The following is a 53,451-nucleotide window of genomic DNA, read 5'->3' on the forward strand; positions in this document are numbered from 1 at the left end:
GCTTATTATATAGGAAGTATGAAAATATTTTGGCATCTATGACTCTTCACTTTATTAATAATTTAATTGCTGGAATAATGCTTTCATATTCATATTTTATGGGAACTTTACATGAGCAAACAGAAACAATCACGAGTGCTGATATTAAATATTATTTTATAGCAGGAGGAATAGTTACAGCAATCTCACTTATATTATTTATAAGGTTTGTTGTTAGAAATATAAACTACATTAAGAGTAATAATGGATATATTAATAGTAATATTAATTAGGTATAAAGAGATTAATGTCTAGAAAGGATTACTATAAATGAAATATATAAAAAACTTACCTTCTACAGATAAGAAAATTAGCGAAGAGTTAATTTTAGACGGATGGGCAAGACTTAAAGAACCTTCTAGTATAACTAAAACAATTCTATTTTCATTTCCACTAATGATTATTAATGGGATAATAGCCATGACAATTTCATTTTATTTGCATCCAGATATGAAGAATATTTTAAATAGAAATACCTTCAGTATTAGTATTAAGTTAGATTTAGTTTCATTATTATATATTGGTATTTTTATATTATTCATGATAATTCATGAGTTTATCCATGGAATTTTTATACCGAATGGATTGAAATCAGATAAAGTATATTGGGGGATTAATGGAGTATTTGCATTTGTCTACACTACTGAAATAATTAAGAAAAGTAGATATATTATTATTTCTATTATGCCATTCATTTTGTTATCAATTGTATTACCTTTTATCTTAAAATTATTGGGGCTGTTAAATGGGTTCACAATTTCTTTATCTTTAATTAATGCTATGGGTTCCTCTGTAGATTGTTTAAATATACTTTTAATATTAAAGCAAGTACCAAAAGATTCATATATTGTTAGTAATGGTATGGAAACTTATTTTAAGAAAAATTATTATTAATTCTGACAAGCATTATATAAAGGGGATAATATAGGATGTTTAAGCTAGATCATTTTGTAGTAAATATCAATGGAAATTATCAGAAGGATAAGGATGAAATAAAGAATATAACTGAAGCAGGGTTTCCATATGAACCATCATGGGGGAAGGGGACAAAAGGCTTTAAGGCTTCTAACTTATGGATAGGAAATGAATATTTTGAAATGATAAATATAATAAGAGCTGATGGTGGAGGCTGGAAAGAAGATTGGGTTGAATTATACAATAAAGGTTATAGAGGATTAATTTGCTTAATGCTAGATGTAGAAGATATAGATAAGCTTTATAAATCATTAACTAATAAATCTATTGGAGTTACTAAACCAGAATATTTAAAACTTAAATGGTTCTTTAATTTGCTTACAAGAACTATGCCATGGAGAAATAGTTATATAAACTTCTTTGAAGGAATTCCTATGCAAATTGGATTTCAGCAAATGAAGGATGAAAAGTCTCGTGATTTTATGGATCAATATATGGTTCCCAATAGTAGGGATAATGATATTTTAGGAATAAATAAGGTTGTTATAAGAGGGCCATTAACGAGTAAAGACATTAATCTTATAAAAGAAGTCTTCGAGGAATTTATAATTAGTAATAATCCTTTAACTATAAAATTGAATCAAGGACAAGTTATAATTTTTGAAGATAGTGAATCATATTCAGTAGAAATGTTCACTCAATGTAAGAATGAGAATTATATTAGTAAGTCTATAAAAATAGAAAATATAATTGTAAATAATGAAGTTTAGGATAGAAATATGGTTTAAATAAAGTACTTAGAAAGATTTTTAATAGATATAAAAATGAAGTTAAATTAGATAAAAATAATATAAAAGCTAATTAGTTAGCAGTAATTAGAAGGTTATATTATAGGGAGAGATAAACTAATGGAAGAGACAATATTAAATTTAGAGAAGCAACTATTAGATCCAATAGTTAGAAAATCAGCTGATAAGTTAAAAGAGTTATTGTCAGATGAGTTTGTTGAGTTTTGCAGTTCAGGAGAAATTTATAAATATAATCCTAATGATACTTTTTTTGAAGAAAATGTATCCTTTAATATTATGAATTTTACTTGTGCGGAATTAACAGAAGGATATGCTTTAGCAACATATAAAGTGGATAAAATATATAAAGAGGATAATACTACAAAAAGTTCTATTCGTAGTTCAATATGGAAGCTAATAGATGATAAATGGAAGATGATTTTCCATCAAGGAACATTAATAAAGTGATTTTCAGCTCTTACTTTGATAAGTAGGAGTATTAGCAATGGTAGCGATGGGATAAAATAAGTAAAAGTTTATGGAGGTGCCTTATGAGAAGAATGAAATTTACTCCACCAACTAATGATTATAATGAGGAAATTAAAAATATAGATGAACAAATCTGTGAGCTAATAGATAGGCGTAAGAAGGTATCAGATAACAATCCTGGATTTCCTAAGATGGAGTATATATGTAACTGGGCTGAAAAATATAATATTTATGAAGACTTATTATCTTCTATATTTTCTATGCTTTATCATGAAAATGAGTATATTCCAATAGTTGAACCAGAGGAATTTAGAAAAAATATTTCTATTTTAAGATCGATTGAAAAGGACAATAAGATTTTATCAGTAACTAGTATGCAACAATATAATAATGCTAGTATTATAAATATAAGTATTGAATGGAATTCTGAGGGGGAAGAGGATTATTTGAATATGCATCCTGAAATTTATATATCTGAAAAATATATTTGTAGAATGGATAGTGGATCAGGTGGAGATGGACATAAATATTATCGATTTATAGTAACACCTGCATTGCCTGATGATGTTTCAGGGATAAACCTTATATATAAAGAAAAGAATTTAGAAACTAAAGAAGATAGTAATATTTTAATAGAACTTTAAGCATAAGAGTTAGATATTAAGGGACTATATAAGGTATTTAATGAATAATCTTAAATAACTATAAATATGAAGGGGGAAATAATAATGGATAAAAAGTTTGAATTATTATGTAGTGACAGTAATAAAGTGCTGAAGATTAACGCAACTAGGGGAGAAGAGTACACAGTAGAATCTGGTGCTATGGTTTCAATGAGTCCAGTATTTGATGTAAAGGCTAAAACTGGAGGACTAGGAAAAACTTTAGGAAGAATGTTTTCTGGTGAAGGAATGTTTATTCAGAAGTTTAGAGCTAAAGATGATGGGGAACTACTTTTAGCGCCACAATTCTTAGGTGATATTCAATTAGTAGAAATGGATGGAAGTATTGCTTATAGACTTGGTAGATCTACATTTTTAGCATCAACTTCAGGGATAGAAATAAATACTAAATCAGGTGGAATAGGTGGAATGTTCTCAGGAGAAGGTTTAATTCAAATGCAAGCTTCAGGAGTAGGAACTTTAGTTATTAGTTCTTATGGAGCAATACTTAAAAAAGAACTTCAACCAGGAGAAACATATATAGTAGATAGTAATCATATGGTACTTTGGGACAGTAGAATGGAATATAATGTGGAATTTATGTCAGGAGTATTAAGCTCAATAGCTGGTGGAGAAGGTCTTGTGTGTAAATTCCAAGGACCAGGGGAACTTTGGATACAAAGTAGAAATCCTGCAACATTAGTGCAAACAGCAAAATAGTTAATAAAATAATCAAAAAAGTCTTGCAATTAATTTTATAATATGTTAATATAAATTGGTAGCGAAAAGCTAACAAAAAATAGGTTTCATTTAGGTAAATAATTTCTCGTAAATTAGAGGTTATTATCAATTTAAAATCTTTAATTCTAGGAGGAAATATTTATGACAGATAAGACAATAGTATGTAGAGATTGCGGAAACGAATTCGTATTTACAGTAGGAGAACAAGAATTCTACAAGGAAAAAGGATTCGACAACGAGCCAACAAGATGCGTATCTTGTAGAAGAGCTAAAAAAGAACAACAAAGAAGATAGTTTAAGAGTGTTAAGAGTTTTAAGTATATCTTAAAACTCTTTTTTATTTTTAAATAAGGTTTGCCACATAAAGAAAGAGGAAAATAAAGTGAAATAATAAATGTCTTTATAATAACTATATTAATAAAGAGAAAGGTTCTTAGTAGTATCCTTTTAAAAGCTACTTTCCATAATTGAAAACAAAAAGTTAGTACCCAGATAATATATTTGGGTACTTTTTATTTCCGATTTTTTATGTTTCTAGGGTGTATAGTACAAAGGGGAGTGATATAATATTAAGTACTCTTTATAAAGGAGGGATAGGATGAATTTAAAAAATATGATGAACTCGCTTTTAAAACTAGCATCAAGTATTTCTAAAAATAATGGTGTCGTTTTATTTAAAAAAGGGTTAGTTAATAGGGTAATAAGTAAAAAGATAGATGATACATATCATATATATGGAAGAGTTATTGAAGATAGCTCGTCCAGAAGTAATTTAGAAAAAAAGCTTGAATATAGTACGCATATTAAATTTAACTTACAGGATGAAGTTAAAGGGGTTAAATGTACATGTAGTCAGTACGAAGAAAATAGTAAAGAAATAAGAAATTATACTTGCAGCCATATAATTGCAACTATGTATAGATTCTATTATGAAGTTTCTAATAAAGCTAAAAAGAAAGAGATTAGTAATGGAAAAGCGGAAGGTATAAAAGCTTTAAAGAAAGCTTTAAATCTTGATATAAAATTAAAGCAAGTTAAGATAAATAATAAAAATGAGTTTTATATTGAATTAAGATCTGGAATAGAAAAAACTATTGCAGTTGAAGCGTTAGGTAAGTTTTTATTAGATTCATTTAATAACTTTAATAAAGAAGATAGCTTAATAATAGAATTTTTAAAAGATAAACTTAAAAAAGATAATTTTAGGATTATTGATGGAAGAAGCTTTAAGCTTTATGAAAATGAACTTAAGGAATTTCTACTATTGATTGATAATAAAAAAGAAATTAGCTTAAATTATGATTATATGAATTATAATTCTCAAGTTCATAAAGAAGACATACCTTTAATTTTTACTATAAAGAAAAAAGGTGGAGCTATAACAGTAAAACCTCAGAAGAAAACCATCATACCTTTAGATTCTAATAAATCAATATGGATTTATGATAAGAAGATATATTTACCATCAGAGAAACAATTAAAATATTATAAGGGTATTTATGAAAAGCTAAAAGAAAAAGATAATTTAGTTTATAAAGATACAGATGAAAATCTTAAAAAGCTATTATTTATCTTAGGAGAAATTTCTAAAAATATTATTATAGATGAAAGTATAAAAGATGAAATAAACAAGGTTAATACGCCTAAATTTTATATATCAAAAGAAGGCTCTAATATTATTTGCAGTTTAAAAATAGATTATATTAATAATTTAGAAGGAATTAAGGACGAAAGAAATATAGAGAAATTAGAAATGGCCCTTGAAAAATATAGATTTATTAAAAGGGATAATAAATTTATATTTATAGGTAAGGATGAAGATAATTATATTCTTTTAAAGGAAGGATTAGAGTACTTAAATAAAATAGGAAGGGTTATATTATCCAAGGATTTTAAAGATATAAGTCTTATTGATTATAAGAGTATTGTAAGTAGAATTAAAGAATATGATGGAAGATATTATTTTGAGTATAAAGTAGAAGGGTTAGAATATGAAGAAATTCCAGATGCTTTAAGAGAAATGAAGATAGGAAGTACTTTTTATAAAACTAAAAGAGATAGGTTGCTAGATTTAAGAGATATAAGAGTAAATACATTCTTAAGTACTATAGAAGAGTTGAATTTATTTAGTGATGCATATAAAGAAGAAATTTATGTGGATAAGTTTAATTTGCTACATTTAGAAAATAAGATAAATAATAATAGACTTCCATTTATCTCTGGAGAAGAAAAAATAAATATTTTAGTAGATAATCTAAAAAATAAAGATAAGGAATATAAGGTACCAGAAAATTTAAATGCAAAGCTTAGGGAATATCAAATAATAGGGTATAACTGGCTCAGGTCCATTGCGGATTTAGGCTTTGGAGGGATACTTGCAGATGATATGGGACTAGGTAAAACTATTCAAACTATAACTTTATTATTATCTAAAAAAGGAAAGAGAAGTTTAATAATTACACCAACTTCAGTTTTATATAATTGGGAAAGTGAATTTAAGAAGTTTGCACCTAGTTTAAAGATTGGGATTATTCATGGTAGCTTAAAAGATAGAACCAGCCTTTTAGAGGATTATAATAATTATGATGTTTTATTAACTACATATGGAACAATAAGAAGAGATGTATCCTTATATGAAGAAAAGAATTTTGATTTTTGTATAATTGATGAAGGACAAAATATTAAGAATAAAAAATCTAAGATTTCAGAAGCTGTTAAATCAATAAATGCTAATACTAAAATAGCTTTAACTGGAACTCCAATAGAAAATAACTTATTAGAATTATGGTCAATATTTGATTTTATAATGCCAATGTATTTATTTTCTGAAGAAAAATTTAAAGAAAAGTTTGTAAAGGGTAGTGATGAAGATTTAATAGAATTAAAGGAGCTTATTTCTCCCTTTATATTAAGAAGGCTTAAGGAAGATGTATTAGAGGAATTACCTGAAAAGATTGAAAAAGAATATATAATTCCTATGGCAACTAAGCAAAGACAAGTTTACAATTCTGCTATGAAAGAAATTAAAATTAAGCTTAAAGAAAATAAGGATAATAAGATATTAATACTTTCTTATCTTACAAAGCTTAGGCAATTATGTTTAGATCCTTCTTTATTAATTGAAGATTTCAAGGAAGAAAGCTCTAAGATAAAGGCTGTAGAAGAAATAGTTAATGAGTCATTAGTATCTAATAAGAAGATAATTATATTTTCTCAGTTTACTTCAGCTTTAAGTAAAATAGGAAATAAATTGAAGGATAATAATATAGAATATTTATATTTAGATGGAAGTGTAAAGGCAAAGGAAAGGTTAAAACTAGCTAAGGAATTTAATGAAGGAGATAGAAATGTATTTTTAATTTCATTAAAGGCAGGGGGAGTAGGACTTAACTTAACAGGAGCCAATATAGTTGTCCACTTTGATCCTTGGTGGAATCCAGCTGTAGAAGAACAAGCTACAGATAGGGCATATAGAATAGGACAAAAGAATGTAGTAGAAGTTATAAAGTTAATTTCAAAGGATACTATAGAAGAAAAAATCATAAAATTACAAGAAGAAAAGAAAGAATTAATCAGTAAGGTTATAGATGGAGATGTTCTAAAGGGAGATAAACTAAATTCAATTACAGAAGAGGAATTAATGAATCTTTTTAGTTAGTAGATAGATAGATAGATAGATAGATAGATAGATAGATAGATAGATAGATATAGGCTGGAATATAGATAATTAATTCGAGTTAATCTATTTTTATTAGATGATAATTTTATTGGATTAATTATATAAGAAACTGCGGCAGAATTGATAATTAAAAGTGAGAATTAAAATAAGGAAGTAAAAGTTAAAAATGAAGAACTAAAAATTAATGAAAAAACTCCTAATGGAGTTTTGAAAATATTAAATAAAGTAATTTAGAATAAATTACTCAAAAAATATTTTTTGAAAACTCATAAATAAGTTTTTTCATTAATTTTTCATTTTTAATTCTTCATTCTACATTTAAAAAGGTGTTTTTGAATAAATGTTATTTTTCAGTTCCATTAATTAATCTCTTTATATTAGCTCTATGTCTCCAGAAACAAAGAACAGCTGTTATAAAGGTTGATATAACTAAGTATTTATCATATCCTAAAAGCCAAGTAGAAAGGCATAAAACTACAGCTGCAGTTAATGATCTAATAGAAACTATTTTTGTGAAAAGTTTTAGACCAAAGAAGACTATAGCTGTAACGATAAAAGCTTTAGGTACTATAAACATAAATGCAGCTGCAGAAGTTGCAACTCCCTTACCACCTTTGAACTTTAGGAATATAGTATAGTTATGACCTAATATAGCTGCTAATGCAACTAATCCTAAACTTAAGCTTCTATTAGTTGTTAATATATTATTAGCTAATAGAATTTGTGTTAAAACTACTGGTAATATAGCTTTTAACATATCTAATATAGCTGTTATTTTTCCAACCTTTTTACCTGCTACTCTACCAACATTTGTAGCGCCTATATTCCCACTTCCATAATCTCTTACATCTTTATTTAACTTTTTCTTAACTATAATGTATCCACTAGGTATAGATCCCATAATATAACTTAAAATAATTAATAATGCTAACATAATAAACTCCTATTCAAATTCTAAATCTTTATAAAAATAAAATAATATTGTAGGGCTATCAAATATGTGTGTTTTAATAAATAATCTACATTTTAAGTATTTATATTACTTTAATTAATATAATTTAAATGTAAATTTTATTAATTAAAAGCTACCAATATTTTGATTTTTATATAAGTTAATTTTATAATTAAATAACTTAATAAAAGATAAAAATAGTATTACAACTTATATATGTCCATCAGAATAATATTATTTTAGATTTAGAAAATATACAAGAGAAATTTAATATTATTAATTGAAAATATACATAACTTTATAAAAATAACAAGAATTTATAACAAAAAATTAATTAATATGATATTAAAGGTAAGAAAGGTAGAATATGTTTGATATATATACAATAGGTCACTCAAATTATTCCATGGAAAAATTAATAGAGATGCTAAGGCATTATAATATTAATACTGTAGTTGATATTAGGGGAACTCCTTACTCTAAATATAATGTTCATTTTGATAAGGAAAGAATTCAGCATACATTAACAAAGGAAGGTTTTATATATATTTATATGGCAAAAGAGCTTGCAGCAAAGAGAATAAATAAAGTTTCTTATAATGCTGAAGGTTATTCTGATTTTGAAAAAGTAGTAGAAGAAGAGGATTTTAAAAGAGGAATAGAAAGATTAAAGGATGGATGTAGAAAAGGCTATAAAATTGCATTACTTGGAGCTATGCAAGATCCAATAAGATGCCATAGAAGTATTTTAGTAGGTAGACCACTTAAAGAAGCTGGATTTAATGTTATGCATATATTAGATGACTTAAGTATTAAAAATCAAGATTACATAGATGAAAGATTGCTTGATAAATACTTTCCAGATAGAAATCAATTAACTATAGATGCCTTGCTAGGTAATGAAATGACTAAGGAAGAAATGATAAATGAAGGTTATAGAATAGCTAATAAGGAAATTGGTTATAGGATTGAAAATTTACCTATTAAAAAATAGTAGTTAAAGGAGGAAAGAAAGTGAGATATGTAATAGTGTGTGTAGTAAAAGGTGAAGGTGGAAGGTTTAATAATGAAATGAGAAAAGATATATTCAAAAAGTTTAATGCTAAATCTTCTAAACTTCCAGCTCATTTTACTATTAAGGCACCTTTTGAATATGAAGGAAACATAAGAGAATTAGAAGAAGCTTTGTATAACTTTAGTAAGGAAGAAGAAAAAGCTTCTTTCACTATGAGTAAATATAATCATTTTGATGATAGAGTAATTTATATGGATGTTAATATGTCTAAGGAAGGAAAAGAACTTCATAATAGACTTATAGATTTACTAAGTAGCTTTGATTATATTAATTTTAATAAGAAGGATGGAAAAGATAAAATCTTTCATGTAACATTAACATCGAAAAAGGTTCCTCCAATATTTGATAAGCTTTGGAATTACGTTAATCAATATTCTTTTAATTTCAATTGCAATTTTGATAATATTAGCATTTTTAAATGGGAAGATAGTACATGGAAACTTTATAGAGAATTTAAATTGGGACTGAAATAACTTGAATAATCAAATTGTTAAAAATTAGTATCGAATTTTAATAGATACTAATTTTTTTGTTATGCAAATAGTTCATAATTATTAAAATGATATTAATAATAGTACATAAATATTGTATGATTAAAATAATGAGGATAAAGATAATATTTTATTAAATAATCATTGATTTTATTAATATTTTGATATATTATATATTTAATAATTTAATATACATTATAAAGCAGCAAATGAAAAATAATGTAATTTACAAGGGGGTAAATACTATGGAAGAAAGTAGAGAACAATGGGGATCTAAAATTGGATTTATTATTGCAGCTATAGGATCAGCAGTTGGTCTAGGTAATATTTGGAGGTTTCCCTACATAGCATACACAAATGGTGGAGGAGCATTTTTAATACCGTATTTCTTCGCTATTTTTACAGCAGGTATTCCATTATTAATTTTAGAATATGGGTTAGGACATAAGTTTAAAGGGTCAACACCTGTAGCTATAGCAAAAGTAAAGAAAAAATGGGAATGGTTAGGCTGGTGGCCAACTATTAATGCTTTTATTATTTTAACTTATTATTCAATGATTTTAAGTTGGGCTGCAAATTACTTGTGGTTCAGTTTTAATAAGAGTTGGGGAAGTGATACTAATCAGTTTTTCCATACAGATTTTATAAAATTATCATCATCACCTTTTGAATTTGGTGGTTTTGTATTTCCTATATTAATAGGGATATTAGTAGTTTGGGCAATAAACTGGTTTATTTGCTATAAAGGAGTTAAAAAGGGAATTGAAAAAGCTAATAAATTTTTATTACCAACTTTAGTGATAATTATGATAATTATAGCTATTAGAGCAATAAACTTAGAAGGTGCATCTATTGGTTTAAATACATTGTTTACACCAGATTGGTCTAAAGTATTTGACCCTAAGGTTTGGGTAGCAGCTTATGGACAAGTATTTTTTTCATTAAGTTTAGCTATGGGAATTATGATAACTTATTCTAGTTATTTGCCGAAGAAAACTGATATAAATAATAGTGCATTTATGACTGCCTTTGCAAACTGCGGTTTTGAATTCTTATCGGCTATAGCAGTATTTTCAATATTAGGATTTATGGCAAATATAAAGGGAGTTCCAATGAGCGAAGTGGTTTCAAGTGGGGTTGGATTGGCCTTTGTAGTTTTCCCAGCAGTATTTAGTGAAATGGGAGCTGTAGGAACATTCTTAGGAGTGTTGTTCTTTATTTGTTTATTATTTGCAGGGGTAACTTCTTCAGTATCATTAATAGAAGCAGTTTCAGCTCCATTTATAGACAAGTTTGGATGGGCTAGAAATAAGGTAGTAGCAGTTATTTGTATAATAGGAATAGCAATTGGTAGCTTGTACTCAACTGGTGCAGGATTATACTTATTAGATATTATAGATAACTTTATAAATAACTATGGAATAGTAGTTGTTGGATTATTAGAAGTTGTATTAATTGGATGGATATCTAATGCAGATGTAGTAAGAAAGCATACAAATGAGATTTCTTACTTTAAAATCGGTAAGTGGTGGAATATTTGTGTTAAATTCGTAACTCCAGCTATACTATTGTTTATGTTAGTACAAAGCGTATTAACTGAAATAAAGACACCATATGGAGGGTATCAACTCTCAGCACTATTTGCTTATGGATGGAGCATAATTGGATTTGGAATAATACTAGCATTAATAATCAGTAAAAAGAAGTGGAAAAAAGATAGTTTATTAGATAATAATTCATTAGAGTTATAAAGTGATTCTTATCTTCAGGTGGAGTTTTCTTAACAGGAATACCCTACTTCATCTGAAGGTTAGAAGAACTAATCCAGGCGCGTAGCACTGCTTAGCTCCCACTTATAGAAGTGGGAGTGTTAGCAATGGTAGCGATCAGATAAATTGGTTAAAATTAAAAGAAAACTTTATATAGAAGATATCTTAAATAAAAAGGGGGATTATATATGACAAATGTGGCAATGGCATTTTTCTTACTAGGGGCAGTAGTTCTATGGGGAGGACTAGCGTTAACCCTTGGAATAACAGTATACAACGAGAAAAAAGAATCTATTTAGAATAAAAAATTAGAGCTATGTTATCCTTGTGCTCCGTCGCAAGCTCCAAGTCGCCTGCAGATAACATAGCTCTAATTTTTTGTTTCCATTTCATGCCTACTGAAGGAAGAAACTCAAGCGGAGCATTGAGTTTCAATAATTTTATATAGTATTGTGTTATCTTCGTGCTCCGTCGCGAGCTCCAAGTCGCCTGCAGATAACTTATTGCTAGTTTTTTGTTTTTATACCCAAGGAGATTTAACTTTTTCTTCGGATATTTTAAATTCTATTTGTCTTGTTATTTCTCTTGGTAATTTGAAGTTTTTAAGCTTTTTATGGAATTCTTCTGAAAAGGATTTAATGGTTTTTCCTATATTTTTAGTTGAATTGCTAAATACATCTAATGGTGTAAATGCTCTTGAGTCTTCTCTAAATTCATCTAGTATATCTAGTACATTTTCAGCAGCTTCGTTTGCACATTTATTAAAATCACCAACTAGACTTTCACTAAATTTTTCAGGATATTTAATTTCTAAAACTATTCTATAACTAGTATTTCTATGGAGTTTTGTAGGAATTTTTATTGTTAGTTCATTATCATCTACTTCACCAATATAGCTAGTTATATATTCATTTTTTTCCTCGGAAATATCAATGTTTTTTAAAACTCTTACATAAGTATTTTTAACATTATTTGTACTATATTCTTTTCTACTGAAGAGTAATCTATTGTTATGTGAAGAATTAGTATCAATTGAGTCATTCTCTGAAGAATTTTCTCTTAATTCATCAGTATCTAAAATAGTATCTGAGTTTCTAAAACATACAAAGGAATCGATTTGTCTTAAGTCTAATCCAAAGAATACCCAAGTATTTCTGAACCAACGTAAGCCTGAAACGCTTCGTCTATCTACATTTAATAGGTAAGCCCAATAGCTTCGTCCTCTTCTCTCCCAAATATAAGTGAATCTAAATAGACAGAAGCTTATAGATCCAGGGCTTACTGCCTTAGTTTGAGGACCACCTTGATTTAAGCTTTGTACACCAGGACTATTTTTTTGTGGAGTAAAGTTTGGTGGAGGTCCTATATTTAAATTGCTTCCACCAGGAACATTAGGAAATTGCCCAGGGGCATTAGGTGATTGTCCTGGAGGAGTAGGAAATTGCCCAGGAAATACTGGAGGCTGTCCTGGAAAGTTAGGAATACGACTTTCACTAGGGGCTTTAAAATCATTGATATCTGGATTGTTTATTGAATCATCATCATTGTAATTCATTTAAAATCTCCTATACAGTATTTTATAATTATTATAAGTTTAAAAAATCATATTGTTACAGTTATTAAACCTATTAGAAAAATATAAAGTGTTTAGCTACACATTATAGAAGATGGAAGTGTTAGAAATAGGAACTATGAGATAAAAAACTTAAAAAACTATTGACTAATAATGAATACGCTGTATATAGTATATATATACGGTATTAACAGAAATAACAGTAGTATCGAGGTGGAAATATGAAAATATTAATAAGTAATTCCTCAAAGCTTCCTATTTATGAGCAGATAGTGAATTCAATAAAAGAAGGAATTATAAATGGAAGTTTAGAGCCGAATGAAAAACTCCCTTCTATTAGATCATTAGCTAAAGATTTAAATATTAGTGTGATTACTACAAAAAGAGCTTATGATGAATTAGAATCTCAAGGCTTTATAGAAACAGTAGGAGGCAAGGGATGCTATGTTTCTTATTATAATAAGGAGCTAGTATATGAAGAAAAACTAAAGGAAATTGAAGAAAAGCTAGAGGAAGTTCTAAGTATAGCTAGATCTATTAAACTAAAGAAAAGTGATATTAAAAATATGATAGATTTGCTTTATGAAGGAGATTAGTATGATTAGGATTGAGAATTTAAGTAAAACTAGAGGAAAGTTCAGCCTTGAAGATATTTCTTTTGAATTAAAAGAAGGATTTATTATGGGGCTAATTGGTCCAAATGGATCAGGGAAGACAACATTAATAAAGCTACTATTAGGTCTATTAAGAGCAGATAAGGGAGATATAAAATTTTTTAATAAAAATATTTTTAAAGATGAAGTCTATATAAAAGATAGAATTGGTTTTGTCTTTGATAATTTTAATTTTTATCAGCATTTAAATATTAAGGATTATAAGAAAATACTTCAAGGATCTTATTCTAAGTTTGATGAAAGTAAATTTAATAGCTATATTGATAGTTTTGGAATTAGTAAGAAAAGTTATATAGGTAATTTATCCAAAGGAGAAGGCATTAAGGTTATGTTAGCTGGTGCATTATCACATGAAGCAAAATTAATAATCTTAGATGAGCCTACAGCAGGACTTGACCCAATAGTAAGAAAAGATATACTTAAACTGCTTCAAGAAGTTATAGAAGATGGAGATAAAAGCATAATTATTTCTACTCATATTACATCAGACTTAGATGGAATTGCAGATTATATTACTTTTATTAATAAAGGCAAGCTAGTATTTACAGAAGATATGGAGTCTATAAAAGAAAAATATAGAATATTTAGAGGATCAAAAGAAGAACTTGATAATAGTAATTTAGATTTTATATCTTATAAGAAAAATAAATATTACGAAGAAGGTTTATTTATTAATGAAAATAGCTTTGATTCTGAAAATGTAAGTATTCCAAGTCTTGAAGATATAATGTACCACTATATAAGGGGGGAGAAATAATGCTTCAGTTAATAAAAAAGGATTTATTAGTGTCATTAAAAGTTAAATCCTTAAAAATAGTTATATTAACATTTTTAGTAGGATTATTTTTATTAAGTATTTTCTCTTTTATTTTCCCAACAATTTTACCCATAATATTTACTTATATGATAGTCATGAATAGTTTTTATTATGATAGTTTAAATAATAGTGAAAGCTACATGATGAGTGTTCCAAATAAAAGAGAAGATGTAGTTTATTCAAAATATATATTAGTGATATTAATATTATTTTTATCAAATATACTAATGTATCTATTCTATGGAATAAATATTTTGAATTCAGTTAGAACTATTGTACTACAAGATATGATTGTAAGTAGTTTAACTATATTATTTAGTTTTTCAATAATACTACCAATTACTTTTAAATACAGATATAAAGTTTCTAGAATAATAGCACCTTTTATTACTATTGCTATTGGATATTTAAGTCATAGTAGTAGTACTATTAATAAGTTTATTGAAAATGGGACGGAAACTATTTTGATAAGTTTATCTAGAAAAATAGGTGTTATAATTTATAGAATATTTAATTTTAATAATTATGATTATAAGGTTTTAGCAGTAACTATATACATTATATTATTATTTATGATAGCAATATTTATATTCTTAGTCTCAATGTATATATCATCAAAAATATATGAAAAAAGAGATATAGGATAGGAGGTTAGAATATGAATAAAAAGTTTATATCTATATGTTTAAGTATTTTTGCAATAAGTTTAATTTTTATAATAGGATTTAAATTTATTTTAGGTGATAAGGTTCTATATAAAGATTCAATGAGCTATGATGAGGGTAAGCCAATAATAAAATATGTTGGGTTTGAAGAGGATGAAAATATTTATAAAATAAAAGTAAGTATAAAGAATAATACTGATTATTATGCTAGTTTTAATAATATGTCCTTAAACTTTTCAGGGAATTCGCAGGGACAACCTACCTTTAGTGGTTACGATAATGCTGAAAGAAAAGCTCTTTTGGATTATAAAGAGGGAGATAAACACACTTTTAGCTTTTACTTTAGTCCTGATGAAGAAAGGGAATATGTATTTGAAATATCTAAAGGATTAAGTTTTAACGAGGAAGTTTTTGATACTAATAGAATGACTATTCTATATAATGCTCAATATTTTAAGTATAGGATTAACAAAAATACTGTAGTTGGTAGTGCTTTTTCTAGTAGTGGCGTAGAAGTTATAGATAATTCCTTAGAGCCATTTACAATAGAATAATAAAGTAAAAAAGTAGAGTGCAGTTATATATGCACTCTACTTTTATAAGGTTTTATATTATAAAGTATAAGCAAAAGCTAAGATTTATTTTTTGTCATAAATAGCTTCATAAGCCTTTTGTTCATCGTCCATATTCTTAACGATTTCTTTTGATTTCTCTCTTCTACACTTCTTACTAAGCATACATGCTAGTCCGTCCATATACAACACCCCTTTATGTTTAATTCTCTAAACTCATTATACTACATTATAATCAAATTATCAATAAAAGTTACTAATTAATAATAGTTATTAATTTATCAATATTGATAATTAATAAATTATCAAAGTTTGAATCTTATAAAACCTTTATCTTTAGTATTAGCAATAATAATGGATTTTATTATTAAATAGTAGCGAAATATAAAAAATAAGTTCTTAATTATTAATTTTTATTCTTAATTTCAAATTATTTGGTAGGGCTTTTTGGTTTTAGAACTATAAAATTTTATTTTTTAATGGCACCATAAATTGTTTAATAGCATATTTATAAAAATCAAAAGGAAATATTTTACAGTGAACTTTATAATATATTTTGTCATATATAAAGTAGGAGAATGAATATATTTTATAAAAAGGAGGGGTGTCATTTGAATTTTAAGGAATTTATAAAAAGTGATAGAGAAAGCAGAAATAAGGAAAAATTTGAAGGAACTTTTCTAGATTATTTAGAAATAGTAAAGGAAAACCCAGATATAGCTAAGCTTTCACATAAACGAATTTATGACATGGTAGTTAGTAAGGGTGTAGAAGTATTAAGGGGCGAAGAGAACCCTAAAGTTAAAAAGATATATGGTAATGATTCTATAAGAAAATATGGATTCTTTAAGGATGACTTCTTTGGTATTGATAAAGTAGTAATGAAGCTAGTTAATTACTTCCACTCAGCATCTATGAATGGTGAAGAGGCTAGGCAAGTTTTATATTTAGTTGGACCAGTTGGAGCAGGTAAATCTTCTTTAGTTGAATCTTTAAAGAAAGCATTAGTGCAATGTGAACCTATTTATTCTATTAAAGGCTGTCCAATGCATGAGGAGCCACTACATTTAATACCTAACCACTTAAGACCTGAATTTGAAAAGTTATTAGGAGTTAAGATAGAGGGAGATTTATGCCCTGTATGTAAGTACAAATTATTAAATGAACATCATGGTGAATACGAAAACTTTGAAGTTGAAAGAAAAGGCTTCTCTATAAGATCAAGAAAAGGAATAGGTGTAGTACCACCAGTTGATCCTAATAACCAAGATACATCAATATTAACAGGTTCTGTTGATATATCTAAAATGGATATGTATCCAGAAGATGATCCAAGAATCTTTTCATTAAATGGTGCATTTAACGTTGGGAATAGAGGTTTAGTTGAGTTCATAGAAGTATTTAAAAATGATGTTGAATATCTTCATACTATAATTACTGCAACTCAAGAAAAATCTGTTCCTTCACCAGGAAAAGGCTCAATGATTTATTTTGATGGACTTATTATAGCTCACTCAAATGAAGCTGAATGGAATAAGTTTAAGTCAGATCATACTAATGAAGCTATTTTAGATAGAATAGTTAAGATTGAAGTTCCATATTGCTTAGAGCTTGATGAAGAAGTTAAGATTTATGAAAAAATATTAAAGAAGAGTAACTTTAATGCCCATATTGCACCTCATACAATTGAAATTGCAGCTATGTTTGCAATTTTATCAAGATTAGCACCATCAGCTAAGGTTGACCCTATAACTAAGCTTAAGATTTATAACGGCGAAGATATAGTTGAAAAGGGTGGAACTAAGAGGATTGATATTAGTGAGCTTAGAGAAGAAGCAGGTTCTTACGAGGGAATGAAGGGAATTAGTACAAGATTTATAATTAAGGCTATAGATAATGCTTTATCAAGTTCAGAGCATAATTGTATTAATCCTTTAAGTATAATGGAAAGCATAGTTAGGTCAGTTAAGGAATTAGATATTGCAGCTGAAGATAAGAAGAAGTATCTAGGGTTTATCCAAGATACTATTAGAAAAGAATATAATAAGATTTTAGAAAAGGAAATTACAAAGGCATTTATACATTCATTTAGAGAACAAGCTGAAAGTCTATTTGATAATTATATAGATAATGCAGAAGCCTTTGTTAATAAGAGTAAAATTAAAGATTTATCAACTGGTGAAGATTTAAATCCTGATGAAGAATTTATGAGAAGTATAGAAGAGCAAATTGGAGTATCAGAAAACTCATGCAAGGGATTTAGAGCTGATGTTACTTCATATATGTTCTACTTAGTTAGAAATGGTAGCAAAATAGCTTATAATTCTTATGAACCTTTAAAGGAAGCAATAGAAAAGAAACTTATGGCATCTGTAAAAGATCTGTCTAGAATAATAACTAGGTCTAGAGTTAGAGATTCTGAACAAGCAGAAAAATATAATTCCATGGTTGAGGAAATGCAAAATAACGGGTATTGCTTGCATTGCTGTGATGTAATACTTAAGTATGCTGCTAACAACTTATGGAAGGATTGATAAAATGGCAATCTTTAGAGATAATGCAGACAATCCTCTAGAACATGATAGATCTATAGAAGATAGAAGGCGTCATAGGCAATTAGTTGAAAAATCTATAAAGGAAAACTTAGGAGACATACTATCTGAAGAGAGCATAATAGGTGAAACTAAAAATAAGAAGTTTAAAATACCTATTAGGGGAATAAAAGAATATCAATTTGTATTTGGAAGAAATAATAAAGGTGTTGCCACTGGGACTGGTGAAGAAAAAAGAGGGGATAAGCTTTCAGATGGAAGCCAAAACCAAGGGCAAAAAGGTAATAAAGGGGCTGGAAACAGCCCTGGTGAAGATGTATATGAAACAGAGATAACTTTAGATGAACTTATGGATTATATAGTTGAAGATCTAGAGTTACCTAATTTAGATAAGAAGAAGTATTCAGAAATAATAACGGAAAGTGCTGCAAGAAAAAGGGGATATCAAAGGTATGGTATTAACCCAAGACTTGCAAAGAAGAAGACAGTTCAAGCTAAGATTTCTAGAAAGCAAGGTAAGAAGAGGGCTTTAATAGAAGCAGGATTAGATGATAATATTGAAAGATTTCCATTTAGGGAAGATGATATTAGGTATTATAAAGTTAAGAAAAGACCTAAAAAAGAAAGTAATGCAGTTATGATATTTATTATGGACGTTTCAGGTTCCATGGACAGTAGTAAGAAATATTTAGCTAGATCCTTATTCTACGTTTTATCAAGGTTTATAAGTAGAAAGTATAATAATATAGCCTTTGAATTTATATCTCATACTACTGTAGCTAAGGTAGTTAATGAGTTTGAATTTTTCCATAAGGCGGAATCAGGTGGAACTTATATATCTAGTGGAATTAACACAGCCTTAAAGCTTGTTGAAGAAAAGTATCCACCAACTATGTGGAATATTTATCCTATTTACGCAAGTGATGGGGATAACTGGAGTGAAGATAATGAAAGGGCCATTAATTCTGTAAAGAAACTATGTGAAATTAGTAATATGTTTGGATATGCAGAACTTTTACCATCAACTTACTCTACAACTATGTATTATAGGTTTAATAGAGAAGTAGCTTGTAAGAACTTTACTTCGGTAATAGTAAAGGAAAAGAAGGATTTATGGGAAGCTTTAAAGATTATGCTATCTAAAGAGCTAAAGGAGGAGTAGGAATGGAATACAATCTTAGCACTTTAGAAAATTGGAATGAAATTATTGAAAAAAAAGCAAAAGACTTTGGCCTTAAATTTTATCCACAAGAGTTTGAAGTTATAGGTTTTAATGAAATGCTAGGCTATGAAGCTTATGTAGGGATTCCATCTAAATATCCTCATTGGAGTTATGGTAAGGCATATGATAAGAATAAAACTTTATACTCATTAAATATGACAGGATTGCCTTATGAAATGGTAATAAATACAGATCCTTGTCTTGCATATTTAATGAGAGAAAATACATTACTATTGCAAATATTAACTATGGCTCATGTATATGGACATAATGATTTTTTTGCTAATAATAGAATGTTCACTGAAGGAACTAATGCTAAAGCAGCTCTTGAAATGTTTAAACTAGATGCGGAGATAATTAGAGGGTATATTATTAATCCCAATATTGGATATGAAAGAGTTGAAAAAATATTAGATGCAGCTCATGCAATAAGATATCAAATTCCAAGAGTAGTTGGAGTTAAGGAAATAAGCAATGAAGAAGTTAGAGATAGTTTAGTAAAAGATTATTATACTAAAAAGGAAAATAGAGGGCTTTTAGATGGGGAAGATACTACCCCATTTCCAGAGGTAAATAAAATCCCAATTGAACCTGTAGATGATGTTATAGGTTTTATAATAAAATATAGCTCATTAGAGGAATGGGAAAAAAATATATTAAGAATAGTTAAAAGAGAAACGGAGTATTTTATACCTCAAATAGAAACTAAGACTATGAATGAAGGATGGGCAAGCTTCTGGCATTACAATATATTAAAATCACTGGAATTAGAGACTGGACTTCATTTTGAATTCTTAAAGAGGCATAATGATGTTGTTGCACCAATGGTTGGTGGATTAAATCCTTATTATGTAGGATTTAAGGTTTTTGAAGATATTGATAAAAGATATGGAAGAGAGAAAATCTTTGAAGTAAGAAGAACAGAAAGAGATAGCTCCTTCTTAAGAAAATATTTAACTAAAGAGCTTTGTCAGGAATTAAATTTATTCCAATATGCAAAGAAAAGTTTTGAATATGAAATCAAGGAAGTATCAGATGAAGAGGGCTGGAGAGAAATTAGAAATTACTTAGCTGATACTTGTGGAGTAGCCTCCATTCCTTACATTAGGGTTGTAGACTTAAATAGAAGAGACTTAACCTTAACATTAGAGCACTACTATGATGGAAGAGAACTTGAATTATCTTACGCAAAAGAAACTTTAAAATATGTATTCGATCTTTGGGGTTATAAGGTGAAACTCATAACAAAAACTAGAGATGGAAAGGACATAGAACTTATATGTAACGAAGATAGAAATATCTTTATTAATTAACACTAAAGGATGCCCGTAAGGACATCCTTTTAAATTGCAATATATTAAGTGTATTGATTTAAAGTAAATTTAATTTACTCTTTAAATTAGAATTTATCTAACAGATATTTTTTTGTTTGTGCATTGGATTATGTTATTACTAAATATTCTTATACATTTTAATAGCTTTAGACTTATATCCATTCCATTCTAGTTGTATTTCTTCAGAAGGCACAAATCCTTGTTTCTCCCAAAAACCAAGTGCATTTTCTTCATAATCATATACAACATCTATTCTAATTCTCTTAGAATTTTTAGTTTTAAATATTTTCTCTAACTGATTATATATAATTCTACCTAATCCATTTCCTTTTAAATTAGCATCAATCATTAATAAAGATAAATAGACTTCATCTCCAATTTTAAAATCACATATACCAATTATATTACCTTCATTATTTTTTATAACTAAAGAACTGAAGCCAATATTCTTCATTTCTTCAATTTCATTAATTATAAAGTCGCTAGAAACCTTTGAAATACCCATATGATTTTCTAAAAAAGTTCTATTAGAATTATAAATATCTAGAATCTTAGTAATATCATTTTGATCTATTGTATCAATTATGTAATTATCCATTTTCATTTCCCCAAATAGTATTTTCATTCTTTTGTAAAAGTTCTATTCTTATATCATTTAAAATAAGTATACTCCATTTATTCACTTTGTGTACAAGAAATTTATTTATATTTGCTAGTAATTTACCATTTAAAATATTTTAGGTGATTACTCTATTTTTTATTGAAATTCAGCTCGCCTGAATTTCTTCCTTTAGTAGGCTTGAATCAACCAGGTTAAATTATATAAGGAGTTTTTAACATATTGTGCGTAAGCTGACATGGAGCTTGCGACGGAAGCTGAGCATAATATGTTAAAGACTCCTACGTAATTTTACTACAAAGGTTCACAACTGATTATATTGTTGCATAATGTATAAGTGTATAAATTTATAGGAGAATACAATGGATTTAAAGGGAAGTAAAACTGAAGGTAATCTATTTAGAACTTTTGCTGGAGAAGCAAGAGCAAGGACTAGATATAATTTATATGCTGAAAAAGCAAGGCTTGATGGATATCAGTGGGTTGCCGAAATATTTGATGAAACTGCTAGAAATGAGTTAGCACATGCAAGAGAAGTATATGGAACTTATTTAAATTTAATTGGATGTACTAAAAATAATTTAATGGATAGTATTTTAGGTGAAAACAGTGAATTTCAAAATATTTACAAGGGTTTTGAAGCAGATGCAAGAGCGGAAGGTTTTAATGATATAGCTGATTTTTACAAGGAGTTATCTGAAACAGAAGAAAATCATTCTAAGAGATTTAAAGAGCTTTATGACAAAATTGAAGATGGAACTATGTTTAAAGGACCAGCTGGATCTTTATGGGTATGTATGAATTGTGGATATATTCATGAAGGTGAAGAAGCACCACTAGTTTGTCCGTTATGCAAGTATCCAAGAGCATATTTTAAACCTTACTGTAAGGTAACTAATGCTTAAGGAGGAAGCTTATGTTTATATCAATACCTAAGGAGTTTTTTGTTCCAGTATTATTTAATGGAGATTTCAAGTTTAATAATGAAAATAATAATATGGAATATTACTATGAAAGAAAAAGTGTAGAATATAATGAGGTTTTAGTCAATAATGTAAGTAGGGATTATCTTTCAGATACTATAAACTTAGATAAAGATGAAGAATTAAGATATGATGAAGAATTTACAAAAAATTATTTTGAGAACATAAAGGATAAAGAAATTGAGGAACAAATAATTAAATATATATATGGATTTATGAGATTTATAGAAGAACTTAAAGAAGCTAATTGTTTAGGGAATAATGAAAAAGAAAGTACTAACCTAGTAAACAATTATGCGAGAAAATTTAAAGATGTTTACAATATGTATAAAAATGAAGTTCTAAGAGTTAGAAGGCCACTTACTCCTGCTGATATAGATGCTTTTATCAATTATTATATTGGGAAAATAGCTGATATATACAATAAAAATTTAGCAGAGCTTAATTGCAAAACTCTAAATTATGATTCTATAGAAGCTGTAATAGATGATATTCTTAATGATGCTAGAAATATTTTAAGGGATCAAATTGAAAATCTAAATTGTATGCTAGTAAATAAAAGAGTTGAATGTAAGAGTAGTGCAGATATAGAGGCTTTATTTAAAAATAGTGGCAATATATATAATAAAATTGATAATGAATTTGTTAATGCAACTATAAATATGTAAGCAGGTGATAATTTGTCTTACAGACATTTAATGAAAAATCAATATAATGATATAAATAATTTAACTAATTTGCTTGGTTCTATGGTTAACTCTTATAGACTATTAATAGGTGGCGCAAATGAACTTAATAATATATCAGAAGCTAAAAAAGGTGATGTAAAAGAAGCAGTAAAAAGAGCTGATAATTTAGGGGAGATTATTGATGAGATAATAAAGACCCTTGATGACTGTAGTGGAGCTTATGTTAAGTATTGTAAGCTTAAGAAGAATTATATAGATGACAAAACAATAAAGGATAATATATTAACAGAAATTGATTATGATTTACAATTTAACAACTCTGAAAGAGATGAAGATGAGGATGAAGATTAATCAATAAACATAAATAGGCTGAATCAAATTTTATATTTTGACTCAGCCTATTTATGTTTCTATACCTTTTTTAACTTAAATGTACTAACCATTAGATATGCACCTATTGCCAATAATATAATAGGAATCCATGGTGTTATGCTTTTATTTATAGTGAAAAATACAAAAACAGCTATAAAACTACCAGTTATAGTTATAGGAACTCCTGTAAATACACCATCAAATGTTGATGTGTTATATCTAGCAAGTCTGTATGCTCCACAAATAGGAAAAGCTAAAAGTACAGTTATTCCAATTATACCTGCTGGTCCAACTTTTGCTAAATCATACATTAAAAATGTTAATATTGAAGGTGCTACACCAAAAGAAACTAAATCTGCTAAAGAATCTAATTCCTTTCCAAGTTCGCTAGAAACATTTAACCATCTAGCAATTCTACCATCATATCTATCAACAAGTGCTGCTATTATTATAAAAAAGCATGCAAATAAATAGTTTTGTTCAAATGTGTATAAAATAGATATTATGCCACAGGATAAATTGATGAATGTAAAAACATTTGGTATACAACTTTTTTTCATAATTATCACCCCTACTATATAAAGGAAGATAGAGTTTAGTTTTCCTTTATTATCAATGCACTATTATATCACAGATTAATAATAAATATAAGGCTATTAGCAGTAAAATAATTATTAATATAATCTTAAGAAAAAATGAGGTAATACTAAGATTATTAAGATAATCTTAAGAAACATAACTAATAATTAATTTTATTTATATGTAAAATATAGTAATATTATAAATTATGATATAATATTAAGTATATTTAGTTTATGATATTTTTAAATAATTATTAGTTTAATTATTAAGGAGGGGTAAAGTGAAAAAGGTTAAGTTTATTTATAATCCTTATTCAGGAGAAAATTTAATAATTGATAAACTTGATAAGGTTATAAAGATTCACCAAGAAGCAGGATACACTATTGTCCCATATAGAGTTGACAAGAATGTAGATGTAATAAATGCTTTTAATGATTTTAAAGATGTAAATTATCATTATGTATTGATAGCAGGTGGAGATGGGACTATTGATAGTGTAGTAAATGCTATGGCGAAAGTAGGAGTATCAGTGCCAATTGGAATATTGCCTGTTGGAACTGCAAATGACTTTGGAAAATTCTTAGGAATGCCTAATGATATTATAAAGTCTTGCAAACAAATTCTTAATTCAGAAGTAACTGCTGTAGATCTAGGTAGTATTAATGATAAGTATTTTGTAAATGTAGCAAGTACAGGGTTATTTACAGATGTTTCTCAAAAAACAGATGTTAATTTAAAAAATACAATAGGTAAATTAGCATATTATTTAAAAGGTTTAGAGGAACTGCCTAACTTTAGAAAATTAAAAATAAAAATAAAATCTAAGGAAATGGAATTTGAAGGGCATATGTATTTTATGCTGGTATTTAATGGACAAACAGCTGGTAATTTCAAACTTGCATCTAGGGCAGAAGCAACAGATGGATTATTAGATGTTATTATATTTAAAGCAATTCCTATAATAGAACTTATACCTTTATTTGTTAAGGTTTTAAGAGGAGAGCATTTAGATTCAGACAACGTTATTTACTTTAAAACTGATAATTTATGTATTGAATCTCCAGAAGATATTGTAACAGACATAGATGGAGAAAAGGGACCAGATTTCCCATTAAACATAAAATGTATAAAAGGTGGACTAAAAGTTTTAGGCGTTAAGTCTTAATAGCTATAAAATGCGAGACATTTTATTAATAAAAAAATGAAATAATTAAAGAATGAAAAAATGTTAATAAAAATCTTTACAGATTTTTATTAGAGCATCTATAAATAAAGGAGGTTTTGCATAGCAAAACCTCCTTTATTCTTTCATTTTAAAATACGAAAATAACTGTGAAGATAAATAGACGGCTCCATAAGACAAATGGTTGTAAAAAGAAGTTCTAATTTATCGCCATATGCTTATTTCACATATTATATTTATATTTGTTAGTATATATCATTATTTAATGTATCTATACGGTGAATTTATAATTAAGTATATTTTAGCAGAATAGAAGTACTTATTGATGATTGTTGAAATTCAGCTCGTCTGAATTTCTTCCTTTAGTTGGACTACATCCACAAGTTTAAATTATTTAAGGAGTTTTTAACATATTATGCGTAAGCTGACTTGGAGTTTACGGCGGATGCCGAGCATAATATGTTAAAAACTCCTTCGTAATTTATTAATAGTGTTGCCTTTTAGTAGATTTTTAATATAATATAATATTGGGTAGATACTATATATGAATTTGAATTATAGTATCCTATTTAAAAAAAATAAGGAGTGAATTTAAATGGAGGAAGTTCCTCAGAGTAGTAATTTTAAAATTGAATATTATTGTTTTAGAGGAGATACTTTATTTTAAATTAACATAATTATCTTATTTCTCCTCTAAGATGTAGGAGGAAGAGATATGAAGAATATGAAGAAGCTATCAGTATTTCTATACACAAATATCCTAGGACGTAAAATATATGATGAATTTGATGAAAGTATAGGTGAGCTTAGGGATATTTATGTAACTACAGAAGATGGCTATCCAAGAGTTATAGGCTATAAGGTTAGGAGAGATGGATCTACTTTTCATTATGAGTTTAGAACTATTAATTTTTATCAGCTTGATAATAATAAAGTAAAGATAGTTACAAGAGGTAGTAAGGAAATATTACCAAGGACATACTCTTACCTTTTATCAGAGCACTTACTAGATAAAAAAATAGTAGATATTAATGGTAAACAAGTAGTAAGAGTTGATGATTTAAGAATAGCAGAAATAGCAGGCGAATATAGAGTAATTGCAGTTGAAACAGGACCATATGCAAGATTTAGAAGATTAAATTGTGCAAAGCTTGGAAGCTTTATCTATGGTGTTTTAAGAAAGGATTATGAAGATAGAGTTTTAATGTGGGATGATGTTGAATCCTTAGAAATGGTAAATAATAATTTACAAATTTCAGTACCATATAAAAAACTTTCTACATTACATCCAGCAGACCTTGCAGATATATTAGAAAACTTAGATGCAAGCTCAAGAAAGCAAATATTTGAATCCTTAGATGAAGATTTAGCAGCAGATACATTAGAAGAAATAGATCCAGAATATAAAGGAAGTATTATAAAGGACTTAAGTGAAACAAAGACAGCTGAATTATTAGAAATAATGTCAAATGATGAAATCGCAGACGTCTTAGATGAATTAGATGATGATGAAAGAGAAAAAATCCTTATTAATCTTGAAAAGGAAGATGCTGAAGAAGTTAAAGAGATATTAGGATATGAAGATGAAGCTGTAGGAAGTATTATGAGAACTGACTTCCTATCTTTTAACTTAGATATTACTATTGGAGAAATCATTGAGATAGTGAGAGAAATGGAAGAAGTTGAAGAAGATGAACTTTATAGGATTTATATTACTGATGAAGAAGAAAGAGTTCTAGGTGCAATAACTTCTTATGATTTAATATTAAATAAGCCAAATGTTAAGGTTAAAGATATAATGGCTGAAGATGTAGAAGTTATAAGACATTATGTAAATATTGATGAAGCAATAGAACTAACTTCAAAATATGATTTATTATCTATACCAGTTATAGATGAAGAAGAAAAGTTAATAGGAGCAGTTAATGCTCATGATTTAATAGATGAAATTCTTTATCCAGTTTGGAAGAAGAAAATTAGATAGGTAAAATATTGACAATTAAACTTTTAGTCATATAATAAAAATATAAAACTTAGTAAAGTACTCAGAATTAAAGACGAAGAAAAAGAAAAGTAGTATAAAGGAAGGTTACAGAGAGAAGGGGAAGATGAGATCCTTTCACCTAGAATTTATATGAAGTGCCCTTTGGAGTTGAAGTTTGAATTTTTAGTAGGACTTTCCGGATTCATCCGTTACAATGAATACTGTAATTTACAGTAATGAGTGAGATTAATTATTTAATCTAATTAGAGTGGAACCACGGAGTAGCCTTCGTCTCTATAAGGACTAGAGACGGGGGCTTTTTAATATAAATTTTTACTTGAAAGTAATTACAAATGGATGTTTTAATTGATAATTTACATCTATAGTATTGCATAATTAAAAGTAAAATTATTGATTAAGTAAGATATTAAAATTTAAAGAATAGATTGATTAGTTTTTATATAGATGTTTAGATAGTTTTTTACTTTAAGTATTCTAAATATGAAATACATCTTAATTAAAGTAGAATATTTATTATAACTTATATAAATAAATTCAATAGGGGTTTTAAGAGTAAATTTATTATATATAAAAATGGAGGATATTATGATTTACAATAATATGTTAGATATGATTGGTAAGACGCCAATATTAAAATTAAGTAGTTTAGTAGATGAAAATAGTGCAGAAGTATATATAAAATTAGAAAAATTAAATCCAGGTGGAAGCGTTAAAGATAGAGCAGCTCTTGGAATGATTGAAAATGCAGAAAAGCTTGGATTATTAAAGGAGGGTTCTATAATAGTTGAGCCTACAAGTGGAAATACTGGTATAGCTTTAGCTATGATAGGAAGATTGAAAGGCTATAAGGTTGTTATAGTAATGCCTGATAGTATGAGTAAAGAAAGAAGAGATTTAATAAAAGCATATGGTGCTGAGCTTATTTTAACAGATGGAGCAGAAGGTATGAAGGGTGCTATAGAAAAAGCCAAGGAACTTACTAAGGATCCAAGGTATTTTATGCCTCAACAATTTGAGAATTTATCAAATAGTAAGAAGCATTATGAAACTACCGCTGAAGAAATACTTGATGATCTAAGTGATTTAGATATGTTTATTGCAGGGGTAGGCACTGGTGGTACAGTTACTGGAGTTGCAAATAAACTTAAAGAAAAAAAGGAAGATATAAAAGTAGTTGCAGTTGAACCTGGGAGTTCTCCAGTTTTAAGTGGAGGAATGGCAGGTGCTCATAAGATTCAAGGTCTTGGATCTGGATTTGTACCAAAAATTTATAATTCTGAGTATATTGATGAGGTAGTGAAAGTTTCTGATGAAGATGCTCTTAAAACTACTAAGCTCGTGGCTGAAAAAGAAGGAATATTACTTGGAATATCATCAGGAGCTGCAATCTACGTTGCATTAGAAAAAGCTAAAGTTCTTGGCAAAGGTAAGAAAATTTTAGCTATTGCCCCAGATGGTGGGGAAAAGTATATATCCATGGGAATATACGACTAATTGCCTTAAGCAATTAAATTTAAGGAGGATTGGCTGTGTTTAATAACTTAAGATATGATATAAATAATATATTAGAAAATGACCCAGCAGCTAGAAGTAAAATTGAGGTATTCTTATTATATCCTTGCATTCATGCTTTAATAGCATATAGAATTGCACATTTTTTATATAAGCATAAAAGGTTTTTCTTAGCTAGATTTATTTCTCAAATAGCAAGATTTACTACAGGAATAGAAATTCATCCAGGGGCCAAAATAGGTAAGGGATTATTTATTGATCATGGTATGGGTGTTGTAATTGGAGAAACCAGTGAAATTGGAGATAATGTAACTATTTATCATGGAGTTACCCTTGGTGGAACTGGTAAAGAAAAAGGCAAAAGGCATCCTACAGTTGAGGACAATGTTATCATTGGAGCTGGTGCCAAGGTACTTGGACCTATTACCCTTAAGAAGGGAAGTAGAGTTGGAGCTAATACTGTAGTTTTAAAAGATGTTCCTGGAGGAGCTACGGTAGTAGGATGTGCTGGTAGAAATATAATTAAAAATGTTAATGATATTATCGAAGTTATCGATGAAGATGGAAGGAGAAAAACAATATATAATAATATGATGATATAGGGATGTGCTAGCGCACAATTAAAAATTAAGAATGAAAAATGAAGAATTGAGGAAAAAACTCATGAATGAGTTTAAAGAATTTGTTTTAAGTAATTTCTTTTAAATTACCTTATACATTTCAAATTCAAATTTAAATTTTATGTTTTTAATTTTTATATTTATGTAATAGCCATTTTAATTGGAGAGTTTGTAATAACTTTTTCCTGTAATCTATAAATGATATTTACTATATTTTGTTAATAATATGAGAGAAAAAATTATAAGTTATTGTAATACTTTAGGTTTAGATACTTTAGGATTTATAAAATGTAGAGAGTTTACAGAACTTAGAAGCTTTTTTTATGATAGAAAAGAAAAGGGACTTGAAAATGAATTTGAAGAAGAGGATGTAGAAAAAAGAATAAATCCTTTTATTTATATGGAGGAGGGGAAGACTATTATTTCAATAGCTTTCCCTTATCTGCATAATGTAGATTATTGTGATAATGGATTTTCAGTTTATACAAGAGGAACAGATTATCATAAAGTTGTTAAGTCTTATTTATCTAAGATCTGTGAATATATAGAAAGTTTAGGTGGAAAAGCATCTTCTTTTGTAGATAGCAACTTTCTACCTGAAAGATATATTGCTTACTTAGCAGGAGTAGGTTTTATAGGAAAAAATAATTTAATAATAACTGAAAAATATGGTTCTTATGTATTTCTTGGAGAAATAATTACTGACTTAGAAATAGATTGTAATGAGAGAAATTATGAAGAAATAAAAGATTTTAAGGAATGTGGTAGTTGTGAGCTTTGTTATAAAAGCTGTCCAAGTAAGGCTATAAACCCATATAGAAAGAATAGTAATATTTGTGTATCATACTTTACTCAAAAGAAGGATTTATCAGATAATCATATTAAGTTATTAAAGGGAAGAGTTTTTGGCTGTGATAGTTGTCAAGAACCATGTCCTTATAATAAAGATAAGGAATTTTCAAAAATAGAAGAGTTTATTCCTTTTGATTTTATGAATAGTGATAATACTTTGGACCTTGCTAATATAAATAATAAAGGCTTTAAAGAAAGTTATTTAAGAACTTCTTGTGGGTGGAGAGGTAAAAATGTTTTAAAAAGGAATGCATTAATAAAAGCTAATAGTTGCAATGTAGATATAAGTAAAATTAAAACAGATTCCCCTTATTTAAATGATTATGTTAATAGACTTTTAAACAGTAATAAAATATAATGATTTATAAGTTGTAATAAAATTTTTATATATAAGTTGTAATTAAGTTTTTACATTTTATGAAGTTTTATTTCATGTTGAAAATAATTAATATATGAAGTCATCTAAACAACTTATATTTAAATTAAAATATCGATTCTTTCAACTCAGATAATTTACTAAAGAATTATTTTTAATTTATAATGATATAAAACTATAGATGTAGATTATTAATTGAAAAATATATATGTTATTAAATTAAAGTTCATGTTAAAAATATTTAAGATATAAAGGAATTTTAACAACTTATATAAAAATTAAATAAGGATGATTTAAATTAATGTAGTTTACTTCAAAACATTTTTGCTTTAAATTATATAAGAATGTAAAATGTAACCTACTAATTGAAACATAGTATAGCAAACTAGGAAGTGAGGGAGGATAATGCTATCACCAATAGTAGTAAAAATAGTAAGTGCCTTGCCAGAGTCAATGGTAGTAAAAGTAACAAGAATATTAGTAAATAAATACTTTAAGAAATATGCGAATATTAAAATAGATGGAATTGAAAAGCTTGATAATGTAGATGGACCTTTAATATTTATTTGCAATCATTTAAGTAATGCTGATGGCTTAATTTTAGACAAGATACTAAGAGAAAAGTTTGATCCAACCTTTGTGGCTGGAGTTAAATTATCTAATGATCCTGTAACTAAGTTTGGAACTATGATGGTTAAGAATATTGGAATAAAGCCAAACTCTGCAGATAAGGAAGCTATAACTAGAATAGTAAAACTAGTTAGAGGTGGAGAAAATCTAGTTATTTTCCCAGAGGGTACAAGGAGTAGAACTGGTGCTATGATTGAAGGGAAAAAAGGTATTTTATTAATAGCAAGACTTACAAAAGCTAAAATAGTACCTATAGGAATGTATGGTACAGAAATTCTTTTGCCTATTAACAAAGATGGCGATATGGGTGGAGAAAAATTTAATTATGCTGATGTACATATAAAATTTGGTGATCCTGTTTCATTACCTGCAAAGGAAAAGGATGAAGACAAACATGATTTTGATGACAGATCAATGAACTTTATAATGAAGTCAATTGCTAATTTATTACCTGAAAAATATAGAGGTGTTTATAAGTAATTAAAAATTAAGAATGAAAAATTAAAGGGAAAATTACTATAGAATTTTTACTAATAGATATTTTGAATTAATTTAAATTTTTTATTCTTAAGTATTAAATATAAGGCTGTTATGAAAAATGATAATTAGAAATATAAAATTGTAAATTTATAATTAAGTAATTTTGAATACATAACTTCAGAAATTTATTTTAAAAAACTTATTTATGTGTTTAATTAATTTTTAGTTATTTAGTTTTATTATGTGACAGCATAGTAGGTAGGTGATTTTGTGAAAAAGAGAACTAAAGAAATTTTAGAAATATTAAAGGTTGATTATCCAGATGCAAAATGTGAGCTTAATCATGAATCTGCTTTTCAGCTTTTAGTGGCTACTATTTTATCAGCTCAAACTACAGATAAGAAGGTTAATGAAGTAACAGAAACTTTATTTAAAGAATATCCTGATTTAGATGCCTTTTTAACTTTATCCTTAGAAGAGTTAGAAAGCAGAATAAAGCAAATAGGACTTTATAGAAGTAAGGCTAAGAACTTAATAATGATGTGTAATCAATTAAAGCAAAACTTCAATGGAGAAGTTCCAAGTACTATGGAGGAATTAACCTCACTTGCAGGTGCAGGTAGAAAAACAGCAAATGTAGTTTTATCAAATGCTTTTGATGTGCCTTCTATAGCAGTTGATACTCATGTATTTAGGGTTTCAAATAGACTAGGACTTGCTAATTCAGAAAATGTTCTAGAAGTAGAAAAGCAATTACAAAAGGAACTTCCAAAGAGAGAGTGGAGCTTAACTCATCATTTATTAATCTTCCATGGTAGAAGATGTTGTATTGCTAGAAATCCAAAATGTGAAATTTGTAATTTAACTAAGTACTGTAAATATTATAAAGAAAATCTGAAACTTAAAAAGACTAGTAAGAAAAAATAATAATTTGTATTAAAATGCGAATATAACCACAAATATAAATATAATATGCTCCATAAGACAAATGGCTGGAAAAAGAGGCATTGAATACTTAGTGAAGTTGAGTGAAACGATAACTGAGCTTAGTATGAAAGCCCATCTACTGAAGTTTGCCTGAAGTAGATGATCATATTAGAAATTTAAAAACTGCTAGACCAAGAGTTTTGGTAAAACTCGCATACGCTCAGACAAACCAACAACTCTAAGGCCTAGAAGCTTTTACTTCACCAAGAACGTCTAATTTTTCGCCATATGCTTATTTCACATATTATATTTATATTTGTTAGTATATATCATTATTTAATGTAGCTCTGTGGTAACTTTATAATTAAATTGTATTTTCATCTAACAGTAATTATTGGAATTCAGCTCGTCTGAATTTCTTCCTTTAGTAGGCTGATATTTACAAGTTTAAATTATTCAAGGAGTTTTTAACATATTGTGCGTAAGACGACTTGGAGTTTACGACGGAGTCCGAGCATAATATGTTAAAAAATCATGCGTAATTTAAAACAACTATTTTCTTTTAATAGGTTTTCTGCAGTGATATAATTATATAATAAGTTAATTATTTAATAAGATATTATGTAATTAACTCATTAAGCAATTTAAAGTTTAAGAATAACAATATAAGCGTAAAAATAAGTAAGTAATTTAATAGTAATTGGAGGAACATTATGAAAGTTGGAGTATTAATGGGAGGAATATCCTCAGAAAGAGAAGTATCATTAAGTAGTGGTAATTCAATAATGCAGCATATTAATAAAGAAAAGTATGAGGTTACACCTATAATTATAGATAGTAAAGAGGACGTAATTGAAAAGGTAAAAGGAATAGATTTTGCCCTTTTAGCCCTTCATGGTAAGTTTGGAGAAGATGGATCAGTTCAAGCTGTTTTAGAAACATTAGGAATACCTTATTCAGGATGTGATACTTTAAGTAGTGCTTTATGTATGGATAAAGATTTATCTAAAAGTATTTTAAAGGCTAAAGGAATAAGAACTGCAAAGTGGTTAAATGTTTCTTCAGTAGATGAAATAGATTATGAAGCTATAGAAGATATGGGTTATCCAGTATTTATAAAGCCTACTAATGGAGGATCAAGTGTTGCTACATTTAAGGTTACAAAAAAAGAAGATGTAGAACATGCTGTAGTTGAAGGACTAAAGTGGGACAGAGAAGTAATGATTGAAGAATTCATTAAAGGTGATGAAATTACTTGTCCTGTATTTAATCATGAGTTATTCCCAATCTTAGCTATAAAGGCTAAAACTGATTTCTATGATTACGAACAAAAATACTCAGCTAATGGTGCCGAGCATTATCCAATTGAATTAGAAGAAGGACTTTATAATGAAGTTAAAAAAATGGCTTTAGATACTTACAAAGCTTTAAAATGTTCAGTTTATACTAGAATAGATATGATTATAACTGAAGATAAGGTTCCTTATATACTAGAAGCTAATACTCTTCCAGGAATGACAGCTACTAGTTTATTCCCTCAAAGTGCAGGAGAAAAAGGAATAGATTATTCAAGCTTTATTGATATGATAATTGAATATTCATTAAAGAAATAGTTTTAAAATGCAAAGCATTTTAAATGAAAAGATTAAGGTAATGAAAAAATGAAAGAATGAAGGAAGGGGTTTTGCTATGCAAAACCTCTTTTATTTATAGATTTTCTTACAAAAATATGTAAAGATTCTTATAAACATTTTTTTCATTCTTTAATTTTTTCATTCTTTCATTAATAAAATGCTTCGCATTTTTTGACAACTAGAGTAATTTCCTGAAATTTAGAACGTATAATAATAAAGTAAAATAAGTGTTTATATATTCAATATATAAGGGGGAATAATTATGAACTTTATTCTTTTAGTTTTACTTTGTTCAGTTTTAGGTTTGTTTTTTTCAGTTTACCAAGGAAGAAGCATTATGAAAGAAGACGAGGGGGATGAAAAGGTACGAAGCATTGCTATTAAAATAAGAAAAGGAGCAAATGCATATTTAAAGAGGCAGTACAAAGGAGTAACAATATTTTTTGTGATAATGTTTGTTATATTCCTTATTATGAGCATTTTTGGATATGTTTCAATATTTGTTCCTTTTTCTTTTGTAATAGGAGGATTCTTATCAGGGCTTAGTGGTTTTATAGGTATGAAGGTTGCAACTCAAGCTAATTCTAGAACTACAACAGCTGCTAAGAAAAGTTTAAATGGTGCATTGAAAATTTCATTTAAAAGTGGCTCTGTTATAGGAATTGTAGTTGTTTCTCTAGGTCTTTTATATATAGCTCTTGGATTTTTATTTTTAGATTGGTATTATAGAGATTTATCAGAAGCAGAAAGAATACTGCAAGTTACAACTAATATTTTAACCTTTGGAATAGGGGCTTCTTCTATGGCTTTATTTGCTAGAGTTGGTGGCGGAATATTTACAAAGGCTGCAGATGTTGGAGCAGATTTAGTAGGGAAAGTAGAAGTAGGCATCCCAGAAGATGACCCAAGAAATCCAGCTGTAATTGCAGATAATGTTGGAGATAATGTTGGTGATGTTGCAGGTATGGGAGCTGACCTTTATGAGTCATATGTAGGTTCATTAATTTCATCTTCTGCATTAGCTGTTGCAGCAGGACTATCAACAAAGGGTGCTGTAGTTCCACTTCTTGTTGCAGCCTTAGGTGTAGTTGCATCCATATTTTCTACATTCTTTGTAAAAGCAAAAGAAGATTCAAGTCAGAAGAACTTACTTAAAGCTTTAAGAAGAGGTGTTTATATATCCTCAGTAATTGTTGCAGTAGGATCTTATTTTATAGTAAGAGAAATATTAGGTTCTGAAAATATAGGAGTTTACTTTAGTATATTATCAGGGCTTTTTGCAGGGATTTTAATAGGATTCTTTACTGAATACTACACATCAGATAGTTATAAACCAACAAGGAATCTAGCTTCAATGAGTGAAACTGGACCAGCGACTATAATAATAGGTGGATTATCTTTAGGGATGGCATCTACAGCAATACCTGTAGTAATAGTAGCTGTATCTGTATTAATAAGTTTTAATTTATCAGGTGGGGCTAATGATTTTAATTTAGGCCTTTATGGAATTGCAATTTCAGCAGTTGGTATGTTGTCTACTTTAGGAATTACACTGGCAACAGATGCTTATGGACCTATAGCAGATAATGCAGGGGGAATTGCTGAAATGTCTGAGCAAGATCCAGAGGTAAGAAGAAGAACTGATGCTTTAGATTCATTAGGAAATACTACAGCAGCTACAGGAAAAGGCTTTGCAATAGGTTCAGCTGCATTAACAGCTTTAGCTTTTATAGCAGCATATAAGGATTCTATTGAAAATATAGTTAAGAGCGGAACTTCTAATTTTGAGTTTAACTTATCTATATTAAATCCTCAGGTTTTAATAGGATTATTTATAGGTGGAATGGTAACCTTCTTATTTTCTTCAAAGACAATGGATGCAGTTGGACGAGCTGCTTCAAAAATAGTGGTTGAAGTAAGAAGACAATTTAAAGAAATTCCTGGACTTATGGAAGGAAAGGGAGAACCAGATTATGAGTCTTGTATTGATATTTGTACTAAATCTGCTCAAAGAGAACTTATTACAATAGCAATAATTTCAGTAGCTACACCAGTAATAGTCGGACTTATTTTAGGACCTAATGGGGTAGCAGGACTTTTAGCAGGAGCAACAGTAACAGGTTTTGCAATGGCTATAATGATGTCAAACTCAGGTGGAGCTTGGGATAATGCTAAGAAATATATAGAATCTGGAGTACTAGGTGGGAAGGGCTCAGAATGCCATAAAGCAGCAGTTGTTGGAGACACAGTAGGAGATCCCTTTAAAGATACAACAGGACCTTCAATAAATATTCTAATAAAACTAATGTCAATGGTATCAATTGTATTTGGAGCATTAATACTTGCTTTAGGAGTACTATAGAAAATTTATAATATAAAGTGATTCTTATCTTTAGGTGGAGTTTTCTTAAAAAGTAGAGAACTAAAATCTTTCATTTTGTGTGAATTATTTTTACAGAGTGCAGGTTGCCTATTCCATCTTAAGGTTAGAAGAACTAACCCAGGCGCGTAGCAGTGCTTAGCTCCCACTTGTATAATGAGGAGTGTTAGCAATGGTAGCGATCGGACAAATGACTTTTATTAAGTTATTCTATTAATTTCTTAGTAGATAGTTTAGTAGCTTAACTTAAAGAGATAGTTTTAAAGATAGTCAAATTATAAAATTTTATAAGTACATGACTACCTAGAAAAGATACTATTTCGCAATGATCATAGAGAAATAGTATCTTTTTTTCATAAGTTTAATTATAGTAAACCAACAACTATAATTTTTATTAAATTTAATAGCCTACAAATGGCTTAAACTGTAATTTTTAATTTCTTCGTGAAAATTTGATTTAGCGAAATATATTTCAATAATTTAAAGTATAATAAAAATATGTTAATATATAGTATATTACAGTATAGCTAAATAAAAGGTGGTTAAAGTATTGGAAATTAAATACAAGAACACATTAGATGATTATGAAAATTTTTATTGGTTTTCACAAAAACCTTTAATCCTTATTGTTTTTTATGGGTTTCAATCATTATTTTTGTTTGGAATCATTTATGCACTTATAGATTTTTATTATTATCTTAGCGCAAGGATAATTGTGATAGCTGTATTTATAATCTTATGGATAATATATCGTGCTATTTGTAAAAAGTTAAATATAAGAGCTATAGGAAAAGGGTTGATAAAAATAAGGGCAAAAATGGATTCTTCCTTATTAAGTGAAAAAACTTTAATAATAAATGAAGATAACATTACTATTAAAAGTGTTAGAGGAACAAAAAAGTTTAGTTTTAAAATAATTTCTAGAATCCATGAAGAAGGTAATTGCATATATATTATAAATATATTACGTGATGTTACAGCGATAATACCTACTAATATCTTTACAAGTACAGAAGAAAAGGAACAGGTCATAGCTCAACTAAAAGCAAGGTGTAAAAGAAAATAAGAGAGTGATAAAAATATTTATCACTCTCTTTTGTTCACTAAAGATACTTTTAGCGAAATTAGAATGTTTATAGTTTATAAATTATTAATTCATAGCTATCATCAATCATATCTATATGATGAGGGACTTTATCAATTTGTTCAATTATTTTGGCATCAAAATCGCAAACTATATGGCGTGAATATATTTCTGATAGTAGTAGCTTCTTTTTATAATTTAGAGGTTGGGTGTTACAATATAACTAAAAGAATAAATTTAAATGTGATATAATATTAGTAAAAATTAGGAGATATCTATGAAGTTATATAAATTAAAAATCTTATTAATTATTATTTTAATTATTTTAATTGTAATTCCTTTTTTACCCTATAAAATGCCAGAAATAAATCAATATGAATATGATAATTTGACAAGATTAGAGATTCAATGTCATGAGTGGAGTGGTGGACCTAAAGTTATTGGTGGCCAAGAACATTTAGGTAGATTTCTAGAAACTTTACCTGACAAAACTATTTCAAGAGATACTGTAAATTTAATTGGAAATACTCCATTTAAAAGTATATCAACATTTAGGCAGGGAATTCCTTCATATAGTGAATTTGTTGTTTATGGAGAATTTAAAGAAGGTAATTCAAGGTTTAATGAAGTTAGTTTTGATGTTAAGGAATGGTATCCTAAGAACAAATACGTAACACTATATGATAGTATGATTTTTTATAAATTAAAGATATACTTTAATTCAATGATTATAATTATTGTTTTACTATTAGCAAGTTTAAAAGTTAAAAAGTAACCCAGTATGCATTATCTTCTTTAGCTGGAATTGGATATCTAGAAGATACAGCTGGGATGTATTCAGTTTGAGTTATTAAAGCCTTTACTACTGGAATATATTATTCAATTGAATTAAAAAGTTTTAAGTCTTTTTACCAATTTGGTTATTATGACTTTGATGGTTTTTTATTTATTAAGGAGAATAGAGTCTAGTTATATAGAGAGGCTATCTAAGAAGTTAGCTTTAAAAAATATGAGGATCTTACTGCTGAAAAGTCTATAAATATAAGTAGTGAGTCAATTATTATAGATTATAAAAATAGTAATTTTTAAATGAAGCTAAACAAAAATACTAAGTTAGATATGGTTGGTAAATGAATAATGAACAATTGTATTATTTTACGAGGTGATGATGTTTTGAGAAAAGAATATATTTTAGCTATTATAATCCCTTTATTAATATTATCATTAATTGGATGTACGAAATCAGAAAATGTAAAAGTTATAAGTCCATTTAAGGATATTCCAATAAGTTCAACTAAAAGAATTGAATTTTCAAACTTAACTGTTACAAGTAAAGAGAAAGAGTTAGGAAGAAGTAAAATGGTTACAGATGAAGATGATATAAAAAAGATTGGAGAATACTTAAAATCAATAACTTGTACCGAAAGCAATAATAAGAATTTTAAGCCTGATTTTGTAATTTCATTATTAAAGAGCAGTGAAAATGAAAAGATTTATTTATATGAAATAGGAGTTTCTAATAATCAAATCTATGTTTATAATTATAGCAATACAGATACAGTTAACTTTATATATAAGAATATTGACAGTAGAATTACTCAAGAATTAAAAAGTCTATATAACGATATGAATTATGAAGAAGAATTTCTTATGAAAAAATAATCTCATAATCTTAAAATATTGTGAACTACAAAATTTAAATTTAGCGAATAGATTTGAAATAATACTAGGGAAAAGGATATACGAATTGGGACATCCTTTAGCTTAGCTATATTTACACATTATTTTAAAACAAAGCGAAACAATTTTAATATATTACGAATTAAAAGTGGGCAATTAATTGTCCACTTTTTATGGTCTAATATTAAGATTAGTTTAAAAAAAGCCTTTTATTTAAATAGCAATATCATATCATTCCATTTTGCTCCACCATGAGATGAGTCTGAAACTCCAACATGCTTAAAATCAAATTTTTCATAATAATGGACTAAATGATTCTTGCAAGTTAGAACCATTCCTTTTTTACCACGTTCTTTAGATATTTTTATAAAATGCTTTAATAATTCTGTGGCAACACCAGAGTTACGATATTCTGGTAATACATCTAATCCAAATACAGTTTGATAATCTCCTGAAGGGTTATGTAATTCAGTATTATGATATAATTCATCAGGCAATTCAGGTTTATCAGTAGTACATCCATTTATAAAACCAATTACTTTTTCATTTTTAACTGCTACGAAAAAATTTTCTTTAAAAGCAGAATATCTATTACGAAAATCTTCTTCTTTAGCTGCTTCAGCTTCAGGAAAACACTTGCTTTCTATAATGATAATTTCTTCTAAATCTTCTTTAGTGGCTTCTCTAATTTCCATACAAATCTCCTATATCAAATATTTATAAAATGCTTTTAATTTTCTATTAATTCACTATATGTAATGTTATTTTTAATATTATCAATAACTAATTTTCTAATACTCATAATATCACTTGGAAGATACTCTAAGTCGAACCATTTTAATTCAGAAGCTTTATTTGGCTCCATTATCTTAGGGATTCCTTCAAATTTTTCAACTAAAAAATACATATCGTAATAAGTTCTTCCACCAGATGAGCTAACACGATGAGCTAAGTGAGCAAATGATAAATCATCTATATTTATGTTTATTCCAAGCTCCTCTTTAGCTTCTCTTACAACAGCCATTTTAGCTGTTTCTCCTTCATCAACATGTCCACTTCCTGACATATCCCATTTACCATCTTCATAACCTGTATCTTTTCTACGATGTAATAGTATTTGAGTTTTACCTTCTTTTCTATTTATTATAACCGGCATTACCGCTGAATATGATTTGAAATGTTCTCCCATGATAGACCTCCTGAAACTAAAAATGAAGAATTATTGATTTAATTCTTTTAGAATTACTAAGACTGTTATAATTAAAAACTCTATTAGGAGTTTTTTGTTAATTTTTAATTGTGCAACAGCACCATAATTATAGTGTGTATTATAAACTATATTTGGTAAAATATAAAGTTATGGGAAAAAATAGGTTGACAGCTATAGATTACACTTGTAAACTTAAATTAAAGATTACATTTGTAATTTTAAGGAGGGGTATAATGAATAAGCTGCCAAAAATATCTGATTCAGAATGGGAAATAATGAAGATAGTATGGTCAAAGGATGAGGTAACTTCTAATGAAATAATAGAAAGTCTTAGTGGTAAACAACAGTGGAAAAGTACTACTATTAAAAGCCTTATTAGCAGGCTTTTGAACAAAGAAGCCATTGGTTTTAGAAAAAATGGCAAGGAGTATGTTTATTACTCATTAATCTCAGAAGAAGAATGTATAAAGGAAGAAAGCCAATCATTTTTGAAAAGAGTTTTTAATGGATCATTAAATGATATGATATTAAACTTAGTAAAAAGTGAAGAATTAACTAATGAAGACATAAATGAGTTAAGGGATATTTTAAATGAAAAGTTGGATGTGGAGGATAAATAATGAGTTATATTATTGAATCCTCTATAGCTGCAAGTTTTTTAGTAGGAATAATTTTGCTAATAAGATTACTACTAAAAAATCATATGAAAAAGTCTATAATTTATTATCTTTGGTTTATTTTATTAATTAAATTAATAATTCCTTTTGGTCCAGAAAGTAAACTAAGTGTTTTTAATTTAGTTAATGTTAGTCCTATAGAAGAAAGTAATAATTCAATCATAGATAGTAATACACAAGTAAATAATCAAGTTACAAATCAAACAATACCTAATGATGAAATTAATAGTGACATTTCTACAGATTTTAATTCACCAGTAAATAATATAGTTAATGATAATAATGAACAAAGCAATAATTTTACTTATAAAGAAATAATATTTTATCTTTGGATAAGTGTAGCTTCTATACTTATTTTAAGAGGGTTAATAGCTTATTTAAAGCTTCACTTAAGTATTAAAAAAGAATATATTCAGTACAAAAACTATGATATAGATATTGATATTTCTAAGGAAAAGAAGTCTTTATCTATAAATAGAAGTATAGAAGTCAGAGTAACTAATGAAATAAATAGTCCTAGTCTTTGTGGGGTAATTAAACCTAAAATATTAATTCCATTAAAGGTTGTAAGTTTTGTAAATGAAAAAGAAATGAAATATATAATTATGCATGAGCTTTGCCATTATAAAAGAAAAGATATCTTAGTAACATGGCTAACATCAATAGTAAAAGCTATTCATTGGTTTAATCCAATAATTTATCTTGGATTTAATATAATGAGAAGTGATTGTGAAGCTGCTTGTGATGAAATGGTCTTAACTAAACTAGGCAAAGAAGAAAACTTAAACTATGGAAATACAATAATTAATGTACTTCAGTTAATTCATTCTAAAAATCCTATTCCAGGTACAACATCAATGATAACTGACAAAAAGAGGCTTAAGGATAGGATAAAAAATATAGCTGAAAATAAGAAGTTTGGGTTTAGAACTATAATAGCTGGGATAGTGGTAATTTCTGTTTTAGCTATAGTGCTCTTAACAACTAGGTTAAAATCTGAAAATTTAAATTTAGTTGATAGTTCTAAAATAAGTGAGGTTACTATAAAGGTCATGCCATCTCCACCTAGAGGGAAAAATGTATATAATAAAGAAGATGTTAATAAAATTGTAGATTATATTAATTCAATTAAAGTAAAAGGTGAAAAACAGAAAGTATATAAAGGGTGGGAGGTTAATATTAAGTTAACTGGAGATGAAAATTATGATATTAGTTTTATAGATAACTATATTAACATTAACGGAATCCAATATACTGCAAGTAATAAAGAAATTGATAAAATTAAAATTTTATATGATAGTATGAATTATGAAGAAAGAGATATAGTATCTAATGAAGTAATTGAGAGCGGAAGTTTGAATTTTCATTCTTTAGTTAAGCAATTAATAGATAAGAACATAGAAATTAAATTAATTGAAGAGAAATCATTATCGACTAAGGAGAATGGATATTCAGCTGATTTTTATACTATAAAAGCAAATAATGAAGAAGTGAAAATATATGATTATATTGATTCAAAAGCAGCCTTAAGTGAAATAGGAATATTTAATGGTGATGATTATAGTGAAATTAATTATGCTAGTGATTATATTTTAATAAATATAGAAGAATTAAAATCAGCTAAGAATGTATATTTTAAAAATAGTATTATATGCTTGTATAATGGTGACTCAAGTGAAATAAAAGATTCATTAGCAAAAATTTTAGGAGAGCCACTAGTAAAGCAAAGTAGAGATACTTTAAGGATTTCTGGTCAAGATATAACTTTACTTTATCCATCACAATGGATTGGAGCTCAAGAGCCAATTGAATTAATTTTAGGTGATAATTCTTATAAAATTGATTCTAGAAATGTTAAATTAAATAAGAATGTTTCTGAATTAAAATTAAATTGGGATGTTATTTCGAAGGAGTTAAGAGAGTTTGATGGAGATTATATAAATATAAAATGGTCTGATAAATTAGTACAGGGTACTGAGAAAATTTTTCTAACTCAGATAGCAAGAAATGATTTTAAAAGAGTAGTTAAGACAAAATCAGGATATATAGATTCAGATTTATTTTATCCGGTAATAGAAACAACTTCTACCGATAAAGTATATATTGGGCAAAATCTTTATGAGGAATACATTAAGATGCGTAGTACAGATTTGTTATCTGATCTAGATAATGGTATTAATAAGGAGGTGGAACCTTCTTTAGTAGAGTATAGAATAATAAGTTGTGATTTGCACTCAGAAGGCAAAAATATATTTACTGTAACAGTAGCTTATGATATAAAACCTAATGAAAGTGGGTTTGGCTTGGCTGGTAATGGGATAGATGGAGACGATGGATGGATAATAGATAAGTTTTCCTTTGTTGATGTAGAGAAAATTGGTGAAAATAAATATAGGATGATAACTGCTTATACTGGCTAAAGACTATACGTAGTTTATATGTTTAAGGGGATAAATCTTCAGTAAATATATTATAAAGTTAAATAAAAGGATATCTATAAAGAAAGTTATAAGTGATAATTTTCTCAATATAGATATCCTTTTTTGGTGTGATATATTTAAATTGTGAAGTAAAAAATACCGCATATTCATTTTAATAGTACGGTACTTCTAGCGATTTAATATTTTATTTTACCTTAGTAATAATTTAATTATGCAATTAATAATAACGGATTTCTATATAACTTTAATATAAAATATATTTAACTTAAGGATATTTTTTTGTTATCTATAAATAAAATACAATCGATGGAGAAATTTCCACCAAGGTTTACCTTTATCTCTTCACCACTTGGTAATTTTCCAATAAGCTTAGCTCTAGACGTAAGACCATATGTCTCATCTTGAATTTCACCATCAACTAATAATATTTCCTTATTCCAGTAATTCTCAATTCTTATAAGATGATTATTATATTTTTTCTCCCAAACTTTCATAAGTCCTCCCAATATTTTTATTCATATATAATACAATTACGAATTAATTATAACATATTTTTACAATACCGTATTATTCAATTTTCAAAGAATAAATTTTCCTAGTTATTCCGTAATAATTTCAATAAGATTAACAATAATCGTTGAAATTCAGCTCATCTGAATTTCCTCATTTAGTACCAGGGTATCTAAAAGATTAAATTACTCAAGTGTTCTTTAAAATACTATGCGTAAACCGACTTGGAGCTTGGGACATAGAAAGGTCGCAATATTTCATATATTTCTATATAATTCTAAATTTAATCAAAACTCCGAAAGGAGTTTTTTCCTTTAGTAGCAAGGCATCCACAATATGTTATATACTCCTGTGCATTTTATGACATTTAAGATTTTTTTAAGGAATTTTAATCTTTATTATTAAGATATTTTACCTAAAATATAAATAAAGATTGAGAGTATGATAAACTTATCTTATAAAAATTATATATGCTTTCAATTGGTGTAATTTACTTTAGAAACTATTTCTATACTTAAGGTAACATAATTACTTAAGACGTAGATTATTTATTGAAACATATATAGTAGAGATTATTTATATATAATATTTTGGAGGGAAACGAAGATATGAGTAATGAAAGAATTTTAATAGTTGATGATGAAAAAGAAATAAGAGATTTAGTAGATATATATTTAAAGGGTGAAGGTTATGAAACTTTAAAGGCTGAAAATGGAGAAGAGGCTTTAAATCTATTAGAAAAAGAAAAGGTTGATTTAATTATTTTAGATATAATGATGCCTAAGGTTAATGGAATAGAGGCATGTCTAAAAATTAGAGAAGAAAGAGAAATGCCAATTATTATGTTATCAGCAAAGTCTGAGGATATGGATAAGATATTAGGACTTAATACTGGGGCAGATGATTATTTAACTAAGCCTTTTAATCCTTTAGAGCTGGTAGCAAGGGTTAAGTCTCAGCTTAGAAGATATAAGAGATTTAATAAAACTTCTAATGAGGGAAATACTATTACAACCTTTGAAAATACATTAGAAGTTGAAGATATTACTATAAACTTAGAAACACATGAAGTTTTTAAAGATGGAGAAGAAATCAAATTAACTCCAACTGAATTTGATATATTAGTTTTGCTTGCTGAAAATAGAGGTAAGGTATTTAGTATAGAAAATATTTATAACAGTGTTTGGAAACAGGAGTTTATGCAATCTGACAATACCGTAATGGTTCATATTAGGAAGGTAAGAGAAAAGATTGAGGAGGATCCTAGAAAACCTAAGTATATAAAAACTGTATGGGGGGTTGGCTATAAAATTGATAGGTAGAAAGAACAAAAAAGATAAAAATAATAATGAGAAAAACACAGAAAATATAAAAAAAGAAAAGGTAGGTCTAGTTACTAGATTTAGAAACCTTTTAAAGAGGATATTTTATAGATTTTATAATTCTAGATTAGGAGAAACTATTAAGGGGTTATGTGAGTGGCTATATAAGAATATAGAAAAAAGTATTAGATTTGAGCTTATGGTTGTATTTGCTATTTGTTTTGTTTCAGCCTTTTTCTTCTATGGTTTTGCTAATAATATGCTTGCTAAAAATAGAACTATAACAAATATAGAATATGATATTGGATCCATTCAATCAACAGCCAATAATATTGCAAGGGATTTGAGTAATAATGAAAGTGTTGCTGGATTAAGTGATAAAGCTACTATAGATAGTTATTTAGAAAATTATAACTATAGTAAAGCTAAAATTTATATTACAGATTTAGACGGTAAGATATTATATAAAGTAAATGGTGACTTTCAAGAAAAATTAGATATTTATGCTGTAATAGATAAAAGCAATACTGCAACAAATGAAGGTGATGAGAAGGTATTCTTATATCCAGTAAATCTTGGAGGGGATAGAGCTTACCTAATTTATTATGAAACTCCAACTCCATATATATCTAATGAATATTATGTAGATGAAAATTCATTTTTAGCATTGGTGCTTTCTGTAATTTTATTTATATCTATATTTATTATAATTACAAATAGAAAAATGAAGTATATAGAAGAAATTGCATCAGGAGTTAGAATTATTTCTAGTGGAGACTTATCATATAGAGTTGAAGAAAAGGGTAAGGATGAAATTAAGAATTTAGCAGAGAACATAAATAACATGGCTTCAGAAATCCAAAATAGAATAGAAGCAGAAAGAAGATCAGAGCAGACTAAAAGTGAGCTCATTACTAATGTATCACATGATTTAAGAACACCTTTAACTTCAGTTATGGGATATATTGGTCTTATAAAAGAAGGTAAATATGAAAATGATGAAATGATGAAGGAATACCTAAATATTGCCTTTAATAAAGCAACTCAGCTTAAGGAGTTAATTGAAGACTTATTTGAATATAATAAATTAAATGCAAGGGGTATAGTATTAGAAAAAACTAATGTAAATATAGTTGAATTCTTATCTCAAATAATTGAAGAATATATTCCAGTATTTGAAGAAAATGAGCTTGAAGTAGTAAAGAGATTTGTAGATGAAAAGTCTATAGTTGAAATTGATGCAGGGAAAATGGTTAGAGTTTTTGAAAATTTATTCTCAAATGCAATAAAATACTCATTTAAGCCTGGAAGAGTAGTAGTTTCTGCATATGAAAATAATGGTTATGCTAATATTGTGATAAAAAATAATGGCGAAAATATACCTAAAGAAAAAGTTGAAAGATTATTTGATAGATTTTATAGAGTGGATGAGGCGAGAAACTCTGATACTAAGGGTAGTGGATTAGGCTTAGCTATATCTAAGAATATAGTAGAACTACATGAAGGTAAGATTTGGGCTGAATGCGTGGGAAATGAAGTTAGCTTCTTTATCAAATTAAAAACAATCAAATAATTAATAATATTAATAGATATAAGTAACCTTTAAGAAAGTAATTTATAAAATGATAAAGAGATTATTTTTCTTGGAGGAAAAATGCAAAATAAAAATGCTAATAGTAGATTTGGAATCGACATAAATGAATATACTCAAAATGTTAATTTTGAAACTTTAGCAAGGACTATAGATTTTCTATATGTTAGATCTTCAGGATCAGGTTCAGGAAGGTTTAGAGTAGATAGAAAATTCTTAGAGTATGCAAAAGCAGCAAGGAATTATGGAATACCAGTTGGAGCATATCATTATGCTATACCTTCTTATGATTTAACTACAGCTGATGCACAATGTAATGATTTTATCAACATATTGCAAGAAGGATTTGGTAATAGGAACTATGGGGACTTATTTCCAGTATTAGACGTAGAAGAACCTATAGACAATAAGATAAGCACAAAGGCTCTAATAGACTGGATACTAAGATTTAAAAAGTGCTTTGAGAGTAAAACAAGAAGAAGACTTATGTTATATACAGGGGCATTTTTCATCGAACTTTACAATGATTTTAAATTACCTAATGGAACTCAACCATTAAAAACTATGCCGTTATGGATTGCTATGTACACCCATGTAGAGATTAATCCAGATTATCCTCCTAATTTAGGCGGTTGGACTAGATGGAGAATATGGCAATATAGTGATAGAGCAGAAGTTCAAGGAGTTGGAAATCCAGTTGATGCAAACTGGGGTCCAGATAGTTTAGATCTTTTAATGCAACCAAGGCAGGTTAGGAATTTTAATGCAACTAAGAGTAACGGTATGTTAAGAGTAACCTGGAGTAGAAATACAGATGTAGATTTACTAGGATATAATATATTCGTAAATGGAAATTGGATTGGAACTGTTAATAAGGATGATACAAGTTTCCAAATTCCATTAAGGGAATTACCAGTTAGCACTAATGTCCCAGTAACGGTATCAATAGAAGCTTTTGATAATGATGGTGAAACATCTCAAATTAGAAGTAGAGTAGTAGTATAGAGAAAATATTAAGGCTGCTTTAAAGGCAGCCTAAGTGTTGTCGCACAATGAAAAATTAGAAATTAATAATGGAAAATTAAGGAGAAAACTCATGAATGAGTTTTAAGAAATATGCTTTTCACGTGATTTATTATAGATTGCATCATTGATTATTGATTTTTAACTTTAAATTTCTAATTATCACTTTTGTGAGGCAGCCTCTTAGTAGTAAAAATAAATTATTTTTCTAAAGCTCCGCAAGGAGTTTTTTCTTTATCTCTTACCCCTAACCTTTACTTTTTATCTCTTACCCTGTACCTTTTAACCATTATCTCTTACTTTTTAGTTCTTCATTTCAAAGTGTTTATCCTTAATTATTAATTTTACCATGGAATTAATCTCCATGAAGTTAACAGAATAGACACATTTAAGTATTAATTATTTATTAAAATTAAATATTATTAATTAATGTATATTAAATTTAAAGGGGAAATATTATATAATAATATTATGAATTGTTATGTTTAATTATAGGTGATAAGAAAGGAGTGGGACCGTTGAAAAAGATAAATAAAAATACTTTGATATTAGCTGGTGTAATAGTTTTAATTTTGGTAATAGGTATTATAAGTTATGTTTTTTCAGTTAATAAAAAAGTAGCATCATGGCAAGATAAAATATATCCAGGTGTATCTGTTTATGGTATAGACTTAGGCGGATTAAATGAGGAAGAAGCAGCTAAGGTACTTAAAGAAAAATTACCTAGTATGATTTTGGACAAGAAGTTAGTAGTTAAAGTAGAGGATAAAACTTTAGAACTGACTTATGAGGAATTAAATCCAAGTTATAATCCTGAAGAAGTAGCTAAGGAAGCTATGGCAGTAGGAAAAGATGAAAGTAATTTTACTAAGAATTCATATATAAAGGGAAAAAAGACAACTAATGTAGATTCGAAACTTTCTTATGATGAAGAAGCTTTAGCAGCTTTTGAAAATAAGGTTATTGATGAGGTGGGAGTAAAACCTATCAATGCTTCAATTGAAATAAATTCAGGAAATATATCTATTACTGATGAGGTTTCTGGTAAAAGTATAAACAAAGAAGAGCTTCATAATACTTTAGTAGATAATATAAATTCAGATCCCGGCAATGAAGCAGTTTTAACTTTTGAATTAGTAGTTGAAGAGGCTAAGATAAAAGCTGAAGATTTAACTAGAATCAATGGCAAAATTAGTACTTATAGCACTAGTTATGTTAATACTGGTGATGGTAGAGTTAAGAACATGGAAATTGCTGCTGATATAGTAAATGGGACAATCCTTATGCCAGGAGATGAGTTTAGTTATAATGGATTAATTGGTGATACTACTCCAGAAAAAGGTTATGAAAAAGCTAATACCTATGTAGGAAATGAAATAGTTCCTGACTACGGTGGTGGAATATGCCAAATTTCAACTACTCTTTATAGGGCAGTTATGAATGCAAATATTAGATCAACAGAAAGGATGAATCACTCCCTTACAGTTTCTTATTCAGAGCCGGGATTAGATGCAACAGTGGCTAATCCTTATATAGATTATAAGTTTGTAAATACTTACGATTTCCCAATATATATTCAAGGTTCCGTTAGTGGAGGAATAGCTAATTTTACTTTGTATGGAGATGCAGAAGCAATGGGTAATAAGACTTATGAATTAGTAAATGAAATTCATGAAAAGTACAACCCTGAAATAAAGTATGAAGATGATCCAACTATGGAAGAAGGAACTGAAAAAGTTGTATCTCATGGAATGCCAGGATACAAGGCTAGTTCATATCAAGTAACTTATGAAAATGGAGTAGAAGTAGATAGAGAATTTATTGCTACAGATGTTTACATGACTACAGATACAATAGTTAAAAGAGGAACTAAGAAGAAGGAAGAACCTAAGAAGGAAGAACCTAAGAAAGAAGACTCCAAAAAGGAAGATCCTAAAAAAGAGGATACAACAAATAATAAAACTGAATCTGACAAAAAACCAAACAACTAGTCATAAAATGCGAAGCATTTTATTAATGAAAGAATGAAGAAATGAAAAAATGAAAGAATGCTTATAAAAAAAATAGAAATTTTTTATAAGAGAATATTTAAAATAAGGAGGTTTTGCATAGCAAAACCTCTTCCTCAATTTTTTCATTCTTTCAATACCTTAATTTTTTAATTGTTATTATCTTGTTAAGTTTATTGTTGAAATAAAATTATAGTGATATTATAAAGATAAAATAAAGGTTATCGTAAAGGAGTATTTATGGCATATAAGATGGTTTGCATTGATATGGATGGAACTTTACTAGGTAAAGGGAGAAAAGTATCAGATGAAAGCAAGAGGGTAATTAAAAAATTGCATGACAAGGGAATAGAAGTAGTAGTAACTACAGGAAGAATATATAATAATGCCGCTTATTACTCTCATCTTTTAGGTGTAAAGTCTCCAGTTATTGCGGCAAATGGAGCAATAGTTAGAGATAAATACACTAATAAAGTAATATACGAAAATCCTATACAGCCAGAAACTTGCATTAAATTAGTAGAAACTCTTGAAAGTTTAAATTTATTATTTCATTTTTATACATCAAATGAAATATATTGTGGAAATTATATTACTAAGGTAGCTACTAAATTATATATGACCAAGCAAAGAGGGTTTGATGATTTAAAAATTAATTATAATGTAATTAGGAATATAAAAAAATGGGAAGAATTCTTTAATAGAACTAATGGTAAAATCACTAAAAGTATAGCCTTTTCTTTAGAACCTGAAAAGTTAAGGGCTCTTAAGGTGAAGTTAGATGAGTTTGATGATATTATATATTTTGGTGCAGGCACAAAAAGCCTTGAAATTAATAATAGAGGTGCATCAAAAGGCAAGGCAGTAAAGGCTTTAGCTGAGCATTATGGATTTAAGAGAGAAGAAATAGTATGTATTGGTGATAATGAAAATGATATTTCTATGATTGAATATGCAGGTCTTGGAGTTGCAATGGGAAATGCAATAGATAAAGTGAAAGACCTTGCAGATTTTGTTACGGACACTAATAAAGAAGATGGAGTGGCAAAGGCATTAAAAAAAATCTTTGATATTTAGCAGTGATTTTGTAGAAATAAGCAATATATATTGTATAAAAAAATATTCTGTTAATAAAGTGCAAATGACTTTGACTAATAAGTTTTCATATAGTATTATTTTTATTATGATATTAAATGAGGTTTTTGCACAATGTAAAATTAAGAATGAATAATGAAAAATTACATCAATAATTATTCATTTTCAATTTTTAATTTTTAATTGGGCTGTTTATACAACAGCCTCTTTTATTGGAGGACATAGATATGAATAATTTAAATATAGTATTATATCAACCAGAGATACCTCAAAACACTGGTAATATTGCTAGAACTTGTGTTTTGACTAACTCAACTCTACACTTAATAAAACCAATGAAATTTAAAATTGATGATAAACAAGTGAAAAGAGCTGGATTAGATTATTGGAGTGAATTAAAATTAGAAATTCATGAAAGCTATGAAGATTTCATGAAAAAGTATGGAAATGAAAGAATCTTTTTATCTACTACTCATGCAACAGAACATTATGATGAAGTCGAGTACAAAGAAGGAGATTTCATAATGTTTGGTAGAGAATCTGCTGGTGTTCCTGAAGAAGTACATACTGCCCATAAAGGTATTAGAATTCCAATGATAAAAACTAGCACAAGAAGCTTAAATCTTTCAAACACAGTTGCAATAGTAGCTTATGAGGCATTAAGACAAATTGGTTTTCCTGAAATGAAGTAAATTAGGGGGAATAGAAAATGAAAAAAATTAAAATAGTGACGGACAGTTGTCTAGATCTTCCGGAAGAATTAATAAGAGAAAATAATATTGAAATACTACCAGTACTAATTAATTTTGGAGATAAAAGTTACGTAGATAGAGAAGAAATTAACCTAAAAGAAATGCAAGAAAAAATAGAGAGAGAAAAGGTATTACCAACTACAGCTCAAATAACTCCAAGTAGATTTGAAGAATATTTTAGAAATGCATTAAATGAAGGCTATAAAGTAGTAGCAGTTTTAATGTCTTCTAATATGAGTGGAACTTATAATTCAGCTTGTATAGCTAAGGATATGATAGAATCTGATGATATAGTTATAGTAGATACTCAAGTAATTACATCTGCTCAAGGTTTCTTTGTATTAAAAGCTTGTGAGCTAAGAGATAAGGGATTTACTGCTGAAGAAATAAAGAAAGAAATAGATGCTATGAAGCATAAAATGAAAGCATCACTTTGCTTTGAATCTTTAGAAAACTTAGTAAGAGGTGGAAGAATCTCTAAAACAGCAGGGGCAATAGGTACTGCTTTAGGTCTTAGAGTAATTATTGGCTTTGAAGATGGAATGATGGTTGCAAAAGATAAGATAAGAGGAAATAAGAAGGTACTAAAGAAAATTATTTCTGATTATGAAAATAGTAATCCAGATAAAAATGAGCCAGTAATGTTAATAGAAATAGTAAGCCCAGAAATAAAGGCTGAACTTAAAAGTTATTTAGAAGAAAATAATATTAAGTATATAGAAACTACTCCTGGTTGTGCTGTAGGAATACACTCAGGAAATAGAGTTTGTGGATTATTCTTTTTAAGTAAATAGAAAAGAATTAAAAATGCGTATCACTAAACTGTGATACGCATTTTTTTTATGAAGGAATATCTCTTAATTGAAAATAAGAAAATTATAAATATAGTTATTTAATATTAGTATATTTATATTAAAATGAAAATGTTTAAATAAATTTTATAAAATTCATTTGAATATAAAAAATCTTAGTATTCATAGGAATATTGAGAAAGTTTAGAAAAAAATTATTTTTTGAAGATATATGTAGTTGATAGATGATTAAGTTAACGTTTATACTAGTAGTAGAATTAGTATTAACAATATATATATGTTTCAATAATTAATCTACATTTTAAGTGTCTATATTATTTGATGTGAAAAATAATTAAAAGTGTAAATTACATTAATTGAAAGCTTATATATCTTTTAATTTTTATATAAGT

Annotated in this window: 50 protein-coding genes and 1 other annotated feature (1 of these 51 cut by a window edge); of the genes, 43 read left to right on the forward strand and 7 right to left on the reverse strand. The window is 27.7% G+C overall.

The annotated features are described in order from the left end of the window. From E5347_RS13980 to E5347_RS14015, 8 genes are all read left to right on the forward strand, one after another. Positions 1-272, forward strand: the 3' portion of a protein-coding gene (locus E5347_RS13980; RefSeq protein WP_136007849.1) for a CPBP family intramembrane glutamic endopeptidase. The gene continues 574 nt to the left of window position 1, outside the view; only the last 272 of its 846 coding nucleotides appear in the window; its start codon lies beyond the left edge, outside the window; the stop codon is at positions 270-272. 37 nt (positions 273-309) lie between these two features. Then, positions 310-933, forward strand: a complete 624-nt coding sequence (locus tag E5347_RS13985) for a DUF3267 domain-containing protein (RefSeq protein WP_136007850.1) — start codon at positions 310-312, stop codon at positions 931-933. A gap of 35 nt (positions 934-968) precedes the next feature. Beyond that, a complete protein-coding gene (locus E5347_RS13990) occupies positions 969-1,724 on the forward strand; it encodes a hypothetical protein (protein ID WP_136007851.1) in 756 nt (251 codons plus the stop codon). A gap of 138 nt (positions 1,725-1,862) precedes the next feature. Further along, entirely contained in the window at positions 1,863-2,210 is a 348-nt protein-coding gene (locus tag E5347_RS13995) for a DUF4440 domain-containing protein (protein WP_136007852.1), read from the forward strand. A gap of 83 nt (positions 2,211-2,293) precedes the next feature. Beyond that, positions 2,294-2,875 (forward strand): hypothetical protein, encoded by a 582-nt coding sequence (locus E5347_RS14000; protein WP_136007853.1) that lies wholly within the window; start codon positions 2,294-2,296, stop codon positions 2,873-2,875. An 84-nt stretch (positions 2,876-2,959) separates the two neighbouring features. Next, positions 2,960-3,613, forward strand: coding sequence for a TIGR00266 family protein (locus tag E5347_RS14005; RefSeq protein WP_136007854.1), 654 nt, complete (start codon positions 2,960-2,962; stop codon positions 3,611-3,613). A 162-nt stretch (positions 3,614-3,775) separates the two neighbouring features. After that, positions 3,776-3,928 carry a zinc-ribbon domain-containing protein gene (locus E5347_RS14010; RefSeq protein ID WP_136007855.1) on the forward strand — a complete coding sequence of 51 codons (153 nt, stop codon included), beginning with the start codon at positions 3,776-3,778 and terminating at the stop codon, positions 3,926-3,928. Positions 3,929-4,232: 304 nt separating this feature from the next. Continuing rightward, a complete protein-coding gene (locus E5347_RS14015; protein ID WP_136007856.1) occupies positions 4,233-7,292 on the forward strand; it encodes a DEAD/DEAH box helicase in 3,060 nt (1,019 codons plus the stop codon). 364 nt (positions 7,293-7,656) lie between these two features. On the opposite strand, the gene plsY is transcribed toward E5347_RS14015, so the two are convergent. Continuing rightward, positions 7,657-8,247: a glycerol-3-phosphate 1-O-acyltransferase PlsY gene (plsY, locus tag E5347_RS14020; protein WP_136007857.1), complete on the reverse strand. Its 591-nt coding sequence runs from the start codon at positions 8,245-8,247 to the stop codon at positions 7,657-7,659. Between the two features lie 385 nt (positions 8,248-8,632). Between plsY and E5347_RS14025 the strand changes: the two genes are divergently transcribed. The 4 genes from E5347_RS14025 (at position 8,633) to E5347_RS14040 (ending at position 11,899) form a co-directional block, all read left to right on the forward strand. Beyond that, positions 8,633-9,259 carry a DUF488 family protein gene (locus E5347_RS14025; RefSeq protein WP_136007858.1) on the forward strand — a complete coding sequence of 209 codons (627 nt, stop codon included), beginning with the start codon at positions 8,633-8,635 and terminating at the stop codon, positions 9,257-9,259. Positions 9,260-9,279: 20 nt separating this feature from the next. Further along, positions 9,280-9,813, forward strand: coding sequence for a 2'-5' RNA ligase family protein (locus E5347_RS14030; protein WP_136007859.1), 534 nt, complete (start codon positions 9,280-9,282; stop codon positions 9,811-9,813). A 263-nt stretch (positions 9,814-10,076) separates the two neighbouring features. Then, entirely contained in the window at positions 10,077-11,582 is a 1,506-nt protein-coding gene (locus tag E5347_RS14035) for a sodium-dependent transporter (protein WP_136007860.1), read from the forward strand. A gap of 206 nt (positions 11,583-11,788) precedes the next feature. Next, positions 11,789-11,899, forward strand: coding sequence for a MetS family NSS transporter small subunit (locus tag E5347_RS14040; RefSeq protein WP_136007861.1), 111 nt, complete (start codon positions 11,789-11,791; stop codon positions 11,897-11,899). 221 nt (positions 11,900-12,120) lie between these two features. Here E5347_RS14040 and E5347_RS14045 read toward each other — a convergent pair whose 3' ends face one another. Continuing rightward, entirely contained in the window at positions 12,121-13,155 is a 1,035-nt protein-coding gene (locus E5347_RS14045; RefSeq protein ID WP_136007862.1) for a proline-rich domain-containing protein, read from the reverse strand. A gap of 239 nt (positions 13,156-13,394) precedes the next feature. Here E5347_RS14045 and E5347_RS14050 point away from each other — a divergent pair, with 239 nt between their 5' ends. The 7 genes from E5347_RS14050 to E5347_RS14080 all read left to right on the forward strand — a co-directional run bounded on the left by E5347_RS14050 (position 13,395) and on the right by E5347_RS14080 (position 20,988). Then, a complete protein-coding gene (locus E5347_RS14050; RefSeq protein ID WP_136007863.1) occupies positions 13,395-13,769 on the forward strand; it encodes a GntR family transcriptional regulator in 375 nt (124 codons plus the stop codon). Between the two features lies 1 nt (position 13,770). Then, positions 13,771-14,604, forward strand: coding sequence for an ABC transporter ATP-binding protein (locus tag E5347_RS14055; RefSeq protein WP_136007864.1), 834 nt, complete (start codon positions 13,771-13,773; stop codon positions 14,602-14,604). Then, positions 14,604-15,311 carry an ABC-2 transporter permease gene (locus E5347_RS14060; RefSeq protein ID WP_136007865.1) on the forward strand — a complete coding sequence of 236 codons (708 nt, stop codon included), beginning with the start codon at positions 14,604-14,606 and terminating at the stop codon, positions 15,309-15,311. Before E5347_RS14055 ends, E5347_RS14060 begins: the two co-directional genes overlap by 1 nt. 11 nt (positions 15,312-15,322) lie before the next feature. Then, positions 15,323-15,883 (forward strand): hypothetical protein, encoded by a 561-nt coding sequence (locus tag E5347_RS14065; RefSeq protein WP_136007866.1) that lies wholly within the window; start codon positions 15,323-15,325, stop codon positions 15,881-15,883. 629 nt (positions 15,884-16,512) lie between these two features. Further along, a complete protein-coding gene (locus tag E5347_RS14070; RefSeq protein WP_136007867.1) occupies positions 16,513-18,435 on the forward strand; it encodes a PrkA family serine protein kinase in 1,923 nt (640 codons plus the stop codon). A gap of 4 nt (positions 18,436-18,439) precedes the next feature. After that, positions 18,440-19,615 carry a sporulation protein YhbH gene (yhbH, locus tag E5347_RS14075; protein WP_136007898.1) on the forward strand — a complete coding sequence of 392 codons (1,176 nt, stop codon included), beginning with the start codon at positions 18,440-18,442 and terminating at the stop codon, positions 19,613-19,615. A gap of 2 nt (positions 19,616-19,617) precedes the next feature. Next, a complete protein-coding gene (locus E5347_RS14080) occupies positions 19,618-20,988 on the forward strand; it encodes a SpoVR family protein (RefSeq protein ID WP_136007868.1) in 1,371 nt (456 codons plus the stop codon). A 139-nt stretch (positions 20,989-21,127) separates the two neighbouring features. Here the strand turns inward: E5347_RS14080 and E5347_RS14085 are convergent, their stop codons facing one another. Then, entirely contained in the window at positions 21,128-21,607 is a 480-nt protein-coding gene (locus E5347_RS14085; RefSeq protein WP_136007869.1) for a GNAT family N-acetyltransferase, read from the reverse strand. Positions 21,608-21,990: 383 nt separating this feature from the next. Between E5347_RS14085 and E5347_RS14090 the strand changes: the two genes are divergently transcribed. Genes E5347_RS14090 through E5347_RS14100 form a run of 3 tightly spaced genes read left to right on the forward strand, consistent with a single transcriptional unit; the run spans position 21,991 to position 23,651 of the window. Then, on the forward strand, positions 21,991-22,533 hold the full coding sequence (locus E5347_RS14090; protein WP_136007870.1) for a rubrerythrin family protein: 543 nt from the start codon (positions 21,991-21,993) through the stop codon (positions 22,531-22,533). A gap of 11 nt (positions 22,534-22,544) precedes the next feature. After that, complete coding sequence (locus tag E5347_RS14095) at positions 22,545-23,279, forward strand: hypothetical protein (protein WP_136007871.1); 735 nt, start codon at positions 22,545-22,547, stop codon at positions 23,277-23,279. A gap of 12 nt (positions 23,280-23,291) precedes the next feature. After that, a complete protein-coding gene (locus tag E5347_RS14100) occupies positions 23,292-23,651 on the forward strand; it encodes a hypothetical protein (RefSeq protein ID WP_136007872.1) in 360 nt (119 codons plus the stop codon). Between the two features lie 59 nt (positions 23,652-23,710). Here E5347_RS14100 and pssA read toward each other — a convergent pair whose 3' ends face one another. Continuing rightward, the gene (gene pssA / locus E5347_RS14105; protein WP_136007873.1) at positions 23,711-24,232 is read right to left on the reverse strand and encodes a CDP-diacylglycerol--serine O-phosphatidyltransferase; all 522 of its coding nucleotides are present in this window, start codon (positions 24,230-24,232) and stop codon (positions 23,711-23,713) included. A gap of 302 nt (positions 24,233-24,534) precedes the next feature. Between pssA and E5347_RS14110 the strand changes: the two genes are divergently transcribed. The 12 genes from E5347_RS14110 to E5347_RS14165 all read left to right on the forward strand — a co-directional run bounded on the left by E5347_RS14110 (position 24,535) and on the right by E5347_RS14165 (position 39,599). Next, positions 24,535-25,419: a YegS/Rv2252/BmrU family lipid kinase gene (locus E5347_RS14110; RefSeq protein WP_136007874.1), complete on the forward strand. Its 885-nt coding sequence runs from the start codon at positions 24,535-24,537 to the stop codon at positions 25,417-25,419. A 742-nt stretch (positions 25,420-26,161) separates the two neighbouring features. After that, the gene (locus E5347_RS14115) at positions 26,162-27,421 is read left to right on the forward strand and encodes a magnesium transporter MgtE N-terminal domain-containing protein (RefSeq protein WP_136007899.1); all 1,260 of its coding nucleotides are present in this window, start codon (positions 26,162-26,164) and stop codon (positions 27,419-27,421) included. A 67-nt stretch (positions 27,422-27,488) separates the two neighbouring features. Next, positions 27,489-27,720, forward strand: a binding site (T-box leader). A gap of 307 nt (positions 27,721-28,027) precedes the next feature. Then, on the forward strand, positions 28,028-28,936 hold the full coding sequence (gene cysK / locus E5347_RS14120) for a cysteine synthase A (RefSeq protein WP_136007875.1): 909 nt from the start codon (positions 28,028-28,030) through the stop codon (positions 28,934-28,936). A 35-nt stretch (positions 28,937-28,971) separates the two neighbouring features. Next, positions 28,972-29,556 (forward strand): serine O-acetyltransferase EpsC, encoded by a 585-nt coding sequence (gene epsC, locus E5347_RS14125; RefSeq protein WP_136007876.1) that lies wholly within the window; start codon positions 28,972-28,974, stop codon positions 29,554-29,556. A 244-nt stretch (positions 29,557-29,800) separates the two neighbouring features. Beyond that, entirely contained in the window at positions 29,801-30,784 is a 984-nt protein-coding gene (gene queG / locus E5347_RS14130; RefSeq protein ID WP_136007877.1) for a tRNA epoxyqueuosine(34) reductase QueG, read from the forward strand. A 423-nt stretch (positions 30,785-31,207) separates the two neighbouring features. Then, the gene (locus E5347_RS14135; protein WP_136007878.1) at positions 31,208-31,912 is read left to right on the forward strand and encodes a lysophospholipid acyltransferase family protein; all 705 of its coding nucleotides are present in this window, start codon (positions 31,208-31,210) and stop codon (positions 31,910-31,912) included. Between the two features lie 270 nt (positions 31,913-32,182). Further along, positions 32,183-32,839, forward strand: a complete 657-nt coding sequence (gene nth / locus E5347_RS14140) for an endonuclease III (protein ID WP_136007879.1) — start codon at positions 32,183-32,185, stop codon at positions 32,837-32,839. 713 nt (positions 32,840-33,552) lie between these two features. After that, positions 33,553-34,452, forward strand: a complete 900-nt coding sequence (locus E5347_RS14145) for a D-alanine--D-alanine ligase (protein WP_136007880.1) — start codon at positions 33,553-33,555, stop codon at positions 34,450-34,452. Between the two features lie 283 nt (positions 34,453-34,735). Continuing rightward, positions 34,736-36,835, forward strand: coding sequence for a sodium-translocating pyrophosphatase (locus E5347_RS14150; protein ID WP_136007881.1), 2,100 nt, complete (start codon positions 34,736-34,738; stop codon positions 36,833-36,835). Positions 36,836-37,403: 568 nt separating this feature from the next. Continuing rightward, positions 37,404-37,919, forward strand: a complete 516-nt coding sequence (locus E5347_RS14155; protein ID WP_136007882.1) for a hypothetical protein — start codon at positions 37,404-37,406, stop codon at positions 37,917-37,919. A 295-nt stretch (positions 37,920-38,214) separates the two neighbouring features. Then, positions 38,215-38,712, forward strand: coding sequence for a hypothetical protein (locus E5347_RS14160; protein ID WP_136007883.1), 498 nt, complete (start codon positions 38,215-38,217; stop codon positions 38,710-38,712). Between the two features lie 398 nt (positions 38,713-39,110). Continuing rightward, complete coding sequence (locus tag E5347_RS14165; RefSeq protein WP_136007884.1) at positions 39,111-39,599, forward strand: hypothetical protein; 489 nt, start codon at positions 39,111-39,113, stop codon at positions 39,597-39,599. Between the two features lie 227 nt (positions 39,600-39,826). Here the strand turns inward: E5347_RS14165 and E5347_RS14170 are convergent, their stop codons facing one another. Together E5347_RS14170 and E5347_RS14175 are read right to left on the reverse strand one after the other, a co-directional pair. Next, entirely contained in the window at positions 39,827-40,312 is a 486-nt protein-coding gene (locus tag E5347_RS14170; RefSeq protein WP_136007885.1) for a GNAT family N-acetyltransferase, read from the reverse strand. A gap of 35 nt (positions 40,313-40,347) precedes the next feature. After that, a complete protein-coding gene (locus tag E5347_RS14175; protein ID WP_136007886.1) occupies positions 40,348-40,806 on the reverse strand; it encodes an NUDIX hydrolase in 459 nt (152 codons plus the stop codon). 254 nt (positions 40,807-41,060) lie between these two features. Here E5347_RS14175 and E5347_RS14180 point away from each other — a divergent pair, with 254 nt between their 5' ends. Then, entirely contained in the window at positions 41,061-41,447 is a 387-nt protein-coding gene (locus E5347_RS14180; protein ID WP_136007887.1) for a BlaI/MecI/CopY family transcriptional regulator, read from the forward strand. Further along, positions 41,447-43,924 (forward strand): M56 family metallopeptidase, encoded by a 2,478-nt coding sequence (locus E5347_RS14185; protein WP_136007888.1) that lies wholly within the window; start codon positions 41,447-41,449, stop codon positions 43,922-43,924. The genes E5347_RS14180 and E5347_RS14185 overlap by 1 nt, the downstream gene beginning before the upstream one ends. 281 nt (positions 43,925-44,205) lie before the next feature. Here the strand turns inward: E5347_RS14185 and E5347_RS14190 are convergent, their stop codons facing one another. Continuing rightward, the gene (locus tag E5347_RS14190; protein WP_136007889.1) at positions 44,206-44,439 is read right to left on the reverse strand and encodes a hypothetical protein; all 234 of its coding nucleotides are present in this window, start codon (positions 44,437-44,439) and stop codon (positions 44,206-44,208) included. Between the two features lie 624 nt (positions 44,440-45,063). Here E5347_RS14190 and E5347_RS14195 point away from each other — a divergent pair. From E5347_RS14195 to E5347_RS14225, 7 genes are all read left to right on the forward strand, one after another. Next, entirely contained in the window at positions 45,064-45,777 is a 714-nt protein-coding gene (locus E5347_RS14195) for a response regulator transcription factor (RefSeq protein ID WP_136007890.1), read from the forward strand. Next, on the forward strand, positions 45,755-47,350 hold the full coding sequence (locus tag E5347_RS14200; RefSeq protein ID WP_243109788.1) for a sensor histidine kinase: 1,596 nt from the start codon (positions 45,755-45,757) through the stop codon (positions 47,348-47,350). Before E5347_RS14195 ends, E5347_RS14200 begins: the two co-directional genes overlap by 23 nt. Before the next feature lie 81 nt (positions 47,351-47,431). Further along, entirely contained in the window at positions 47,432-48,373 is a 942-nt protein-coding gene (locus tag E5347_RS14205; protein ID WP_136007891.1) for a glycoside hydrolase family 25 protein, read from the forward strand. Between the two features lie 527 nt (positions 48,374-48,900). Next, entirely contained in the window at positions 48,901-50,382 is a 1,482-nt protein-coding gene (locus E5347_RS14210; protein WP_425350476.1) for a VanW family protein, read from the forward strand. 258 nt (positions 50,383-50,640) lie between these two features. Beyond that, a complete protein-coding gene (locus tag E5347_RS14215; RefSeq protein ID WP_136007892.1) occupies positions 50,641-51,477 on the forward strand; it encodes a Cof-type HAD-IIB family hydrolase in 837 nt (278 codons plus the stop codon). Positions 51,478-51,722: 245 nt separating this feature from the next. Next, complete coding sequence (locus tag E5347_RS14220) at positions 51,723-52,187, forward strand: tRNA (cytidine(34)-2'-O)-methyltransferase (protein WP_136007893.1); 465 nt, start codon at positions 51,723-51,725, stop codon at positions 52,185-52,187. A gap of 17 nt (positions 52,188-52,204) precedes the next feature. Next, positions 52,205-53,041, forward strand: a complete 837-nt coding sequence (locus E5347_RS14225; protein WP_136007894.1) for a DegV family protein — start codon at positions 52,205-52,207, stop codon at positions 53,039-53,041. Positions 53,042-53,451: the final 410 nt, after the last annotated feature.

This window comes from Clostridium sartagoforme (assembly GCF_004794105.1).
Lineage (GTDB): Bacteria > Bacillota > Clostridia > Clostridiales > Clostridiaceae > Clostridium > Clostridium sartagoforme_B.

Excerpts from the sequence above, each read along its gene's own strand:
- E5347_RS13985 (WP_136007850.1), top strand. The coding sequence starts at position 310 with ATGAAATATATAAAAAACTTACCTTCTACAGATAAGAAAATTAGCGAA.
- E5347_RS13990 (WP_136007851.1), top strand. The coding sequence starts at position 969 with ATGTTTAAGCTAGATCATTTTGTAGTAAATATCAATGGAAATTATCAG.
- E5347_RS13995 (WP_136007852.1), top strand. The coding sequence starts at position 1,863 with ATGGAAGAGACAATATTAAATTTAGAGAAGCAACTATTAGATCCAATA.
- E5347_RS14000 (WP_136007853.1), top strand. The coding sequence starts at position 2,294 with ATGAGAAGAATGAAATTTACTCCACCAACTAATGATTATAATGAGGAA.
- E5347_RS14005 (WP_136007854.1), top strand. The coding sequence starts at position 2,960 with ATGGATAAAAAGTTTGAATTATTATGTAGTGACAGTAATAAAGTGCTG.
- E5347_RS14010 (WP_136007855.1), top strand. The coding sequence starts at position 3,776 with ATGACAGATAAGACAATAGTATGTAGAGATTGCGGAAACGAATTCGTA.
- E5347_RS14015 (WP_136007856.1), top strand. The coding sequence starts at position 4,233 with ATGAATTTAAAAAATATGATGAACTCGCTTTTAAAACTAGCATCAAGT.
- plsY (WP_136007857.1), bottom strand. The coding sequence starts at position 8,247 with ATGTTAGCATTATTAATTATTTTAAGTTATATTATGGGATCTATACCT.
- E5347_RS14025 (WP_136007858.1), top strand. The coding sequence starts at position 8,633 with ATGTTTGATATATATACAATAGGTCACTCAAATTATTCCATGGAAAAA.
- E5347_RS14035 (WP_136007860.1), top strand. The coding sequence starts at position 10,077 with ATGGAAGAAAGTAGAGAACAATGGGGATCTAAAATTGGATTTATTATT.
- E5347_RS14040 (WP_136007861.1), top strand. The coding sequence starts at position 11,789 with ATGACAAATGTGGCAATGGCATTTTTCTTACTAGGGGCAGTAGTTCTA.
- E5347_RS14045 (WP_136007862.1), bottom strand. The coding sequence starts at position 13,155 with ATGAATTACAATGATGATGATTCAATAAACAATCCAGATATCAATGAT.
- E5347_RS14050 (WP_136007863.1), top strand. The coding sequence starts at position 13,395 with ATGAAAATATTAATAAGTAATTCCTCAAAGCTTCCTATTTATGAGCAG.
- E5347_RS14055 (WP_136007864.1), top strand. The coding sequence starts at position 13,771 with ATGATTAGGATTGAGAATTTAAGTAAAACTAGAGGAAAGTTCAGCCTT.
- E5347_RS14060 (WP_136007865.1), top strand. The coding sequence starts at position 14,604 with ATGCTTCAGTTAATAAAAAAGGATTTATTAGTGTCATTAAAAGTTAAA.
- E5347_RS14065 (WP_136007866.1), top strand. The coding sequence starts at position 15,323 with ATGAATAAAAAGTTTATATCTATATGTTTAAGTATTTTTGCAATAAGT.
- yhbH (WP_136007898.1), top strand. The coding sequence starts at position 18,440 with ATGGCAATCTTTAGAGATAATGCAGACAATCCTCTAGAACATGATAGA.
- E5347_RS14080 (WP_136007868.1), top strand. The coding sequence starts at position 19,618 with ATGGAATACAATCTTAGCACTTTAGAAAATTGGAATGAAATTATTGAA.
- E5347_RS14085 (WP_136007869.1), bottom strand. The coding sequence starts at position 21,607 with ATGGATAATTACATAATTGATACAATAGATCAAAATGATATTACTAAG.
- E5347_RS14090 (WP_136007870.1), top strand. The coding sequence starts at position 21,991 with ATGGATTTAAAGGGAAGTAAAACTGAAGGTAATCTATTTAGAACTTTT.
- E5347_RS14095 (WP_136007871.1), top strand. The coding sequence starts at position 22,545 with ATGTTTATATCAATACCTAAGGAGTTTTTTGTTCCAGTATTATTTAAT.
- pssA (WP_136007873.1), bottom strand. The coding sequence starts at position 24,232 with ATGAAAAAAAGTTGTATACCAAATGTTTTTACATTCATCAATTTATCC.
- E5347_RS14115 (WP_136007899.1), top strand. The coding sequence starts at position 26,162 with ATGAAGAAGCTATCAGTATTTCTATACACAAATATCCTAGGACGTAAA.
- cysK (WP_136007875.1), top strand. The coding sequence starts at position 28,028 with ATGATTTACAATAATATGTTAGATATGATTGGTAAGACGCCAATATTA.
- queG (WP_136007877.1), top strand. The coding sequence starts at position 29,801 with ATGAGAGAAAAAATTATAAGTTATTGTAATACTTTAGGTTTAGATACT.
- E5347_RS14135 (WP_136007878.1), top strand. The coding sequence starts at position 31,208 with ATGCTATCACCAATAGTAGTAAAAATAGTAAGTGCCTTGCCAGAGTCA.
- E5347_RS14145 (WP_136007880.1), top strand. The coding sequence starts at position 33,553 with ATGAAAGTTGGAGTATTAATGGGAGGAATATCCTCAGAAAGAGAAGTA.
- E5347_RS14150 (WP_136007881.1), top strand. The coding sequence starts at position 34,736 with ATGAACTTTATTCTTTTAGTTTTACTTTGTTCAGTTTTAGGTTTGTTT.
- E5347_RS14160 (WP_136007883.1), top strand. The coding sequence starts at position 38,215 with ATGAAGTTATATAAATTAAAAATCTTATTAATTATTATTTTAATTATT.
- E5347_RS14170 (WP_136007885.1), bottom strand. The coding sequence starts at position 40,312 with ATGGAAATTAGAGAAGCCACTAAAGAAGATTTAGAAGAAATTATCATT.
- E5347_RS14175 (WP_136007886.1), bottom strand. The coding sequence starts at position 40,806 with ATGGGAGAACATTTCAAATCATATTCAGCGGTAATGCCGGTTATAATA.
- E5347_RS14180 (WP_136007887.1), top strand. The coding sequence starts at position 41,061 with ATGAATAAGCTGCCAAAAATATCTGATTCAGAATGGGAAATAATGAAG.
- E5347_RS14185 (WP_136007888.1), top strand. The coding sequence starts at position 41,447 with ATGAGTTATATTATTGAATCCTCTATAGCTGCAAGTTTTTTAGTAGGA.
- E5347_RS14190 (WP_136007889.1), bottom strand. The coding sequence starts at position 44,439 with ATGAAAGTTTGGGAGAAAAAATATAATAATCATCTTATAAGAATTGAG.
- E5347_RS14195 (WP_136007890.1), top strand. The coding sequence starts at position 45,064 with ATGAGTAATGAAAGAATTTTAATAGTTGATGATGAAAAAGAAATAAGA.
- E5347_RS14205 (WP_136007891.1), top strand. The coding sequence starts at position 47,432 with ATGCAAAATAAAAATGCTAATAGTAGATTTGGAATCGACATAAATGAA.
- E5347_RS14215 (WP_136007892.1), top strand. The coding sequence starts at position 50,641 with ATGGCATATAAGATGGTTTGCATTGATATGGATGGAACTTTACTAGGT.
- E5347_RS14220 (WP_136007893.1), top strand. The coding sequence starts at position 51,723 with ATGAATAATTTAAATATAGTATTATATCAACCAGAGATACCTCAAAAC.
- E5347_RS14225 (WP_136007894.1), top strand. The coding sequence starts at position 52,205 with ATGAAAAAAATTAAAATAGTGACGGACAGTTGTCTAGATCTTCCGGAA.